The 57671-nt window shown below is 37.1% G+C and carries 44 protein-coding genes (1 of these 44 only partly in view); 27 read left to right on the top strand and 17 right to left on the bottom strand.

Going from position 1 to position 57671, the window contains the following annotated elements; translation table 11 throughout:
• Window positions 1-111: 111 nt before the first annotated feature.
• A complete protein-coding gene (locus C0430_RS06305) occupies window positions 112-1179 on the bottom strand; it encodes a hypothetical protein (protein WP_290866784.1) in 1068 nt (355 codons plus the stop codon).
• 258 nt (window positions 1180-1437) lie between these two features.
• Between C0430_RS06305 and C0430_RS06310 the strand changes: the two genes are divergently transcribed.
• From C0430_RS06310 to C0430_RS06320, 3 genes are read left to right on the top strand one after another with little or no spacing between them, the layout of a single operon-like run.
• Entirely contained in the window at window positions 1438-1956 is a 519-nt protein-coding gene (locus C0430_RS06310; protein WP_290866787.1) for a sigma-70 family RNA polymerase sigma factor, read from the top strand.
• 46 nt (window positions 1957-2002) lie between these two features.
• Window positions 2003-2902: a FecR family protein gene (locus C0430_RS06315; protein WP_290866791.1), complete on the top strand. Its 900-nt coding sequence runs from the start codon at window positions 2003-2005 to the stop codon at window positions 2900-2902.
• A complete protein-coding gene (locus tag C0430_RS06320) occupies window positions 2903-5437 on the top strand; it encodes a TonB-dependent receptor plug domain-containing protein (RefSeq protein WP_290866794.1) in 2535 nt (844 codons plus the stop codon). It abuts the gene before it with no gap.
• Window positions 5438-5573: 136 nt separating this feature from the next.
• Here C0430_RS06320 and C0430_RS06325 read toward each other — a convergent pair whose 3' ends face one another.
• Both C0430_RS06325 and C0430_RS06330 read right to left on the bottom strand, forming a co-directional pair.
• Complete coding sequence (locus C0430_RS06325; protein ID WP_290866797.1) at window positions 5574-6038, bottom strand: hypothetical protein; 465 nt, start codon at window positions 6036-6038, stop codon at window positions 5574-5576.
• Window positions 6039-6153: 115 nt separating this feature from the next.
• The gene (locus C0430_RS06330) at window positions 6154-7236 is read right to left on the bottom strand and encodes a hypothetical protein (RefSeq protein WP_290866800.1); all 1083 of its coding nucleotides are present in this window, start codon (window positions 7234-7236) and stop codon (window positions 6154-6156) included.
• A 407-nt stretch (window positions 7237-7643) separates the two neighbouring features.
• Between C0430_RS06330 and C0430_RS06335 the strand changes: the two genes are divergently transcribed.
• From C0430_RS06335 to C0430_RS06350, 4 genes are read left to right on the top strand one after another with little or no spacing between them, the layout of a single operon-like run.
• Entirely contained in the window at window positions 7644-8039 is a 396-nt protein-coding gene (locus C0430_RS06335) for a hypothetical protein (RefSeq protein WP_290866804.1), read from the top strand.
• Window positions 8040-8077: 38 nt separating this feature from the next.
• Complete coding sequence (locus tag C0430_RS06340) at window positions 8078-8938, top strand: DUF5777 family beta-barrel protein (protein ID WP_290866807.1); 861 nt, start codon at window positions 8078-8080, stop codon at window positions 8936-8938.
• An 18-nt stretch (window positions 8939-8956) separates the two neighbouring features.
• The gene (locus tag C0430_RS06345; protein WP_290866810.1) at window positions 8957-9295 is read left to right on the top strand and encodes a hypothetical protein; all 339 of its coding nucleotides are present in this window, start codon (window positions 8957-8959) and stop codon (window positions 9293-9295) included.
• 12 nt (window positions 9296-9307) lie between these two features.
• Window positions 9308-9853 (top strand): YceI family protein, encoded by a 546-nt coding sequence (locus tag C0430_RS06350; protein WP_290866813.1) that lies wholly within the window; start codon window positions 9308-9310, stop codon window positions 9851-9853.
• Window positions 9854-9966: 113 nt separating this feature from the next.
• Here C0430_RS06350 and argS read toward each other — a convergent pair whose 3' ends face one another.
• Complete coding sequence (gene argS / locus C0430_RS06355; RefSeq protein ID WP_290866816.1) at window positions 9967-11745, bottom strand: arginine--tRNA ligase; 1779 nt, start codon at window positions 11743-11745, stop codon at window positions 9967-9969.
• Between the two features lie 237 nt (window positions 11746-11982).
• Between argS and C0430_RS06360 the strand changes: the two genes are divergently transcribed.
• On the top strand, window positions 11983-16242 hold the full coding sequence (locus tag C0430_RS06360) for a T9SS type B sorting domain-containing protein (RefSeq protein WP_290866819.1): 4260 nt from the start codon (window positions 11983-11985) through the stop codon (window positions 16240-16242).
• A 28-nt stretch (window positions 16243-16270) separates the two neighbouring features.
• Here C0430_RS06360 and C0430_RS06365 read toward each other — a convergent pair whose 3' ends face one another.
• Entirely contained in the window at window positions 16271-17278 is a 1008-nt protein-coding gene (locus C0430_RS06365) for a beta-ketoacyl-ACP synthase III (protein WP_290866822.1), read from the bottom strand.
• A gap of 181 nt (window positions 17279-17459) precedes the next feature.
• Between C0430_RS06365 and C0430_RS06370 the strand changes: the two genes are divergently transcribed.
• Window positions 17460-18410 carry a T9SS C-terminal target domain-containing protein gene (locus C0430_RS06370; RefSeq protein ID WP_290866825.1) on the top strand — a complete coding sequence of 317 codons (951 nt, stop codon included), beginning with the start codon at window positions 17460-17462 and terminating at the stop codon, window positions 18408-18410.
• A 140-nt stretch (window positions 18411-18550) separates the two neighbouring features.
• Here the strand turns inward: C0430_RS06370 and C0430_RS06375 are convergent, their stop codons facing one another.
• The 6 genes from C0430_RS06375 to C0430_RS06400 form a co-directional block, all read right to left on the bottom strand.
• Window positions 18551-19072: a DUF3347 domain-containing protein gene (locus C0430_RS06375; protein WP_290866828.1), complete on the bottom strand. Its 522-nt coding sequence runs from the start codon at window positions 19070-19072 to the stop codon at window positions 18551-18553.
• Window positions 19069-21510, bottom strand: a complete 2442-nt coding sequence (locus C0430_RS06380) for a zinc-dependent metalloprotease (RefSeq protein WP_290866831.1) — start codon at window positions 21508-21510, stop codon at window positions 19069-19071. The genes C0430_RS06375 and C0430_RS06380 overlap by 4 nt, the downstream gene beginning before the upstream one ends.
• A 5-nt stretch (window positions 21511-21515) precedes the next feature.
• Window positions 21516-22940, bottom strand: coding sequence for a RagB/SusD family nutrient uptake outer membrane protein (locus C0430_RS06385; protein WP_290866834.1), 1425 nt, complete (start codon window positions 22938-22940; stop codon window positions 21516-21518).
• Window positions 22941-22944: 4 nt separating this feature from the next.
• A complete protein-coding gene (locus C0430_RS06390; RefSeq protein ID WP_290866838.1) occupies window positions 22945-26583 on the bottom strand; it encodes a SusC/RagA family TonB-linked outer membrane protein in 3639 nt (1212 codons plus the stop codon).
• 132 nt (window positions 26584-26715) lie between these two features.
• Window positions 26716-27855 carry a FecR family protein gene (locus C0430_RS06395; RefSeq protein WP_290866847.1) on the bottom strand — a complete coding sequence of 380 codons (1140 nt, stop codon included), beginning with the start codon at window positions 27853-27855 and terminating at the stop codon, window positions 26716-26718.
• A gap of 196 nt (window positions 27856-28051) precedes the next feature.
• Window positions 28052-28621: an RNA polymerase sigma factor gene (locus C0430_RS06400; RefSeq protein ID WP_290866855.1), complete on the bottom strand. Its 570-nt coding sequence runs from the start codon at window positions 28619-28621 to the stop codon at window positions 28052-28054.
• A 598-nt stretch (window positions 28622-29219) separates the two neighbouring features.
• Here C0430_RS06400 and C0430_RS06405 point away from each other — a divergent pair.
• From C0430_RS06405 to C0430_RS06425, 5 genes are all read left to right on the top strand, one after another.
• Window positions 29220-31082, top strand: a complete 1863-nt coding sequence (locus C0430_RS06405; protein ID WP_290866860.1) for an ABC-F family ATP-binding cassette domain-containing protein — start codon at window positions 29220-29222, stop codon at window positions 31080-31082.
• A 125-nt stretch (window positions 31083-31207) separates the two neighbouring features.
• Entirely contained in the window at window positions 31208-31756 is a 549-nt protein-coding gene (locus tag C0430_RS06410; protein ID WP_290866863.1) for a hypothetical protein, read from the top strand.
• A 305-nt stretch (window positions 31757-32061) separates the two neighbouring features.
• A complete protein-coding gene (locus C0430_RS06415; RefSeq protein WP_290866867.1) occupies window positions 32062-32775 on the top strand; it encodes a hypothetical protein in 714 nt (237 codons plus the stop codon).
• A 166-nt stretch (window positions 32776-32941) separates the two neighbouring features.
• Window positions 32942-33400 carry an FKBP-type peptidyl-prolyl cis-trans isomerase gene (locus C0430_RS06420; RefSeq protein ID WP_290866870.1) on the top strand — a complete coding sequence of 153 codons (459 nt, stop codon included), beginning with the start codon at window positions 32942-32944 and terminating at the stop codon, window positions 33398-33400.
• 188 nt (window positions 33401-33588) lie between these two features.
• The gene (locus C0430_RS06425) at window positions 33589-34575 is read left to right on the top strand and encodes a putative sulfate exporter family transporter (RefSeq protein ID WP_290866873.1); all 987 of its coding nucleotides are present in this window, start codon (window positions 33589-33591) and stop codon (window positions 34573-34575) included.
• A 194-nt stretch (window positions 34576-34769) separates the two neighbouring features.
• Here C0430_RS06425 and C0430_RS06430 read toward each other — a convergent pair whose 3' ends face one another.
• The 3 genes from C0430_RS06430 to C0430_RS06440 all read right to left on the bottom strand — a co-directional run bounded on the left by C0430_RS06430 (window position 34770) and on the right by C0430_RS06440 (window position 38564).
• Window positions 34770-35168 (bottom strand): response regulator, encoded by a 399-nt coding sequence (locus tag C0430_RS06430; RefSeq protein ID WP_290866876.1) that lies wholly within the window; start codon window positions 35166-35168, stop codon window positions 34770-34772.
• Complete coding sequence (locus tag C0430_RS06435; protein WP_290866879.1) at window positions 35165-36628, bottom strand: PAS domain-containing sensor histidine kinase; 1464 nt, start codon at window positions 36626-36628, stop codon at window positions 35165-35167. Before C0430_RS06435 ends, C0430_RS06430 begins: the two co-directional genes overlap by 4 nt.
• 388 nt (window positions 36629-37016) lie before the next feature.
• The gene (locus C0430_RS06440) at window positions 37017-38564 is read right to left on the bottom strand and encodes an SDR family oxidoreductase (protein WP_290866882.1); all 1548 of its coding nucleotides are present in this window, start codon (window positions 38562-38564) and stop codon (window positions 37017-37019) included.
• A 99-nt stretch (window positions 38565-38663) separates the two neighbouring features.
• Between C0430_RS06440 and C0430_RS06445 the strand changes: the two genes are divergently transcribed.
• The 7 genes from C0430_RS06445 (at window position 38664) to C0430_RS06475 (ending at window position 46745) form a co-directional block, all read left to right on the top strand.
• A complete protein-coding gene (locus C0430_RS06445) occupies window positions 38664-39443 on the top strand; it encodes a class I SAM-dependent methyltransferase (protein ID WP_290866887.1) in 780 nt (259 codons plus the stop codon).
• A gap of 167 nt (window positions 39444-39610) precedes the next feature.
• The gene (locus C0430_RS06450; protein WP_290866890.1) at window positions 39611-40297 is read left to right on the top strand and encodes an ABC transporter ATP-binding protein; all 687 of its coding nucleotides are present in this window, start codon (window positions 39611-39613) and stop codon (window positions 40295-40297) included.
• A gap of 75 nt (window positions 40298-40372) precedes the next feature.
• Window positions 40373-40942, top strand: coding sequence for a cob(I)yrinic acid a,c-diamide adenosyltransferase (locus tag C0430_RS06455; RefSeq protein ID WP_290866893.1), 570 nt, complete (start codon window positions 40373-40375; stop codon window positions 40940-40942).
• Between the two features lie 166 nt (window positions 40943-41108).
• The gene (locus C0430_RS06460; RefSeq protein ID WP_007138072.1) at window positions 41109-41330 is read left to right on the top strand and encodes a DUF2795 domain-containing protein; all 222 of its coding nucleotides are present in this window, start codon (window positions 41109-41111) and stop codon (window positions 41328-41330) included.
• A gap of 85 nt (window positions 41331-41415) precedes the next feature.
• Complete coding sequence (secA, locus tag C0430_RS06465; protein ID WP_290866895.1) at window positions 41416-44757, top strand: preprotein translocase subunit SecA; 3342 nt, start codon at window positions 41416-41418, stop codon at window positions 44755-44757.
• 99 nt (window positions 44758-44856) lie between these two features.
• Window positions 44857-45384, top strand: a complete 528-nt coding sequence (locus C0430_RS06470; protein WP_290866898.1) for a hypothetical protein — start codon at window positions 44857-44859, stop codon at window positions 45382-45384.
• Between the two features lie 53 nt (window positions 45385-45437).
• Entirely contained in the window at window positions 45438-46745 is a 1308-nt protein-coding gene (locus C0430_RS06475) for a DUF389 domain-containing protein (RefSeq protein ID WP_290866901.1), read from the top strand.
• Window positions 46746-47009: 264 nt separating this feature from the next.
• Here C0430_RS06475 and C0430_RS06480 read toward each other — a convergent pair whose 3' ends face one another.
• Window positions 47010-48470 carry an aminoacyl-histidine dipeptidase gene (locus C0430_RS06480; RefSeq protein WP_290866904.1) on the bottom strand — a complete coding sequence of 487 codons (1461 nt, stop codon included), beginning with the start codon at window positions 48468-48470 and terminating at the stop codon, window positions 47010-47012.
• Between the two features lie 107 nt (window positions 48471-48577).
• On the opposite strand from C0430_RS06480, the gene C0430_RS06485 reads away from it, so the two are divergent.
• The 3 genes from C0430_RS06485 to C0430_RS06495 all read left to right on the top strand — a co-directional run bounded on the left by C0430_RS06485 (window position 48578) and on the right by C0430_RS06495 (window position 50885).
• Window positions 48578-49639 (top strand): DUF3810 domain-containing protein, encoded by a 1062-nt coding sequence (locus tag C0430_RS06485; protein ID WP_290866905.1) that lies wholly within the window; start codon window positions 48578-48580, stop codon window positions 49637-49639.
• Between the two features lie 116 nt (window positions 49640-49755).
• Complete coding sequence (locus C0430_RS06490) at window positions 49756-50250, top strand: sigma-70 family RNA polymerase sigma factor (RefSeq protein WP_290866908.1); 495 nt, start codon at window positions 49756-49758, stop codon at window positions 50248-50250.
• 5 nt (window positions 50251-50255) lie between these two features.
• A complete protein-coding gene (locus C0430_RS06495; protein ID WP_290866911.1) occupies window positions 50256-50885 on the top strand; it encodes a hypothetical protein in 630 nt (209 codons plus the stop codon).
• Between the two features lie 31 nt (window positions 50886-50916).
• Here C0430_RS06495 and C0430_RS06500 read toward each other — a convergent pair whose 3' ends face one another.
• Both C0430_RS06500 and C0430_RS06505 read right to left on the bottom strand, forming a co-directional pair.
• Window positions 50917-51726, bottom strand: a complete 810-nt coding sequence (locus C0430_RS06500; protein WP_290866913.1) for a lysophospholipid acyltransferase family protein — start codon at window positions 51724-51726, stop codon at window positions 50917-50919.
• A gap of 53 nt (window positions 51727-51779) precedes the next feature.
• Window positions 51780-52418: a CoA pyrophosphatase gene (locus C0430_RS06505; protein ID WP_290866916.1), complete on the bottom strand. Its 639-nt coding sequence runs from the start codon at window positions 52416-52418 to the stop codon at window positions 51780-51782.
• Window positions 52419-52506: 88 nt separating this feature from the next.
• On the opposite strand from C0430_RS06505, the gene C0430_RS06510 reads away from it, so the two are divergent.
• From C0430_RS06510 to C0430_RS06520, 3 genes are all read left to right on the top strand, one after another.
• On the top strand, window positions 52507-52950 hold the full coding sequence (locus C0430_RS06510; RefSeq protein WP_290866919.1) for a DUF4268 domain-containing protein: 444 nt from the start codon (window positions 52507-52509) through the stop codon (window positions 52948-52950).
• 64 nt (window positions 52951-53014) lie between these two features.
• Complete coding sequence (locus C0430_RS06515; RefSeq protein WP_290866922.1) at window positions 53015-56269, top strand: tetratricopeptide repeat protein; 3255 nt, start codon at window positions 53015-53017, stop codon at window positions 56267-56269.
• A protein-coding gene (locus tag C0430_RS06520; RefSeq protein WP_290866925.1) for a DUF3857 and transglutaminase domain-containing protein crosses the window boundary here: on the top strand, window positions 56244-57671 show its 5' portion. Its footprint extends 507 nt past the window's final position; only the first 1428 of its 1935 coding nucleotides appear in the window; the start codon lies at window positions 56244-56246; its stop codon lies off the right edge, out of view. The genes C0430_RS06515 and C0430_RS06520 overlap by 26 nt, the downstream gene beginning before the upstream one ends.

Below are 57671 nucleotides of genomic sequence, written 5' to 3' on the forward strand. Positions count from 1 at the left end.
TATAAGCTAAAGTTGCAAAGTCACAAAGTTACAAACTTGCAAAATTTCGATATTATTCATTAAAAAAACCAGTCCTCTCGGCTGGTTTTTTGTTGCTATTTAATTTTTAGATTATTTTTTTTCAAAATAAAGGTAATGGTTGTCATTACTTCCTCCTTCTTTTCTAAACCGCAGTTGCGAATTATTAAATTCAAACACTTTCCAGTCTTCATCCAATTGATGCAGTAAATCTGGACTAAAATTTACTTTAAATTCCCTGAGACCATTATTTATTTTGGTTTCCCATTGACCACTTACGGAAATTCCTAATTTTGTGGCAATGACTGTTTGATCTTTTTTGAAAATAAATTCATAACCATTGTACAATGAAGTTCTTTCAAAATCATCGTAAAAATAAGAAACTCTCCATACGCCTTGCGTCAGCGTAGTTATAAAATCGATTGCTGGATTGGTGTTCTCCTTGCAATTGTCAATCGCATACTTGATGGCATTTTCTAACTGGGAATTATTTGCAATTGCCGTTACTTTGTTATTGTTGTCCGTTATCGAAATGGGATAACTTAGGGCAATGAATTGGTTTTCCTTTAGATTGTTTATGAAACTAAAAAAAGAAGAATCATTTTTTATCTGTACTGAACTCGCCACTTGATTGGCGCTATTGTAAATATTGATAGTTATGGGATAATTAATGTTGAGACAGTTGATTTTGGACAACAAATCGGGTTCATTTGCCCAATATGACAATAATGACTCAAATTCTGGTTGGCTTGAAATAACTTTTTCCACATAATTATAATAGACCATTGTCACGGGAAAAGTAATTCTCACAATGTCGTTATCATTGGGAAAAGCATTGATATTGTCCAATACTTTTTGATAATCGGCGGAGGAATTGATCGAAATAACTACATTGTTCACGGTAACTTTGTAGGGAAATTTTATAGTGCAATAACTGGAGTTGTCTATCAGGTTGTCTTCAATCGTTTTTACCATCGCCACCCTTTGCAAATAAGTAGTAAGCGGGGAAGACTTTGTTATCGTTGCCTGTGTATTGTACACTTGCTCTTCCACTTCGCTTTGGCAAGAGAACAGGAATAGCAAACTTAGTATCGCTAAATAGTGTAACTGTTTTTTAAAACTTAACATGGCATCTTTTTGGTCAACTGTAATAAAATTCAAATTTATCAATTTCTTTTAACAAATTCGACATTTGTCATAATTGCATTTCATATTCCTTAACTTAGAGCAGAACATTTGACTTATTCATTCAAAATAAATTAATTTTTCCAATCAAAATATTATGATAAAAACTGCGTTGGACTTTCCTAAGCAAACATTAAGTTGGGTCATACCTTCATAAAACAATTTAGTTTACATTTACCCTACTCAAATTAAAAATAAATTTATATTTGCCAAGTCAAAATTGAATACTAAAAAATGACAAAAAACTACGAATCAAACACTTGTGATGAAATAATTTTTTCGTCTTTTTTTAAAACCCACTCCAAGTCGTTGCGCAACTTCCTTTTTTACAAATTTGGCAACAAAGATCAAGCGGAAGATTTAACGCAGGAAGCATTTATAAAACTTTGGCAAAATTGTGCTTCAGTTCCCATTGAAAAAGCAAAATCCTACATTTACACCATTGCCAACAACAGCTCGCTGAACGAAATCAAGCATAAAAAAGTAGTTTTGGAGTATGAAAACAATTTCACTGGTGCAGATAAAACAAATGAAAACCCGGAATTTATTTTAGAAGAAAAACAGTTCAAGAACAAACTTTTGAAAGCCATTGAAGATCTGAACGAGACCCAAAGAGTGGCTTTCTTGATGCACCGAATCGACAAAAAAAAATACAGTGAAATTGCCGAAGAATTGAACATCAGCGTAAAAGCCGTCGAAAAGCGGATACACTTGGCCTTGATCGAATTAAGAAAAACAATCGACCTCAAGTAGGGTAAACAAAGCATTAATTGTTCTATAAATAACAAGACCAAAAACGATGGAAAAAAATTACATCTTGACAAAATGGCTCAATGACGAATTGACGGAAGCGGAATTGGCTGAATTTAAAACCGATCCCGATTTTTACAACTACGAAAAAATAAAAAACTATTCTGCCCAATTAAAAGTCGCTGATTTTGACGAAGCAAAAGTTTTGGAGAACATTCTTGCCCATAAAAAAACTACACCCAAAGTCATTCCTTTATACAAAAATTGGATGTTTAGAGTGGCAGCCATCCTCGTGCTGGCATTGGGAATAACATTTACCCTGCGCAATTTTTCAGAAGAAACGCAATTTGCATCCAATGGAGCCAGAACAACATTTTCGCTCCCTGACAACTCGCAAGTCGTTTTGAATTCCGGTTCGGAAATTGAATATAAAAAATGGAATTGGGACAACCACAGAAACCTGGAATTAAACGGTGAAGCCTATTTTAGAGTGGCCAAAGGCAAAAAATTCGAAGTCAAAACGAATCTGGGGAAAGTGACCGTTCTTGGAACGCAATTCAACGTAAAAGCCAGAAAAAATCGTTTTGACATCACTTGTTTTGAAGGAAGAGTCAAAGTAAATTACAAAGACAAAGAAATTATTTTGACACCCGGAAAAAGTGTGGCTTTCGAAAACGGAAAACAGCTAAACCTATTGGTTGACACCCAAAAACCAGAATGGTTGGAAAACAAAATTGCCTTCAACAAGGAAAATTTAAGCAACATATTGGATGAAATTCAAAGGCAATACAATGTAACGATTGAGGTTAAAGCAGGATATTCCAACGAATTATTCACAGGAAAAATGCCACTCGACAACCTAGATGTTGCCCTGCAAATTATTGCAACAACCTATCATTTAAAACCAAATAAAATTAGCCCAAACAAAATAATTTTTGAAGGAAAATAAATGTTTTTTATAAAACGCAATTATGCTTTGTTTTTTTGCTTTGTTTTTGCCCTGAGTATAAAAGCTCAAGACGGAAACAAAGCAATTGCATTAAAAACAATCCTGCAAACCATCGAGAAGCAACATCACGTTTATTTTAACTATATAGAAGATGAAATTGCCATCGTCAAAATTGAACCACCAAAAAAATCATTGTCCTTAAGTGAAAAGATTGTTTATCTCCAAAAAAGAACCAATCTCCAATTCGAAAAAGTAGACAATAAATTCATCACCATAATCCCTAAAAAAGAAGTAAAACTAGTTTGTGGTTACGTATATTCCAAAAATGACAACCAGCCCCAAGAAGGAACAAACGTCCAGTTAATAAATGGCGGTAGCACAATGACTGATAAAAGAGGTTATTTTGAAATTAAAATAGAAGAAGCCACTGAAATTGGGATTAGCCATATTGGTTTTATCACTCAAAAAATAGCCGTCACCAATTTACTGAACAAAAATTGTCCCAAAATTTTTCTGGAGCTTGACGTTTTAAAGCTGGAAAATGTAACCGCAAATCATTATTTGGCGTCCGGAATTTCAAAAACAATCGATGGAACATTTGTAATAAAACCAAAGAAACTAGGAATCTTGCCCGGCTTGATTGAGCCTGACGTGTTACAAACCATGTTGCAAATTCCGGGTATTTACACTGCTGACGAAAGCCTTTCGAGCATCAATGTCAGAGGTGGAACCCATGACCAAAACCTCTTTTTGTGGAACGGAATTAAAATGTACCAAACCGGGCATTTTTTTGGTTTAATTTCTGCCTTCAATCCCAATCTGGCCAATACTGTTTCCATTTCAAAAAACGGAAGTTCCGCTTTTTACGGCGAAAGCGTTTCGAGTATCGTGGATATTTCTTCCAATACGAATAAATTAGAAAAAAACAGTTTTAGCGCCGGAATAAACATGATCAATCTTGATGTTTACTCGAAATTCAACATCAATAAAAATGGTTTCTTGGAAATTGCGGCCAGAAAATCCATCACGGATTTTGTAAAAACGCCCACTTATACCAAATACTATGACAAGGCTTTTCAAAACACGAGCGTTTCTGATTTTTCCACCTCACAAAACATAGCGTATCAAAATGACGAGAAATTTAGTTTTTACGACATCACGCTCAAATATTCGCAAAAAATTGGACTCAAAGACCATCTCGTTTTAGACCTGATAGCCATCAACGACCAACTTGAAGTGGATCAAAAAGCGACAATCAACGGCACTGTCCAATCGGAAAGCAATAGTTTATACCAAAAAAATCACGGAGCAAATATTTTATGGAAACGAAACTGGAACGATAAAAATAGTAGTAAAATCAATGTTTTTACCTCATCATACGAATTGGATGCCGAGAAAAACAAAATTCAGGACAACCAAATCGTAAAACAAGAAAACAGGGTATTGGACGATGGTTTTAAAATAGAAAACAACCATGTCGTTACTTCCAAATTTTCCATCAATGATGGATATCAATTTAATGAAATTGGATCGACAAATCTAGACCAAGTGAATACGCCGGCATTTTACCGAAAAATCAAAGAGGTTTTACGAACACACGCACTCATTGTGGAAGGAAAATACAACGACACGCTTTCGAAAATATATCTAAAAGCCGGAATGCGAGTAAATTATATTGAAGAATTTAAAAAACACCTTTTTGAGCCACGTTTACAGTTCAATTATGGCATTTCAAAAAGCTTGAGTCTGGAAGTTTTGGGAGAATTTAAAAGCCAAAACTGTTTTCAGGTCATTGATCTTCAAGAAGACTATTTTGGTGTTGAAAAAAGACGTTGGATAGTGTCAAACAACGGCACGATTCCCATCCAGAAAAGCAAACAAGCATCGATTGGGTTTTCTTTCAACAAGAATAATTGGTTGATAACCTTGGATAATTTTTATAAAAAAGTGAATGGAATCAACAGTTCGGGCCAAGGATTTCAAAACCAATTGGAGTTTGCAAAAATAAATGGTGATTATGAAGTTTTTGGTTCCGAAATATTGGTTCAAAAGAAAATAAACCATCTCATTACTTGGCTAAGTTATGCCTACAATGACAATAATTACCACTTTCCAGGTATTGAACAAACCAAATTTTCGAACAATTTCGAATTAAAACATGTCGTGTCGTGGGCGGGAACTTATGAAATAGGAAACCTAAAAATTGCATTGGGTTCAAAGTGGTATTCTGGAAGACCCGAAACAACTCCTGTTGGAATCAACAACAGTGACCCTTTAAATCCAACCATAGAATACAATACGCCAAACAATAAAAATCTGGACGATTTTTTCCAGGTTAATTTTTCGACAACCTACAAATGGGAAACTGCCCAAAAAATCCAATACAAACTGGGCTTGTCCATAATAAACGTATTCAACAAACAAAATGAAATTAGCGAATATTACCGGATAAATCCAGCTACAAATTCGATTGAAGACGTGAAAACCTATTCGCTTGAACGAACACCCAATTTGAGTTTTAGGGTGGCATTTTAATTTAAAACATCGTTACAACCTAACTTTTTTTGATACATTGGATTATCAAAATTAAAAACCGCCTCAAGTTGTGAGACGGTTGTTATTTTTAAAGAATTATTATTTGTTGACCTAGTCCTACAAAATTCTACTTGACTTAGTTAGTCCATATTCTATTTGTGGCAACAGCATTATGACAGCTGTTGCATGCACCCGATTCAATAGGTGTCGACATGGAATATGTTGAAGTGGCTCCCGTAACTGATGGATATAAGCCTCCCGTAAAATCAATGGCTGAAGTAGTATAAAAGTTGCCTTTGGCATCTACTTGTATTGTATATTTCAAGGTTCCTGTTTCGTTTGGTCCAGTATAAAGTTTTACCGTGGCATTAGGATTGACAACAGTGAGCGCCTGATTATAAACTGTTCCGGCAACTTTCCATACCGGGGCTTCTCCACCGCCAGGCTTGTGACAATTCATACAGTTTTGCCCCATATTATGACTTTCAGAACTTCCTGTTGTACTATCTTTTATTGAGCCATATTCATCTTCTGTTGAACAAGACTGCATCGTTGCCAGCAATGCCATAAGTGCAAATAGTGTAATTGATTTTTGTTTCATTTGTATTTTTTTTGATTATGGAATTTCATTTTTTTTATAATCAACAAAGTCTATTATTTGTAACAACAGAACAAATAACAGACTCTATTGTATTGAATTTTTGAAGTTGGATTAATTAGTTAGCCCAAATTCTTGCGGTGCCCGTACCTCCAGTATGACAACTGTTGCAAGCTCCGTTCGTTATAGAAGAACCCATATATTTTGTAGTGGTTGGACCTGTTACAGCAGGATATAAACCTCCCGTAAAATCAACGGTTTTTGCAGTATATAAATTCCCAAGTGCATCACCATTAAGAATGTATTTTAAGGTTCCGGTTCCGTTTGGCCCCGTATAAAATTTAATGACCATGTTTTTAGCTATCGAAGTTCCCGCAGAACTGCTGTAAGCTGTTCCGCCAATTACCCATACACCTTTGCTTCCAGCTGAAGTGCCAGGAGTGTGGCAACTCATGCAATTTTTTCCGGCATTATGACTTATAGTAGAACCTGAGGCACTACCCGTAAGCGTTATTGCTATTGATGTTGGTGGAGTTGGATTCACGGTAATGGTATAGGAAGATGGAATTCCTTTAACTCCGTTCACTGTTGGAGTAACTGTAATTGTAGCAATTATTGCGGTAGTTCCAGTATTTGTGGCTGTAAATTGTGGTACATTTCCTGAGCCACTGACGGCTAAACCAATAGCGGCATTTGAATTTGTCCAAGCAAAAGTTCCCCCTGCAGGAGTGCTGACAAAACTCGATGCAGCCACGGTACCTTTATCTGCCACTGTAATGTTTGCAGGAACAGTAACCGTTGGTGTTCCAGAACTTGGAGCTGTGGGAGTTACTGTAATGGTATAAGAAGAAGAAGTTCCTACAGTTCCGTTTAAAGTTGGCGTGACTGTAATGGTAGCAATTATCGTGGTAGCTCCACTATTTGTGGCTGTAAATTGAGGTACATTTCCTGAACCATTGGCAGCTAAACCAATAGCTGTATTAGAGTTTGTCCAAGCAAAAGTAGCTCCTGTGGGAGTACTTGTAAAGTTTGAAGTTGCTACCGCATCTCCTTTAGTTACTGTAATGTTGGCCGGAATCGATACCGTTGGCACAATGGGAGTTGTTGGATTTGAAATTGGTGCGTAAGGATTCTCAACTGTACACGATTGAAATGTAGTAATCATTAATAAGGCAAAGAAAGGAACTAGTTTAAGTTTCATAAATTATAGATTAAATTTTTATATTAAATTATTTATTTGTGCAAGTAGATTTGTTTCAATATGAAGCGTATTTAATGTTTGCTATACAGAAAACACTTTTACTTTAAATTACCCTACCCAAATAAAATAATTTTAAGAATTGCTGATTGGAACCACAAGAAAATCAGGAATAACTGATTTTTACGTAATGTCTTAAACCAAATCATCCAAAACTCAAGTTGGCACTAAATACACCATTATTCTACTACCCCGTCCATAATACTTGATCCATAGAGAAATTTTAATCCTTTGTTTATTTTTTCAATTATCAACTTTTTTTGGTAGGGTATTTTTCTGCAGAAATGTTTTAACTCTATGAAAAATGGAGACGTCTTTTTTCTTTAAAAACAAAAAACCTAAAATCAATAATGATGAACAAAAAGTTTAAAATTTTTATTTTCTCTGTTACACTGGTTGCAATTCTGGGCTTCACGGTATACAATTATGTCCTATATGGTGGCGCAAGAAATTTATCAACCGAAGAAACAGCCTTTACCGTTTCCTCAAAAAGCATTGCAGATGAATTTGTTTCCAATATTGAAATGTCAAATAAAAAATACCTGGAAAAAGCAATTGCCATAAAGGGCACCATCACCAAAATAACGGGCACCGAAGTGATTATAGATAATTCCATTATTTGCAATTTAAAGGAATTAGATCCCAGCATAACAAAAAACCAAGTCATAATCATGAAAGGCAGAGTTGTAGGCTATGATGATTTAATGGGTGAATTAAAATTAGACCAATGTTTTAAAGCTTCTTAAGTTAAATCAGTAATTAAAAATTAAATCAAATTATGGGAATGAAAAAATTTTTTTCTTTTGTGTTAGTGTTTCTTACCGTAGGATATGCCACTGCACAAGATGACTTATTAGATCAACTAAATGCCGAAAAATCGAATGTAAAAGACAAAGAAACTACCGCTTTCAAGGGACTGCAAATCTGTAACATGCAATCTACAAAGATGACGGCTAAAGGCGAATGGTATATGGTAATTTCGCACCGTTTTGGCGATTTGACCCTTGGATTGGACAATTTTTTTGGATTAGACAATGCTATGACAAAAATCGGGGGTATTTATGGCGTTACAAACTGGTTGTCACTTGGTGCATCGAGGCATACTTACAACAAATTATATGAATTGACAGCCAAATATAAATTCGCAGACCAAATAACAAATGGTTTCCCCTTGACCATTGTTGGTTACAATACCATGGATATAAATACGGCCTTGAGTACAGATCAATATCCCAATTTAAAAGCTACAAATCGATTGGCATACAGTTCACAATTACTGATGTCCAGAAAATTTTCTGAAGCTCTTTCTTTTGAAGTGGGAGGAGTTTATGTTCACAAAAATCTTTTTGACGAATCACAAGAGCTAGAAAATCAATATCTGGTCGCGGCAGGAGGAAGATGTAAATTATCTAAAAGATTAAGCGTGAATTTAGATTATGCCTACAAAGTAAATCAGTTGGAGAATGCTCCTTTATACCAGAATCCGTTGACTTTAGGTTTAGATATAGAAACTGGAGGACATGTTTTTCAAATGGTTTTTTCCAATAGCCAACCAATGAATGATGTTTCGGTATTTACCAATGCAACTGGTAATTGGAACGGAGGAAGTCTGTATTTTGGTTTTAACATGTACCGCGTTTTTTAAAAAATAAAAAGATAAATTATGAAAAAAACAATAATAATGATACTATTTGTGGCAGGTGCATTCCTAGCTTCATGCGAGTCCAATACCTACAATGAAATATCCGTTGTGGTAACAAATCCCACTTACACTGCAAATATTGAACCCGTCATCAAAGCGAACTGCATTGGCTGCCATTCTGCGGGAGGCACATACCCAACTTTGACGACTTACGCGCAAGTAAAAGTTTCAACTTCAACTGGAAATTTACTATGTAGAATCGACAAAACTTGTGGCTCGGTAATGCCTCCAAACGGAGCTCTGGCAACTCCAACAATAGATATGATTAAACTTTGGCAACAACAAGGATTCATAAATTAAACAACATAAAAAATGAAAAAAGGAATAATTTTAGGCATATGCTTTTTAGTGGGAAACATGGTTTTTTCCCAGAAAATGATGACTCGTACAGGTGAAATAAAATTTGAAGCTTCCATGCCCGCTTTTGAAGAAATCGCTGGAAAAAACAATAGCGTATCTTGTATTCTGGATGAAGCCACTGGTGATTTTGTGGCATTGGCATTGATAAAAGCATTCAAGTTCAAATCACCATTAATGGAAGAACATTTTAATGAAAACTATATGGAATCTTCTAAATTTCCCAAAGCAACTTTCAAAGGCAAAATTGCAAATTTTGATGCAAAAAAAATATCCTCCAAAAAAACAGAATTTGATTTAGAAGGAGATTTGACCATTCACGGCATAACCCAAAAAATTAAAACGAAACTGACACTTGTACTGAATGCCGGCAAAATTACGGCAACAAGTCTGATTTTGGTCAAACCACAAGATTACAACATTGAAATCCCCAGTCTTGTAAAAGGCAAAATTGCCGAAAACGCAAAAGTTTCCATCAATTTTATTCTTGCGGCAAATTAGATTTCATAAACAATAAGAAGTTCAAAAGTAACGGTCGAGTTGCATTTATAAATTTAGGATTTCCCATAAAAAAAGACCTCAAATTGAGGTCTTTTTTTTGCTTTATACTGAAATTACATTCTATCTGGAACATCAATTCCCAATAATTGAAAGGCCAATGCAATCGTGTCGGCCACCTTTTTGGAAAGCTGGACACGGAATATTTTTTTGTCTAAATCCTCTTCTCCCAAAATGGAAACGGCTTGGTAAAACGAATTGTATTCGCGAACCAAATCATAAGTATAGTTGGCAATCAAGGCCGGACTGTGACTTTGGGCCGCATTCTGGATTACTTCAGGGAACAATTCGAGTTGTTTGATCAATTCTTTTTCTTTTTCGTGCAACTCGGCAACGCTCGATGTCGCAGTAAAATCGAAATCGGCTTTGCGAATAATCGACTGGATTCTGGCATAAGTATATTGAATGAAAGAGCCGGTGTTTCCTGCAAAATCAACCGATTCAGCTGGATCAAAAAGGATTCGTTTCTTTGGATCGACTTTCAAAATATAATATTTCAAGGCTCCCAATCCGATAGTTTTGTACAATTTAGATTTTTCTTCTTCGGAATAACCGTCCAATTTCCCTAAATCTTCGGCAATTTTTTGGGCGGTATCAGTCATTTCTTGCATCAAATCATCGGCATCAACAACGGTTCCTTCCCTGGATTTCATTTTTCCGGAAGGCAAATCGACCATTCCATAGGACAAGTGATAAAGATTTTTAGACCAATCAAAACCGAGTTTTTTCAAGATTAAAAACAATACTTTGAAGTGGTAATCTTGCTCGTTACCCACGGTGTAAACCATTCCGCCAACGTCTGGAAAATCCTTGACGCGCTGTATGGCAGTTCCAATGTCTTGCGTCATATAAACTGCAGTTCCATCAGAGCGCAAGACGATTTTTCTATCCAAACCCTCATCGGTCAAGTCAATCCAAACCGAACCGTCTGGATCTTTTTCGAAAATGCCTTTTTCCAAACCAATTTGCACGACGTCTTTCCCCAATAAATACGTATTGCTTTCGTAATAATAGCTATCGAAATTGACTCCCAAATTTTTGTAGGTTGTGGCAAAACCGTCATAAACCCATTGGTTCATCTTTTTCCAAAGTGCAATTACCTCGGCATCTCCAGCTTCCCATTTTAACAGCATTTCTTGTGCTTCTAGAATGATTGGCGCTTGTTTTTTGGCCTCGTCTTCGGTTTTCCCTTCAGACATTAATTGGGTGATTTGTTCTTTATACGCTTTGTCAAAAGCCACGTAATAATTTCCAACCAGTTTGTCGCCTTTCAACCCCGTGGACTCCGGAGTTTCACCGTTTCCAAATTTTTGCCAAGCCAACATCGACTTGCAAATATGGATTCCACGATCGTTGATGATTTGGGTTTTATACACTTTCTTGCCCGAAGCCTTGATGATTTCGGCAACGGAATAGCCCAAAAGATTGTTTCGAACGTGGCCCAAGTGCAAGGGTTTATTGGTGTTTGGCGAGGAATATTCGACCATTATGGCTTTGTCATCCGGACTGGGAACAACGAAACCAAATTTGTCCTCTTTTCGAATGTCATTGAAAAAATTCAAATAATATTCATCGGAAATAACGATATTCAAAAATCCTGAAACGACGTTGAAACGACTCACTTCAGCCACATTTTCGACTAAATAGTTTCCAATTTTATTTCCTAATTCGACCGGATTGCTTTTGATGACTTTCAATAAGGGAAAAATCACCATCGTGATGTCGCCTTCAAACTCTTTGCGTGTGGTTTGAAATTCAACTTTGTCTATGGCAACGTCAAATAAAGCTTGAACCGCTTTTTCTATGGAAGGCTTCAATATCTGGGATAATGTCATTTTTTGTATTGATTTTAAGGCTGCAAATATAGGAATTTAAGAGGGAATTTCTTTTAGATTTTTATGAAATAAAATGAAGCCATTTTCGTTTAGTTTTGCGGCATAAACGACTCAATATCTTGTTTTTAGGTCATACCTATTGGAACCAAGCATGAAATTATTAATATTGTATGTTTTATTGCTAAAAATTTCTTTAATTTGAGTGCCTTATATTTTTGCCCCAAAATATATTTCATCATGAAAAAAAGCCTACTTCTCATAATTTTCTTCTTTTGGATAGGATGCTTTTCACAGGCTATTATCGTTGACACCAACACGTATACCATTCCGGAATTAGTCACCAGTATTTTGGTAAACAAATCCTGCGTTCCGGTAAGCAATATTACTTGGAGAACCGGAACAAATTTTGGTTCCACAAACGGAATTGGCCATTTTGACAACACTAATCCCTCTTTTCCACTGTCGAGTGGCGTAATTTTGAGTACCGGCAATGTGGCCAATGCTCCAGGACCAAACACAACTGAACTTAATGACGGCAATGCAGCTTGGTCTGGCGATACCGATTTAGAAAACACGCTTTTAGCTGCAGGAATTACGATGCATTCGGCAAATGCTACGGTGTTGGAATTTGACTTTATCCCTTTTTCTCCAAACTTCAATTTTCAGTTTTTATTTGCCTCTGAAGAATATGGTACTTTTCAATGTCAATTTTCGGATGCTTTTGCTTTTTTGCTGACCAATGTTTCCACGGGAGTTACCACAAACCTTGCCGTTGTTCCGAGTACCACGATTCCTATTTCGGTGGTCACCATTCGTAATTCATTGTACAACTCGTCCTGTTCTTCAGAAAACCCAAGCTATTTTGGAGCATTCAATGGTGGTTCCAATGCGACAGGTTCCGCAACAAATTTTAATGGTCAAACCGTTATCATGAATGCCTCCTCTACAACTTTAGTCCCAAATACTCCTTATCACATCAAACTTGTAATTGCTGACAGACAGGATAATCAAGCGGATTCCGCCATATTTTTGGGTGCCAATAGTTTTAATGTTGGTCAAGATGTTTTAGGCCAAGATTTGACTTTGGCCAACAATACCGCTGTTTGTGCTAATGATACCCATACCATAACTTCGGGATTAAATCCAGCGATTTATTCTTTTGTTTGGTCATTTAACGGAAACCCAATAGGTGGAGACACGCCTGATTTAACAGTAAACCAACCCGGCATTTACGGCCTTACTTATACCATTAAATCTACAGGTTGCATTGTAACTACCGACTTTATAAATGTTGAATATTACAATCCAATAACAACTCCTGATCCTGTAGATTTATTCCAATGTGATTCCGGGCTGGCAAATTTTACTTTCGATTTGTCTTTTAATACGGCTATCGTGACTGTTCCCGGAACGCAAATAAGTTACCACGCAACATCGGCAGATGCCCTTTCGAACAGTAATCCGTTGCCTAATAATTATGCTGTGGCGGCGGGAAGTTTGCCGCTTACAATTTGGATGAGAATTTCTGACATAACCACAAATTGCGCCATTGCAAAGCCGTTTCAATTAGAACTTACGCCACCACCGGTTGCCAATTCACCCGGAAACATGAGTTTATGCGAAACTATACCTCAATCAAATGTTGCCGATTTTGATATTTCTCTCCAAACAGCTGCAGTTTTAGGAGCACAATCGCCGGCAATTTATGATGTTTCGTATCATATCAATGCTTCCGATGCCAATTCAGGAATAAATCCCATCAATCCTTCTGCAATTTTTACTTCAGGGAATGCAACCCTATTTGTGAGAGTTCAAAATAGAACCGATGTCACTTGTTTCAATACTACAAGTTTTAATCTGATCGTGATTTCAAGACCTACTTTGGACCTTATTCCTGACCAGTTTGTTTGCCTGGGTTTTACCTTGCCAGCACTTGTTAATCCTGGAAATTACTATTCTGGAACAAACAAAGGGTTGCCAATGTTACATGCCGGCGATGTCATAACGACTGATTCCGATATATTTATTTATAATGAAACTGGAGGTACACCAAGTTGTTCTAACGAAAGGAGTTTTCACGTGGAAATTGTTACACCGGCTGACATTAGACCGGCCGATATAAATACTTGCGACCAATATATTTTACCAACTTTAGGTTTTGGAACCCGATATTTTACATTGCCGGGTGGGCCTGCTGGTGGTGGCACGGAACTTTTTGGAGGCAATGCAATAACAACTCCCGGAACAAACTTAATTTATACTTATTTTGTTTCAACAGATATTGTTCCTTGTGAACTTCAGACTAAATTTGAAATTATCATAAACGTTACGCCAACAATAGCTGCCATTTCTAATGTTTTTGATTGTTTGTCCCATGATTTGCCTCCATTAACCGTTGGGAATTATTACACATTTGATTCCGCAACTGGAATTTACACCCCAGCATCTTCGCCAATAACGACCACAACGACTCTTTATGTTTTTGCAACAAATAATGGATGCAGAACTCCAAACACCATCTTTACGGTTTATATTGACACCGTAGGTCTAACTGATGTAACCCAATGCCAACCTTATAATTTGCCTCCCGCACCTGTTGGAGAATATCGTGATGCAGCAAGTGGTAGTGGAAACATAATTCCTCCAGGATTAATTTCTCAAACTAAAAAAGTATATATATATGTTCCGGGAGCCGGAACTCCAAATTGCACCGATGATGATTTTTTTACAATTACCATAAATGCTCCGTTTTTAACCACGCCAACTAATGTTATCGAATGTGCCAGCTATTTATTGCCCGTTCAAGTTGATGGCGGCAAGTATTATACCTTGCCTGGCGGGCCAACAACTGCTGGCAATATTGAATTAATTCCAAATGTCGATACGATAACCACGACTACGACCATATATATTTACAAACCATCAGCAACTGTTGCGGGTTGTTTTAATGAAAAACCTTGGCTAATTACCATAAACCAAAAACCAATTATAGATTCCAGAGCTAATATTGAACAATGCAGTTCTTATGTTTTAAGTCCTTTAACAAATGGAAATTACTTTGATGATCCAAATGGCGTAAACCCTCTAGCCGCAGGAACTGTCATTAGCACGAACGACAGGATTTATATTTATGCCGCACATCCGAACGACCCTTTTTGTTATAGTGAAAACTTTTTCGACATTTCCATAAATGGCGTTGAAGCGGATGCTGTTCCAGCACAATTATCGTATTGCGAAAGTTTTACTTTTCCTGCATTGCCAACCGCAAATAATTTTTATTATGATGCACCGGGAGGCCCTTTGGGCGGAGGAAATAGAATTCCATTTGGTACCACGGTAACGGCAGCAAATGTTCTGCCAACCTACTATATTTACTATGAAACCGGTGATAGATTGAATTGCAGCGACGAAAATCCGTTTAGCATTACCATAGTTCCTAAACCGGTGACCAATCCAGTCAACCCCTTGGAAACCTGCGACACTTTTGGTGCAAACGACGGTGTTTTCCAATTTGATTTGACCACTTTAGCCATTAGAAATCAAGTTTTAAACGGACAATTTCCTGACATTGATTTTACGTTGTCCTTTTTCACCTCTTTGGCTGCAGCCAATAATGCCAATGCTGTTCCCATAGCGAATCCTGCTGATTACCAAAACGACAATCCATTTACGGACAGTGTTTGGATTCGGGTGGCCAACAATACCATAACGAATCCTTGTTTTGCTGTGGTTGAATTGAAATTAATCGTTAATCCCTTGCCCAATATTCAATTAAACCCGGAATATTTTATTTGTGAAGATTATGAAACGGGAACTTTATTGAATCCAGCTACTCTAAATACAGGGTTGACAGCATCAAATTATGTATTTGAGTGGACACTTGACGGAAATCCATTTGGTGGAAACATATCCTCAATTACGACCTCCCAAATTGGAGATTATACCGTAAAAGTCACAAACACAAATACAAATTGCATCAATACGTTTGTATCCAAAGTTTCTAAATATGCACCATATCTCGAAATTACGTATAGTGATGCCTTTGAAAATCCATCTTTTATTTCCGTGAATGTTTTAGGGGTTGGATCTGGAAATTATGAATATCAGATTGATGATTCTCTTTTTCAAGACAGCAATATCTTTAATAATGTTGCTGCGGGCGAACATATTATTTCGGTTCGAGATAAAAACGGGCATTGTAATCCAGCTCCTATTGATGCCGTAATCATCAATTATCCCAAGTTTTTTACACCAAACGGTGACGGTATTCACGATACTTGGAATATTACCCATTTATTATCGACAAATTCAAGTGCGCCCATATTCATTTTTGACCGATACGGAAAATTAATCAAGGAAATTACACCTTCAACCGATGGCTGGAATGGAATGTTTAACGGACAACCATTGCCATCCACCGATTATTGGTTTACTGTGGATTACTCAGAAAAAGGAACTGCAAAAACTTTTAAATCTCATTTTACGCTGAAAAGATGATGATGAATTTTACTTAAGTAGAATTAATTTACCACCTGATAATCGCGCTACCCCAAGTGAATCCACTACCAAAAGCAGCCAAAACCACCAAATCTCCCGATTTGATTTTTCCTTGTTCCCAAGCTTCAGTCAAAGCAATAGGAATGGATGCTGCTGTAGTATTTCCATATTTTTGGATGTTGTTAAAAACTTGGTCGTCTTCTAATTTAAATTTCTTTTGGATGAATTGGGAAATTCGCAAGTTGGCCTGATGCGGAATCAGCATATTGATATCCGAAACTTGTAAATTATTGGCTTCCAAACCTTCGTTGATAACTTCCGAAAAACGTACCACGGCATTTTTAAACACAAATTGTCCGTTCATGTAAGGGAAATAACTCTCGTCGTCAGGATCATTGTCCGCCAAAATATCCGTAACCCATCTTCCGCCCATTCCCGGAGCTTTCACGATAAGTTCCTCGGCGTGTAGTCCTTCAGCATGCAAATGGGTAGACAAAATTCCTTTCGTCACATCTTCTTCCCTACTCAAAACGGCTGCTCCAGCTCCATCTCCAAAAATCACCGAAACTCCGCGACCACGGGTCGTCATGTCTAATCCTGACGATTGCACTTCGGAACCAATAACGAGAATGTTTTTATACATTCCGGTTTTTATGTATTGGTCGGCAACCGAAAGTCCATATACAAAACCGGAACACTGGTTTCTCACGTCCAAGGCTCCAACGGTTTTCAAACCCAAATCACGTTGCACCAAAACACCGGGTCCAGGAAAATAATAATCGGGACTAAGCGTGGCAAAAACGATAAAGTCGATGTCTTCTTTGGCAACGCCGGAACGCTCAATGGCTATTTGGGCTGCCTTGACACCCATAGTTGTTGTGGTATCTTCTCCCCTAGTGATGTGTCTCCTTTCCTGAATTCCGGTTCTTTCCTGAATCCATTCGTCATTGGTGTCAATTATCTTGGACAAATCATCATTGGTAACAATATTTGAAGGAACATAATATCCTAATCCCGCTATTTTTGAATGAAACATATTTTGTGTTTTTTATTAAAATCAAGTCTAATATAATCATTATTTTGGTAGTGTCAATATTTGGATCAAAGAAATTAATTTTAGAAAAAAAATATTTTAAATTCCCAATGTACATCGTTCTGTTTCACAATCAAAAAACCTTAAAGAACAACTTTATTTTTAAAGACTTACTTTTGATCCCATGAAAAACATATTCTTTTTTTTCATCTTGACCATTACCTCAACTTACGGCCAATTTTCGGGCTGCACGGATGCGTTTGCCCAAAATTTCAATCCAAATGCGACCACTAATGATGGAAGTTGCGTTTATGCTTCTGCCAAAATCAAACCGGAAACTTCGCTGAAACTGAGCGATTCTTTATTGGAAACTTCGGGTTTAATAACATTTGACCATTTATTCTGGACGCACAATGACGATCACGACACGACGATTTACGGATTGGATTCGAACGGAAAAATTCAAAAGAAAATAAAACTGGATAAAGTAAAAAACAACGACTGGGAGGAAATTTCGCAAGACAGCAGTTACATTTATATTGGGGATTTCGGGAATAATTTTCAAGGCAACCGAACCGACTTGCATATTCTAAGAATCGAAAAAAAATCTTTTTTGATGAATCAACCAGTAATAGACACCATCTTCTTTTCCTATTCCAATCAAACCGATTTTACGATTCAAAAACCGAACACTACCGATTTTGACTGCGAAGCATTCGTCGTTTCCCAAGACAGCATTTATTTGTTGAGCAAACAATGGAGCCAAAATAAAACAAATGTATATGTCTTGCCCAAAACGCCGGGAAAACATATTGCCCAACTAAAAGAAACGCTGGCTGTGGCCGGTTTGGTAACGGGAGCAACAGTAACGCCCAAAAATGAAATTGTGCTTTGTGGTTATACTAAAACGCTTCATCCTTTTCTATACTTGATATCGGATTTAAAAGACTTCAATTTCTCGGTGGCCAATAAAAGAAAAATCAAATTGGCCCTGCCTTTCCATCAAATAGAGGGAATTTCCACTTTTGACGGGAAGCTGTTTTATCTAACCAATGAATCTTTCGTCAAAAAACCAATTGTCAATAATCCGCAACAAATGCATTTGGTAGATTTGGGTTCGTATTTGAAACCTTGAAAACCAGTTTCAAAACCAACTATTCATTAAATGTCCCAAAACTAAATACGGCGGCAAAAAAATTTGCCGCCGTATTAAATCTTGATGCAATACAAAGCGTTTTGGTACACCTTGAAGAAGAAACTACCTCAATTTATTTTTTATAAACTTGCTTTTACTTCACCGCAAGTCAACATGTTTTTTGGATAGTATGGATTTTTAATTTCCTTGCTGTCACTTATCCACATCGCTCCGGTCATTGGGCAAACTTGCAGATGCAATGGAGTGTCGGCAGCCTTGAATTTAGGTGCCAAATCCCAAAATTTAACCGAAAGCAATTCAACAATTTTACGTTGTTTATTGATGTTTTTAGTTGTTGTTACTTGAGCCGCAAGGTCTATGATTTCCTTTCTTGTCGTTGTGGCGTGATTCATTTGATCAAGGTTTAACTTTTTGAACTTGAAGTTCTTCAAGGAATTTTGCAATGCAGCCGCATTGGCAACAACAGCCAAACTATCAGAAACTACAAGACTGTTTTTTAGCGCCAAATAATTGTTCGTGATTTCCTTTTTTTGTGCTTCGCGTTTTTCCACTAATTCAGGAGCTACTTCTTGCTTTGATGTTAACTGGGCTTGCGCTAAACTGCTTAAACAAATCAATGCTGCAACTAATAATTTTTTCATGTCGTGGTCTTGTTTAATTTTGTAATTATTTTATTTATTTCTATCAAAACACTTTCGAAATGTTCTTTGTTAATTCCTGTAGTTCCAATCATCATCTTTGTGACATCAGCTCTTAATTTCAAAAGATGTTTTTTGCCATACAATCTCACATCACTGCGTTGCGCTGCATTTAAAGCTTTACCGGGTTCTACTTCTTTGGGCAATAACAAGATGTTAAGTTTTTCAATGTAGCTGCGTTGCAAACCTCGTCTGTAAAAATCCAATTTTTCGTTGCCACTAAAATTGACCCAAACGGTTTTTTGCAAATCTTTTAAAAACTCGGGAACAGTGTAAGCTCCTTCAAATTGCATCGCTTTAAGGCTGATATTGTAAAGCATGCCGGAACTTAGCAACATATTCAACACTTGATTTTGTTGATCCGATATTTCGTCTGCTGTTTTTAAAGAAATCAACTGACCAATATCTTGAGGATACATCCAAAGTGGAGCCACAAACAACTGCCTACCTACGTAGTCAATGGCCGCTTTTACTTTTGCTTTTGGAATAGGCTGGTAAACCAGACCTTTTTCATCAACCGTTCTTTTGGTCACGTAATTGTTGCCAATGTATTTTAACACATGATATAAGTACGTTACATATTGTTTTACAACAGCTTTGTGCATATCTGATAAATTATCATACGCATCGTTCGGCTGGTAGGTCCATTCAATAAGATGAGGCACTACACGTTTCAAGTTTTTGATTCCATAATCGCTGGCCAATACTGCATCATCGCCAAGGTCTTCTGATTGACTGCGAGGATCTTCTTCTTTTCCTTCGCCCCCAAACCATAATTTAGGATTGGCGGTCAAAGTATCGGTTGTTAGCTTGTTGAGGATATTTTCTTCCTCAAACTCATTTTCAGCTTTTGGAAAATAACCATAGCCCCACTTAACAGCCCATTTGTCATACATGCCAATGCGTGGATAAATGCCCTCTGGACTAATATTGTCTTCCGGCTGTGCCACATAGTTAAGACGGGCATAATCCATTATGGAAACGGTATGCCCATTTGCTTCCACCCATTTTTTGTCCCGAAGTTTTTCAACCGGAGTAGCATTGCTGGCTCCCATATTGTGGCGTAAACCAATGGTATGCCCTATTTCATGTGAAGAAACAAAGCGAATTAATTGTCCCATTACTTCATCATCCAAGTGCATTTTTCTGGCTTTGGGATCTAAAGGTCCTGCCTGAATCATATACCATCTTTGCACTAATTTCATCACATTGTGATACCAGCCCACATGACTCTCCATGATTTCTCCACTTCTGGGGTCACTCACTCTTGGTCCATAAGCATTGGGAGTTTCCGAAGCATAATATCTTACCACGGAATACCTTGCATCTTCCAAGCTCATCGTTTTATCCTCTTCCGGCCATTCCTTGCCAATAATGGCATTTTTAAAACCGGCAGTTTCAAAAGCTTTTTGCCAATCGTTTATTCCCGCAATCAAGTAAGGTCTCCATTTTTTGGGCGTTGCCGGATCAATGTAATAAACAATTTGTTTTTTGGGCTCCACCAATTCACCCTTTTGATATTTCTCAATGTCTTCGTCTTTAGGTTCCAGACGATAACGCTGAATAATGAATTTCGTTTTGGCACGCTGCTCATCATCATCAAACAAAACATATTTATTGGCAAAATACCCCACTCTTTCGTCAGCAAAACGTTTGCGCATTGGCGTTTTAGGAAGCAGTACGATTGAGGTGTTTAATCGCAAGGTCACAGTTCCACTACTTGCCAGGGTATTTGTGTATGTTTTCGTGGTTTTAACCTCAATATTGATGGGATACGCATCTATGGTCTCAATAAAAGATTTATCATCGGCAAGAGCCGTTAGTTTTTTTTCTGTTTTCTCCTGACTCGCCAATGAGAACATTGGGTTATCCTTCTTGAAAACATCTGTTACCTCAAAGACAACGTTTTTTGTGTCGGGATTGATTGTTTTTATGGGAAAGGCTCCCACAATTGGATTTTCGTTACTGCCTGCCAATGCTTTTGCCAACATCGAATCTGCGTTGCGAACATCTTGCTTGTATTGCAATGACCTTAAAAAAACGGTATTGTTGGGGCCTTTTTCAAAGTAAATCGTTTGCTCGTTGACTTTTTCGCCACCAAAACTTCCCAATCCCTCAGGCGTGGCAAGATATCGGGTTACCACCAGCATGTATCTATTGAACAAACTGTCTGGAATTTGAAAGTAAAATTTAGTGTCTGCCTGACTAACGGTGAAGAGCCCTAATTTACTTTTGGCAGTTTCCGTGATTATCTTGTTGTATGGTTGCAACTTTTTTGATTGCGTACTGGTGCTATCCGCTTTTTTTTCTACCGGATCTTGTGCAAAACCATGCTGTTGTCCGGCAAACAGCATGATTATTACTATAAATAATTTCTTCATTAGCATTAAAATGGAAGTTTTTCGTCTGTGTTTAATGTGAGTTTTGGATTTTTTGTCAAAGCCGATAACGGAAATGGCACAATGTATAATCTGGAGTTAGGCTGCAAAGTATACGTTTTTTGTGGCACGGTCTTGTTTACTATTGGAAAGACTCTTGTGATGGTCTTTGCGTAATCTGCTTCATTGTTTAATCTCTTAAGGTCGAAAAAACGATTAAAACCCAATAACAATTCTTTTCTGCGTTCGTTTATGACAAGTGTCATCGTTTCTTTTCTGGTGGCTGGAACGGTTAAATTTACTGTACCTGACAAAATGCGTTTTGCTCTTAATTTATTTAAAACATCAACAGCATCCTGAAATTTGTCTTCCCTGGCAAGACATTCGGCCAACATCAAATAGACTTCGGTTGTTTTCATACCCACCGTTGGATAGAAGAATCTGGTGTATTGAGTTCCCCAATAGGCGGTGTTTGAACCTATATCCAAATTTGTCGTGCTGGTCGAATTGAAAAACAAATTGAAACGTGCATCATTTGTCCCAAACAAAGTTCTCAACTCCGGGCTAATGATATAACTTTGCGCAAAGTTCATTTCGTTGTAACCCGTCATATACATATAGCTAAGTACTTCTATATTATTGGCTGCTGGAACGGCAACTGCCGTTGGCCCTCCTTGTGCGCTGTAGGCTTTCAAGTCAAATATTTGATTGTTGTAGCTCAACGACTTTTCTGCCGCTGCTTTGGCATTGGCAATTTCGCGCTTAAACAGGTGAACTTTAGCTTTGAACGCATAAGCAAATGCCAGTGAGGGATGGTAAACATCCAATGGTTTTTCTTGAAGATAAGGCAAGGCATCTTCTATGTCTTTTTGAATAAAATCATAAACTTGGGCTACGGTAGATTTTGCGGGCTGTGCTTCCAAATCAAATTTATCCATGATGCAAATTCCTCCATCGGCGGCGGCTGTTTGTGGGTCATAGGCTTTTGCATAAGTGTTTATCAACAAAAAGTGGTCGTAAGCTCTAAAAATTTTAGCTTCGGCTTTTGCTATTTGCTTTATGTTTTCATCTCCTTTACTATTATCAACCAATGAAATAATGGTATTCCATCGGTTAATGTAAGTGTAGGCTTGATTATAAAAACTGGAACCTGTCATCAACGAAACTCTATCTGTAGTTTCATCAAAAGTAAAATTAATGATATCGATATTTGAGGTTCTTCCTATTACGTTGGCTTCCTTCATCCATTGATCGTCTACCAAATATTGAAAGTTGTTAATGGGATAACCCCTGTTGGGCAACGATACCATTTCATGAAATTGTGTAGCAGTTTCGATCACTAAAGCTCCTTTGGGTGTAACATCTGTGTAATCTTCGCATGATGTTACCGTAAAGATAATGAGCGATAGCAATAATATATATATATGTTTCATTTTTTTAAAGAGTTAGATTAAAGCCAAATAAGTATGTTTTAGGCAACGGTAAATTACGGGTACCGGAGTTGACAGAATAAACTTCTGGATCAATACGATTGCCGGCAGCACTCCAAAACCAAATGTTGTTGAATTGAAAAGTGAATTTAGCCGATGCTATTTTAAGATCATTTGCTATGAGTTTTGGCAAATTATAGCCTAATGAAATGTTTCTCAGTTTGACATAATCACCATCTACAACATTTACATCGGAATTTCTCCATTGACTGCTGATAGTTCCTGCATAATTCCTGACACTTTCTGCCAAATCCACATACAAACGAGTATTGCCATTGGTATTCAAATCAGTGTAACGGTTAGAAATACCTGCGCTGTTTACAACGTCGGAACTCATGTCGATAGTCTCTTTACGCATCACGTTTCCACCCGAAAAAACAAACAACAGGTTCAACTCAAATTGGTCATAAGAAAATCGTTGTGACAAGGAACCGGTGTAAGTTGGCATCAAACTTCCCTTATTGACTAAAGCTTTAGGATTAGTAACTGTTTTGATGGTGCTTGAAACTGGAACTCCATTCGCATCAAAAGTAATCGACGGATTGCCATTTTCATCTAAGATATAAGGATATCCATTAATCGTTCCGCCATATTTGTATGCGTATAAACTGTTGAATGCTTCATTCATTAAAAAGTAATCTGTAGGCGAACTAACATAAACCGAAGCGTTTGACAAAGCTCTAGTTATTTTATCAACAGTCGTTTTGTTGAAACCAAAAACTGCCGTGGAACCAATGCGGAAATTGTCTTTGTTGTACCATTCAGAAGCAACACTGAATTCGATTCCTTTGTTGAGCAAGGCTCCAGCATTTATTCTTCTGGTCAATGCGCCAACAGTAGGATCTAAATCTGTTGTAGCCAATAAATCGCTACTGTATTTTCGATAAACATCGATACTTCCTGACAATTTATTTTGAAACAACGTGTAATCGATACCTAAATTGGTGTTTTGAGTTTTTTCCCATCTCAACATCGGATTCGGCTGTGCCGTAATGTTGATGTATTGTAGGGATTGGTACAAGTTGTCGTTTTTTCTGGTGGCGGTTACATACGGAGTTGTAGTTTGATCTATATTTCCGCTAACACCATAAGTTGCCCTAAGTTTAAGTGAGTTGACCCATTTTATTTCTTTCATGAAGTCCTCATTGCTAACATTCCACCCTAAACCTGTGGACCACAAAGGACGGTTTTTATACTTGGAATCCACTCCAAACAAATCGGCTCTATCCACACGATAACTTCCCGTTATATTATATTTTGATAAAAAGGTGTAACCAGCAGTGCTGAAAACGGAAAAATAACGGTGTAAAATTTCTTGTTGTGTTCTGGATAATGCTGCCAAAGTGCGGTTGTTGCCATAGATGTAGCTCGAAACTCCGGTTTGACTCAATGCAAGATTGTTCAACACGGTTGATGTAAGCGTAACGGGATCATAACCGTAACGCAACTGTTCTATGGTTCTGGGCAGAAAAGTTTCGCGCATTTCAAAACCAGCCAAGGCATTTACAGTATGTTTGCCTTCGCCAAAATCTTCACTATAATCTAATTGATTTCTAAAAGAATAATTGCTGGCTCTGCTGCTAAATTGTTTGTAACGACCTCCCGTAGAGAAACCATCTAAGTAAGTGTAAGCATTTGTTGCAGGAACATAACCCGTTAAAGCATTAATGGCATAACTCATTTTATAGGAGTTGACGTCATTGTATTGCTCGTTATCGTTTCTTCTTGTTTCGTATTGAAATTGCGTATTGAAGCTTAAACCTTTCCACAGCTTGGCACGCAAGTTGGCAAAAGCTCTTAAACTTAGCGAGTTTTCATGTGTGATACCTTCCTGAAGCGCATTTAAAACATTAAAACTTATTGGTTTAAAACCACTCAGGCCAGCTATTTTAGCAGCAACGTATGGGTTGATGACACTGCTGGAGGTAAAACCGTCGCTAATACCCACAAATGGTGATATTACGAGATTTCCCTTGCTATCGGTAATGCTTTCGTATCTTTTTTGGATGTCGTAATTACCAAAACTGGAATCGGTAACATCGTCTTTGCTATACGTTCCATTCAATCCAAATGTGGCATTTAGCCAGTTGTTGAGCTGAAAACTACTTTTTGCATAAAGATTAAAGGATTGACTATTGTTGAATTTGACACGATTTGTCGACTCGTCATAATTAAGCGACACATAGGTATTTTGCTTGCTGGTACTGCCCGAAAAAGCAACATTGTAACGTTGTCTCAATTCATTTTGCCATACATTGTCACGATAGTCTTTGTAATAGTCGTTTTTTCTCCATTGGGCAATGGTGCTGTCGTAATTGGCATTGTTAATTTTCCCTTCTTCCAAATCCCTGTTGAGTTGGTAAAGAGGACTATAATATTTCATGCTGCTGCTTCCAATATCGCCATAACTGCTGAACATGGTGGCCGTGTTGGCAAATCTCGCTCTTTCCCTATTATAAACAGCTTGTTCAAAATCAATCAAATCGCTTGTAGAGGCAAAATTCATGTCCTTTAAATCTGGTTTTGTACCAACAAAAAAATCTGAATTGAAGCTCACTTTTAATTTTCCACTTCCTTTTTTGGTAGTCAAAACAATAATACCGTTTGCTGCTCTTGAACCATAAATAGATCCTGAAGCTGCATCTTTAAGAACATTTACACTTTCTATGTCATAAGGGTTTATCTCTTCCAAAGTCAATTCGGTTGGCAAACCATCTATTACCAAAAGCGGACTGTAACCAACTCCCAAAGAAGAAAAGGTACCTATTCCTCTTAATATCGGTTTATCTGCCGCAGCTCCATTTGGATTTTTTTGAAACATCAAACCTGCCACACGACCTTCGAGAGCAGTCAATAAATTGGTGTTGATATTTTCGTTTAGAATTTTTTCGTCCACTTTAAAAATGGCTCCGGTAGAATGGCTTCTGGTAAGAGTCTGAAAACCTGTCACCACAACCTCTTTCATCACGGACACTTTCTCTTCAACGACAAGTGTCAATTGAGTGCGTCCACTAATGGCAAAAGATTTTTTTTCAATGGTCAATCCCGAGCATTCAATTATGCCATCCGACGGTACATTGCTTACTGAAAAGCTACCGTCAAAATCGGTTACAGTTTGCCTGTCCGTTCCAGAAACATAAACATTTACCCCAGGAAAAGGTTCGTTTTTATTGTTTAATACTTTTCCTTGTATGTTGATTAATCCGTTTCCCTTATTCTCCACTTTTACAGCCGTTACCACTATCGTTTGATTGGTAATCGTGTACTTTAAATTTTGATTGGTAAAAATTAGATTTAAAGTTTCTTTTAAATTGGCATTCTTGACATTAATGGTTACTGGGTTCGACTTTTTCAGCAAATTTTGACTGTAAAAAACTTCGTAATTGGCTTGTTTTGCCACTTCCCCCAGAACCTTTTCAAGTGGCGCCTCTTTAAATTTAACGGTAATATTCTGTGCTTCACCCGTAAAACTGCAGAGCATTAGGAACAACGCACTAAACATCCAGGAATAAGCAGAAAAATTAAGCCCAGGAATCTTTTTCCTGAGTCTTTGACAAGGTTTTTTTGATTGTAAATTAAATTTCATACATTTACATTTAGTTATGGTTAAACAATAGTGGACAACTTATATTGGCTATTAACTTTTTAACAACCAGAAGCATCGCGAGTGTTTCTGGTTTTTTAGTTTCTAGTTCAACATAACCGGGTAAATTTAAAATCAGGGATCCACGATAATGGTTTTCCCTTCGACCTTAAACTTTATATTACTAAGCTCAAGTACTTTTAATACTTCAGATAAATTTTTATTCCTAAACGTACCTCCGTTAAAGGTTACCTCCGAAACATCGCCGCGGTATTCTACTTTAATTCCATACCAGCGTTCCAATTGTCTCATCACTGTTTTCAGATCGGCATTATCAAATTTAAAACGTCCATTTTTCCAGGCGATGGCTGCTTCGGTATCCACTTCTCGAATGGCAATCTTGTTAAAATTGTCCGACACGTTAGATTGTTGCCCCGGTTTTAAAATGGCCTTTTGATTTTTATGAGTAACCGCAACGCTTCCTTCCAATAAAGTGGTTTTGACGACAGCTTCATTATCATAAGCGTGAACGTTAAAATGAGTACCAAGAACTTCTATGGCTTGATTGCCTGATTTTACGATAAAAGGTTTGGTTCTGTCTTTGGCCACTTCAAAATAAGCTTCACCTTCTAATTCCACCACTCTTTGATTTCCATTAAACTGGGTTGGATATTTGATGGATGAAACGGCATTCAGAAATACTTTGGTTCCATCTGCCAAAACAATATTGTATTGTCCGCCTGTGGGTGTCGAAAGTGTGTTGAATGAATTTGCAGCCACTTTTGGAGCTTCGGCATTTGGGTTTATGACATACGTTATGACTCCATTGGCACTCATTTTAATGGTGACTTCAGCTTGTTTACCTTCTTTGGCAATAGTGTCTTTTGCCGAAATATCAGCCAGCACAATTTGCTTTCCATTCGAAAGGGTCAAGATTCCCCTATTTCCGCCAGGAGCAATTTCTAGTGGCTTTTCGGCTAGCTGAATAGGTTGTTCTTTTGGTTTTGTAAAATAAAATAATCCCGTGCCCAACAATAAAGCCATTGATGCCGCGACTGCGACACGAGGCCAAATACGAATTACTTTTGCTTCTTGGTGCAGTGGCAATTTCGATTTCAGGTATTCGTAACTTTTTTCCAGTTCCAGCTCGCTAAGCTGCAAATTGCTGTTAGAAGCTTTATGCAAATACCACGCCTCTAGTTTATCCTTGTCCACATCAGATAAAGTACCTTCCTGGTATTTTTGTAGCAACGCTAAGATTTCAGTTTCATTCATAATTACAATACGAAATTTTGTCCCGTTTTAAGTAAGACAGTTTAAAATAACTTTTGTCATAGACAAGATTAAAAAAAATTTGCTAAATTGTTAATGAATATAAAAATTCATTGTTTTTTATTGAGCAAACAAAGCTGTTATGGGTGGTTATTGTCATAGATAACGACAAAACAAGTAAAATGCTACAATGCAACAATTACCAAACCAAAAACCTCAATGAAGACTTGAGTTTATGTCTTAATATTTTAAGCGAATTGTAAACTTGTTGTTTGGCCGTTTTATCTGTAATGTTTAATTGAATCGCAATTTCATCATAGGAAAGTTCCTCTACTTTTTTCAACAAAAACACTTCACGCATTTTGGCAGGAAGCAAAGCAATTTCTTGTGCAATAATAGCTTCCAATTCTTTTTCCCTGAGACTGGAATCGGCTAAAACATAATCGTTTTCAATAAAATTTGAAATGGAATCAGCATAACTCGAAACTACTTTTTCGTGGGCAATATGATTCAAAATTTTGTTTTTTGTTGCTTTGTATAAATAGGAAGAAAGTGAGCCGGTAATTACAATCTCCTTTCTTTTGTTCCAAATGGCTAAAAAAACATCTTGAACAACATCATTCGCTTGGTCATGATCACCAAGTAATTTATAAGCGTGATTTACCAAAATTTTAGAATAGCGTTCAAAAATTTCTGTATAAGCCTTTTGATTATCTTCCTTTAGAAGAGCTACTAAAATAGTATCAGTATGTTTGTTATAAACAGACATAAATTAATTACGTTCAGGTGTCAAAGTCGCAATATTAATCATTTTTTACGTTAAAAACTAAAACAACATTTCGTTGGTGGGACACTTCCTTGTTGGCTTAAAAGCATTTTCTTACTTTGCTTTTGTCACATTGAAAAATAAATTATTGAATTCTGTGTTTTTTTGATTTAAATTTATGTTAAGTCAAAATATGAACTGTTTAAATTAATTTTACACAAAAAACAAGGTTGCGTCTTTTTTTTCCTAAAATTTCAAACGTCTTATTTTAAAGTTTTAAAACAAAACCCGACAAATACGTTCAGCCAATTTGGGTTCTTCTTTAAAAAATTGATTTCAAATCCAATGAAACAGCTAAGGCCACATAAATTTAATTAAAGAATAAATAATCCTATTTTAATCGATTGATTTGCTATAAAATCTAAAACTTAAATCACCTTGAATGCTTTGTAGGGTTAACTAATTAATCCTTTTTTTATTGATCAATTCACGTTTGAAAATAAACTATTCGTTAATAGTCTTATAATAGCTTACTTTTGCAAAAAAGTTATGTTTTCACCAATCGTTCATAACTCTTAATTTATAACCCATATTTTACAAAGTGAATTACTTATCAGTCGAAAACATCTCAAAATCCTTTGGCGAGCGCACGCTTTTTAAAGACATATCCTTCGGAATAAACAAAGACCAAAAAATTGCCTTCATAGCCAAAAATGGTTCTGGAAAAACCACCATTATGAACATCATCAATGGTTTTGACGAACCTGACACGGGACAAGTGGTGCTTCGCAAAAGCATCCGAATGGCATTTTTGTCACAAGACAATAAATTACAGGACGAATTGACGATTGAAGAAAGCATTTTCGCATCCGATAATGAGACTTTGAAAGTGATTGAAGCCTACGAAAAAGCATTGGAAAACCCCGAAGACGAAGAAGCCTACCAAAAAGCTTTTGACGGAATGGACCAACACAATGCTTGGGATTTCGAAACCCAATTCAAGCAAATTTTGTTCAAATTGAAACTGGAAGATTTCAAACTGAAAGTAAAAAACCTTTCGGGTGGACAGAAAAAAAGGTTGTCGCTGGCCATTATTTTGATCAATCGTCCCGACTTGTTGATTCTGGATGAACCCACAAATCACCTGGATTTGGAGATGATTGAATGGCTCGAAAGTTATTTCGCCAAAGAAAACATTACGCTGTTTATGGTGACGCACGACCGTTTCTTTTTGGAACGGGTTTGCAACGAAATCATCGAATTGGACAACGGAAAAATATACCAATACAAAGGAAATTATTCCTATTATTTAGAAAAAAAAGAAGAACGAATTACTTCCGAAAATGCGAGCGTGGACAAAGCGCAAAACTTGTTCGTCAAAGAATTGGAATGGATGCGTCGCCAACCCAAAGCGAGAACAACCAAATCGAAATCGCGTCAGGATGATTTTTACGTCATCAAGGAAAAAGCGCAAAGTCGCCGTCGAGAGAATAAAGTAGAGCTCGAAATCAACATGGAACGAATGGGAAGCAAGATTATCGAGCTGCACAAGATTTCCAAGAAGTTCAAGGACCACGTGATTTTGGACAATTTCAGTTTCGATTTTCAACGTGGCGAACGCATCGGAATCATCGGAAAAAATGGAACCGGAAAATCGACTTTCTTGAATTTGTTGACCGGAACTATTCCGTTGGATTCTGGAAAAGTGGTCGTTGGCGAAACCATCAAAATTGGCTATTACACCCAAAGCGGAATCAATCCAAAACCGGGACAACGCGTGATTGACGTCATCAAGGAATATGGAGAATTCATTCCGTTGACGAAAGGTCGATTGATTTCGGCTTCACAATTGCTGGAACGTTTTCTTTTTGACTCCAAAAAACAATACGATTATGTCGAAAAATTGAGTGGTGGCGAGTTGAAACGACTGTATTTGTGTACGGTTTTAATCCAAAACCCGAACTTCTTGATTTTGGATGAGCCTACGAATGATTTGGATATCGTAACTTTAAATGTTCTGGAAAGTTTCTTGATGGATTACCCGGGTTGTTTGCTTGTGGTGTCGCACGACCGTTATTTTATGGACAAAATCGTGGATCAATTATTTGTTTTTAGAGGTCAGGGCGAAATTGAAACTTTCCCCGGCAACTACTCGGATTTTAGGTCATACGAAGACAGTGCGGATGTTGCCCAAAAAGAAGAAAACAAAGCCGAAAAGAAAGACTGGAAACAAAACAATCCAACTGGAAACCTGACATTCAATGAGCAAAAAGAATTCCAGAAAATAGAACGAGAAATCAAGGATTTGGAAATTGACAAAGCCAAAATCGAGCAATTATTTTCCGAAGGAAAAGTAACCGATGCCGATATCGAAAAGAAAGCCAAAGAACTGGAAAACATCATCAAGAAAATCGAAAATAAAGAGGAACGCTGGTTTGAATTGAGCGCCAAGATGGAAGCGTAATTTTTTTAGTTGCATTTTTTATTTGTCTGTCCAATGTTTTTTCTGTGCTATCAAGTACTTTCTAAAAAAAATTCACGCCCTAATTTACTTGTTTTTAAATAATTTTGTTTCTAAAAACTTCTTCCATGAAAAAAGTAATACTACTCGTTTTTACGATATTTTCGATACAATTACAAGCCCAATCCACAAACAAGACTAATAAACTAAACTTTGGCTTGGAACTCGATGCTTTGCCTTATGCCACGGGAGGTTATTTTGGCGCGGGCTGGATTGGCTCAAACAAATGGCGCGGCAGAGCACTTTTTGCCGATGTCAACAAACCCGATTTTGTGACCAAAGACGGTTTTACAAAGCATCATATCAAAGCCTATACAGTGTTATTGGATCGTTTTTTGAAAGACGATTGGAAAGGTTGGTGGATTGGAGCCGGACCCGTTTATTGGAAAAGCAACATTCAAAGCAACAACAGCAATGCAACTAAAAGTTTTGACAACTTCTTGCTAAACGGAAGTTTGGGTTATAGTTTCTCTATATATAAAAACATCTACATTTCGCCATGGGCAGGATTGAGCTTCAACGTTTCGGGTAACGATACATTCGTTCTGGACAACAAAGCCTACAATTTGCCTTTGCTCAATCCAGAAGCGTCAGTCAAATTTGGAATTTACTTTTAATTCATTTTTATTAAAAATATTCCTTAAAAAGGAGACAAACAAGCTTTTACTTTAGAAAAGTTTAGCCACTAATTACCACAATCATCATTATAAATTGAATTTGTCGAATTAAAAAAGGCACAAACGCAAGGAATCTTGATTGTATCAATAAACGAGAGCTACCAACACAAGCTCCAGTAAAAAGTTGTACCTTTATGTTTTTCAAAAAAATTTAAAATTATCTGGTTTTATCCAATTAGGTCAATCTTGGATAATTGTTTTTATTCCTAATTCAAATTTTGAAATGAATTTAAAACTTTAACACCATGAAAAAAATAATTCCACTTTTAATTGGCATGGCATTCGCCGGATGTGGTCCTGTTTATTATGTACCCAATACCCAAAATGTGCCTGTAATAAAGGAAAAAGAACAAACCAATTTATCTTTTGGCCTCAACTCCTCCGAAAGTACCGACGGATTCGAATTTCAAGGAGCCTACGGATTGACGGATAAAATCGCCATGCAACTCAATACTGATTGGGTTTCATCTTCTGACGAGTCCTCAACTGGTTCGGGTCATTTAATCGAATTAGGTGTTGGTTATTATAAAAACTTGTCAAAACACTTTGTTTTTGAAACCTATGGATTAGCGGGCTTTGGCAGTTTGAAATATGAGGAAAATTATAACGAGCCTTCAGAAATTAAAGCCAACTTTTTCCGTGTTGGTCTGCAACCCAGCATAAGTTTTAGCAGCAAATACTTTATTGCCTCATTATCCGGAAGAATTGCAAACTTGAATCACAATGCTGTTAGTGGAAATTATTATGACGTTGAATATTTAAAAGCCAATCATTCCCATTGGTTAATAGAACCCGCTTTAACCGTACAAGCTGGTTCTGAAAATGTTAAATTACAGCTACAGTTTCAACTTAGCGAAAACCTGACAGATCCTTATTTTAACCAAGATTACTCGCTGGCTTCCATAGGCTTGAAAGTTGTTTTAAACCCTAAAAAGAAAAAAAATCAGGTTTTATATTGAAAAACAACACCGAAATGCCATCACATAGATAGCGAATTCATACCAAGCCAAGCAAATAAAACCACGACAAAATCAAATGCTGTCGTGATTTTTTTCATTTTATAAAACCAAACTTCGCTCCCTAACAAATTTTATTATATTTGCCCTTCTAAAAAAAAATTGCACCATGAAAAACATTTTATCCGCATTTTTAGTCTTGACTCTTTTTATTTCTTGCTCCAAAGACAAAGAAGCCAATATTGATTATGTTGCCAAAAACGAACTAGAAATAAAGGCCTATATTGCCAAAAACAATTTAACTGCGCAAAGAAGCAACACAGGTTTGTATTATATAATTAACGAACCAGGAACGGGAGCGCAACCCACTGCAACATCAAATGTAACCGTGGCCTACAAAGGCTATTTCACAAACGGAACTGTATTTGATCAAAGCAGTGCTGCCGGAATTGCTTTCGGCTTGAACCAAGTCATCAAAGGCTGGACTGAAGGTATTACTTATTTTAAGCCTGGAGGCAGCGGCATCCTTTTGGTACCGGCTCATTTAGCCTATGGAAGTTATGATTACAATGGTATTCCAGGAGGTTCAGTACTTATTTTTGAAGTGAAATTAATTTCAATAAATTAGAAGAACACCTCTTAAAAAATCGATTCGATATAAGTTTCAACAAAACGAAACAAAAAAACCACGATGAAATTTAGATTTTGTCGTGGTTTTTTTTCTGACATAAAAAATCAAATAATCGAAAACAAAAATTACTGTTTTCTTTAACGTTAAAAGTGTGCTACTTTTGCAACATCAAAACACAAAAAATAATGCACGAATTAAAATCAGGCGCAGAACCAAAACAACCTAAAAGCAAAATCTTAGACCGAACCATAACGACTAGAGAATTGATTTTTTTATTGGCATTCGTATTTTGTTTATCACCACTCATAACGCCGCCCATCGCCTTATTAATGGGTTTGATAATTGCACAATTCATAGGACATCCTTATTTGCACCTCAACCATAAAGCCACCCACATTTTATTGCAAATCTCCGTAGTGGGTTTGGGATTTGGCATGAATGTCAATAATGCCATGAAAGCTGGAAAAGAGGGAATTCTATTCACCGTGATTTCAATTATTGGAACATTGGTTATTGGTTTTTTTATGGGCAAGTTTCTAAAAATAGAAAAGAAAACCTCCTATCTCATTTCAGCAGGGACAGCCATTTGTGGAGGGAGCGCAATCGCAGCCATTTCGCCAGTAATAAAAGCGGAAGAAAAACAGATTTCAGTTGCCTTGGGTACCATTTTTATTTTAAATTCCATTGCGTTGGTACTGTTTCCTTTAATTGGTCATCAATTAAATCTTTCCCAAAACCAGTTTGGTTTGTGGTGTGCCATCGCCATACACGACACCAGTTCTGTGGTAGGTGCGGCCAGCAAATACGGAACAGAAGCATTGGAAATTGCAACAACCGTAAAATTGGCACGAGCATTATGGATTATTCCCGTGGCCTTTTTTTCAACGTTGTTGTTTAAAAATAAAAGCGGCAAACTAAAAATACCCTACTTCATCGGATTGTTTGTACTTGCCATGATGGCCAATACCTATTCTCCATTTGTGCAAGAATATAGTAGTTATTTGGTGGCAATTGCCAAAGCAGGACTCACGGTGACACTTTTTTTAATTGGCTGTGGATTATCAAAAAAAGTATTGCAATCTGTTGGTATAAAACCTTTACTGCAAGGTGTTGTCCTTTGGCTCGTCATTTCTTTGACAGCATTATGGATGGTAATGAAATTGGCACATTAACAACCCTATTGAGCGGATTTACTTGATCTGTTGGCCATTATGTGTATTGAATATTTAGTAAAATTGAAATAAAAAAACCACAACAAAATCTAATTCTGTTGTGGTTTTTCGTTTTATAAAATTTAAATTTTTATCAAGAAATCGGATTACAATATTTTTCAATTCTTGCATCAAAATTATAACTTCTTCCCAAATTACAAATTTTTAATCACTTCTATCAGTTTATCTTTAGTCATAGGTTTAATAATAAAATCAGAAACTACATTTATGGTCTTTGCCCGGATGACATCATCAGGTGAAATCGACGACGAGCAGATATAGATGGTAATCTTTTTTCCAATTTTGGGATTGATCTTGACAAACTCGTCAAGAAACTGCCAACCATCCATAATCGGCATACTTAGGTCAAGAAGAATAATGTCTGGCAACACTTCGATATTGTATAAGTTTTCCTTTATGAAAACAAAGGCATCGTAACCATTGTCGAAAATCTTGATGAGATCGACAAGTTTATGTTTATCGAGCAATCTGGTGGTGAGAAAAACAAATACGTCATCATCGTCCACCATGGTAAGTTGTTTGAGAGTTGTCATAATTTTTGATTATTAAATTCAACAAAGAAGGTACTGCCTGTATAAGGTTTGCTCTCGACCCAAATTTTTCCGCCCATGGCTTCAATCTGGGTCTTTATCATAAAAAGGCCGAATCCTTTGGCATCGGGATGTCTGTGAAATGTTTTTCGGATTTTGAAAAGATTATTTCTGTGCATGTCCAAATCAATCCCCAAACCATTGTCACTTACCGACAACAGCACCGAATCACACTGTTTTTTCGTTTCAATTTTAATTGTTGGTTTGCGTTCTGGTGATTTATATTTCAGGGCATTGCTGACCAAATTGGCAACAATGCTTTCCAGATATTTATGGGGAAAATAAATAATTGGCGCTTCAGTGGCTTCTAGCTGAATATCGGCATCATACTCCTTGATTTGGGTTTCAAAACCAACGAGTACCTTGTCTAGACAATCCTTCAAATGAATCTTGTCCACTTCAATCCCAGAATCCTGTTGAACTTGGATAGATTCTACCAGTTCGTTAAAAACATCCATCAAGTGGTTTACCACGGGTTTAATCTTGGCGTGTACCATTTGACGTTCGTTCTCATCGGAACTTTGGTCAACATAGTCAATCAACATTGAAATATTGAGCAGTGGTGCTCTCAAATTATGCGAAACAATATTGCAAAAATCAACTAACTGGGTATTCTTGAATTCTAGGGCGCTGGAATATTTGAGCAAATCCTCTTCGGCCTTTTTTCGCATAGTAATATCGGCACGAATCGCTACGTATTGAAAAGGTTTTCCTTGCTCATTGAGAAAAGGGACAATGGTGGTGTCTACCCAATAATATGATCCATCTTTGGCTTTGTTTTTGAGCTCGCCTTTCCAAATCTTCCCACTGGCTATGGTGACCCACAAATCGCGAATAAATTCCTTGGAATGAAAACCCGAATTAATAATCCGATGGTCTTCCCCTAACAATTCTTCTCTGCTGTATTTGGAAATTTTGCAGAAATTTTCGTTTACAAAATTGATGATTCCCTTTTGATTGGTAATAGCCACGATGGATGACTCATCAAGAGCAAATTTATAATCGGATACTTCCTTCAGGCTTTTGAGCAGATTTTCTTCACTTTGCTTACGCTGGGTAATATCGGAACGGATAGCCACATATTGATAGGGTTTGCCGTCCGAATTCAAAAAAGGAACAATGGTCGTGTCGACCCAATAAACCGTTCCATCCTTTGCCCTGTTTTTGAGCTCGCCTTTCCATATCTTCCCATTGGCTATAGTGACCCATAACTCCCTGATAAATTCCTTTGGATGAAAACCAGAATTAATAATCCGGTGGTCCATCCCAATCAATTCCTCTCTGCTGTATTTTGAAATCGCGCAAAAGTTGTCATTTGCATGGATAATTATTCCCTTGGGATCTGTTATGGCCACAATTGCAGACTCATCGAGCGCATATTTATAATCATCAAGCTCTTTCATTGTTAGTTTGGTTATTATATGTTAAAAAAAGTTTGGGGCAATGACTTTGAACACATTCCATACTACTGTTTTCTTTGAAAACTTAAATCATTGATTAGTTGAAAAATTATGATTCATTCGCTGATGTGGCTCTATAAAATATATTGGATTTGTCTTAAAAAAGAAGTTACGTCGTGATTTAATTTAATGCAATTTAATAAAAAACAAATACATTTCATGCAATATTATGATGTTTTCGATGAAATGCGTAAATTTATATGCATTTATCATATAAAAACATTGTCAGCTTGCTGCTTTTTTCTACCTACAAAATACCAAGTACAAACAAAAAAACCACAACAAAATATTATCCTGTCGTGGTTTTTTTTATTTAATAATTTTTTAGGTTTTACCAAGGAATTGGATTGTAATCTTTCAAGAATTTTCCGCACCAATGTTTCCCTGTGTTGATTCCGTCAAACAATGGATCCAATACCCGGGCGGCACCATCAACAATATCCAATGGCGGCTGAAAATCTTCTTCTTCCTGTTTTCTTTTCGCTAATTCTGCCGGATCTTCATCTGTTACCCAACCCGTATCAACGGCATTCATGAAAATTCCGGCTTTCGCCAAAGTTCCCGAAGCAGTATGTGTCAGCATATTCAGCGCGGCTTTCGCCATATTGGTGTGCGGATGACGGTCTTCTTTAAAAAAACGGTGAAATTTCCCTTCCATCGCCGAAACATTGATGATGTGTTTCTTGCCTGTATTGTCTTTCTTCATCACTTCTGAAAGGCGGTTGCACAACACAAAAGGAGCCACCGAATTGACCAATTGCACTTCGATCATTTCTGTGGTTTCTATTTGACCCAATCGCAATCGCCAACTGTTGGTTTTTCGCAAATCGACTTGCTGCAAATCGGCGTCGAGTTCTCCCTCCGGAAAAACTTCTTTGGCCACGAGTGCATTATCAAAAGAATATGGAATTTGTGATAATTTGGCGGAAGCGCGCAATCCAATTCCGGGTTCAGGACCGTGCCATGTTACCGGCATGTTTTCATTCGACGAAAATCCTGTTGTCAGCACTTTCAATTCATCCAAACAATTAGTGTGATCCAACAATAATTCCTGCGCTTCTTTTGGCAAAGAGGCCATTGGCAATTCTTCATTTTCCATCAAATGCGAATAAAACCCGGCTGGTCGTCGCACGGTTTGCGCTGCATTATTGATTAAAATATCCAAACGCTGGTATTTTTGCTCGATAAAATTACAGAAAATTTCCACACTCGGAATGTGTCGCAAATCCAGTCCGTGAATTTTTAATCGATGTTTCCATTCCATAAAATCATCTTCCTTTGAAAACCGCAATGCCGAATCTGCCGGAAAACGTGTCGTGGCAATAACCGTTGCTCCTCCGCGCAAAAGCATCAAAGCAATATGGTAACCTATTTTTAATCGAGAACCCGTAATCACGGCAATTTGTCCTTTTACATCGGCTGTTTGAAAACGTTTGGCATAATTAAAATCACCACAATCAGTACACATTGTATCGTAAAAATGGTGCATTTTAGTAAACTCAGTTTTACAAACGTAGCAATTCCTGGGTTTCTCCAGTTCGAGTTGTTCTTTGGATTCCAAATCGTGGGAAGCCAACAATTTTGGAGCAACAAACACACTTGCTTCTCGGGCATATCGGATTCCGGTTTCTTTGCGGGCAGTTCTGTCTTTCTTTTCCTGTTTGCGTTTGGCTACTGCTTTTCCGTCTTTTTTTCTACGAGAAAGTTCATCTCGATCCGGACGCGAAAATTGTCCCGCGGCTTTGAGCAACTCGGTTCGTTGTTCTTTCGGAATATCAAATATTTGGTCTGTGTCTGCGTTTAATTGTGCCAAAATAGCGATGCATCGGTCAATTTCTTCCGAAGTTATGGCTTTCTTATTGTGTATTGCTGATGTCATTAGGTTGTAAAAATCAAGGGACAAAGATAGTCATACTCTACTCACTTTAATCTTTAATCTTTAATCTTTGTATCTTCGCATTCCTATTTGCAACTTTTTATGTTATTCCAAATAAAAGCCTATCTAAAATTCCTATGGAAATCCAAAAACGAACACGCAGTGCATTCGCCATTTGTGTTTCATTTGCTTACGAAATGTTTTTATGACAAGAAACCCAAACCGGAATATTCCTTTTTAAAAGAATACAGAAATTCGCTGCTGGAAAATAAAAACACGATTGAAGTAACCGATTTTGGAGCTGGTTCAAAGGTTTTCAAATCGAATACAAGACGAATTGACAAAATTGCCAAAACGGCTGGAATCACTAAAAAACGTGCCGAATTATTGTTCCGAATTACGAATTATTTTCAACCAGAAAGCATTTTAGAAATAGGCACTTCGTTGGGATTGGCCACTTCTGCCTTAGCATTGGGCCATCCAAAAGCAAAAATCACAACATTAGAAGGTTGTCCTGAAACGGCAAAACAAGCTCAATTACAATCACAAAAATTCAATTACAAGAATGTAGAATTAATTGCAACCGAATTTAAAAGTTATTTGGGCAACAGCCAACTGAAAACTGAAAACTTCCAACTCATTTATTTTGACGGCAACCATTCCAAAAAAGCCACTTTGGATTATTTTGAACTTTTACTGCCAACCATTACGAATGAAACACTTTGGATTTTCGACGATATTCATTGGTCAAAAGATATGGAAGAAGCTTGGAAAATTATGAAAAACCATCCAAAAGTGTCTGCAACCATCGATACTTTTCAATGGGGATTGATTTTCTTTAGAAGAGAACAACCGAAGGAACATTTTGTGATTCGGGTCTAATTTAATGACAAAGGTTTTAAAATGACAGAAATGAAGTAGTAATAAAACTAAAAAATGTAACAAATTTAAAAAAATGGTACATATTAATAATCCAAAAGTCTTTTGTACTTTTAAACCAAAACTTTAATGTCAGGCCAAGCCTATCAAAGTGCTAAATTATATATAAAATGTCAAAACCATTAATTAAAATAACCAACATCAAAAGAGATTTTGTCTTGGGAAATGAAATAGTGTATGTTCTAAAAGGTATTGATTTACAAATTAACAAAGGCGAATATGTAGCACTGATGGGACCTTCGGGTTCTGGAAAATCTACGTTGATGAACCTTTTGGGATGTTTGGACACGCCAACTTCAGGTTCATACATTTTGAACGGAAAAGACGTAAGCCAGATGCATGATGATGAATTGGCCGAAATTCGAAACAAAGAAATAGGATTTGTTTTTCAAACTTTCAACCTTTTGCCAAGAACAACAGCTCTCGACAATGTGGCTTTGCCCATGATTTATGCCGGATATTCAAAATCCCAAAGAAGAGAACGGGCGACTGAAGTTTTGCAACAAGTCAACTTGTCCGACAGAATGGACCACCAACCCAACCAACTTTCGGGAGGTCAGCGCCAACGTGTTGCCATAGCCAGGGCATTGGTCAACAAACCATCCATAATCCTTGCCGATGAACCCACCGGAAATTTAGACAGCAAAACATCCGAGGAAATCATGACGCTGTTAGAGGAAATCCACAGTAAAGGCAACACCATAATTGTGGTAACCCACGAAGAAGACATTGCCGCCCACGCAAAGAGAATCATTCGTTTGCGCGACGGAATGATTGAAAGCGACACTTCGAAGTAATTGTAGATTGAAGATTTTAGAGTTCTGATTAATCTAAAATCTGAAATCTAAAATCTAAAATCTAAAATCTTTAAAATGAAAATCTACACCAAAACAGGCGATAAAGGAACCACGGCACTTTTTGGCGGAACACGGGTTCCCAAAGACCACATTCGCATAGAAAGCTACGGCACCGTTGACGAATTGAATTCCCATATCGGACTAATTCGCGACCAAGAAATAAATCCGCATTACAAAAACATACTTATCGAAATTCAGGATCGATTGTTTACCGTTGGCGCCATTCTAGCCACTCCACCCGAAAAAGAAGTGAAGAAAAACGGCGAATTGCGGCTACAAAAATTGGGAATAGTAGAAAGTGACATTGAATTGCTGGAAACTGAAATTGATGCCATGGAAGAAGCGCTTCCGCCAATGACCCATTTTGTTTTGCCGGGCGGCCACACTACCGTGTCATATTGTCATATTGCCCGCTGTGTTTGTCGTCGAGTCGAACGCTTGGCGGTACATTTAGACCATAACGAACCCGTTGCCGAAATCGTAATTATGTACCTAAACCGACTTTCTGACTATCTTTTTGTATTGGCACGAAAGTTGTCAAATGATTTGAACGCCGAGGAAGTAAAATGGATTCCAAGGAAATAAAATTTTAGAGTTTAGATTGCAGATTTTAGATTCACAGGATTGCAAAAATCTAAAATCTACAATCTAAAATTAAAACACGTTCTTAACTTTAATTAAAAATAAATGAATTTTTACTTGTCTTTTTCAGTAAAAAATTTATTTTTGCACAAAACTAAACAGACAAAAGATGTATTGGACATTAGAATTAGCATCCTACCTAAGCGATGCACCGTGGCCTGCTAACAAAGATGAACTTATCGATTACGCTATTAGAGCTGGAGCACCATTAGAAGTAGTGGAAAACTTACAGTCAATAGAGGATGAAGGAGAGATATACGAATCAATGGAAGAAATTTGGCCGGATTATCCTACTGACGAAGATTACCTTTGGAACGAGGATGAATATTAAAAAATATCTGAAGAAAAAAGTCTCAAAAGAGGCTTTTTTTTTGTTTAAATTTACGCACTTTTATAAATAGAAATACAAACATATCATGAGTTTCATAAATAGCATTATCAAAGCCTTTGTAGGTGATAAATCTGAAAAGGATGTCAAGGCTTTACAACCTTATTTAACCAAAATCAAGACTTTCGAAAGTGGTTTGATGGCGATGTCGCACGATGAATTGCGAGCCAGAACCCTCTTTTTTAAAGAAAAAATAAAACAAAATCGCTCCGAGAAAGATGCGAAAATTGCTTCGCTTCAACAAGAAGCAGAAAGCGTTGAAGATATTGACAAACGCGAAGACATTTACTTGGCCATTGATGCCTTGGAAAAAGAAGCTTACGAAATTTCGGAAAAAACCTTGATGGAGATTCTGCCGGAAGCCTTTGCCGTTGTCAAAGAAACCGCCAGACGATTCAAGGAAAACACCCAAATTCAAGTAACCGCAACGGCAAAAGACCGAGAACTCTCGGCCACAAAAACTTACATCACATTGGATGGCGACAACGCCATTTGGTCCAATTCATGGAACGCCGCCGGAAAACAAATCACTTGGGACATGATTCATTATGATGTCCAATTGATAGGTGGAATGGTGTTGCACGAAGGTAAAATTGCCGAAATGCAAACAGGTGAAGGAAAAACATTGGTGGCAACTTTACCGCTTTATTTGAATGCCTTGACCGGAAACGGCGTGCATTTGGTAACCGTAAATGATTACTTGGCCAAACGTGACAGCACCTGGAAAGCTCCATTATTCGAATTTCACGGTTTAACCGTGGATTGTATCGACAATCACCAACCCAATTCCGAAGGCAGAAAGAAAGCGTACGATGCCGACATTACTTACGGAACCAACAACGAATTTGGTTTTGATTATTTGAGAGACAACATGGCGCATTCGCCTGATGACTTAGTGCAACGAAAACACAATTACGCCATTGTCGATGAGGTCGATTCAGTTTTGATTGATGATGCGCGTACGCCATTGATTATTTCTGGTCCCGTGCCACAAGGTGATCGCCACGAATTTACCGAGTTGAAACCAAAAATCGAAAATTTGGTGGCCTTGCAAAGACAATTGGCCAATGGATTCTTGGCAGAAGCCAAAAGATTAATCAAAGAAGGCAACACCAAAGACGGTGGTTTCATATTATTGAGAGCCTATAGAGCTTTGCCAAAGAACAAAGCCTTGATCAAGTTTTTGAGTGAAGAAGGAATCAAACAATTGCTTCAAAAAACCGAAAACCAATACATGGAGAACAACAACAAGGAAATGCCGAAAGTGGATGAAGCCTTGTATTTTGTAATCGAAGAAAAAAACAACCAAGTAGAATTGACCGATCACGGTATCAAACATCTTTCGGGAGATACGGACAGCGACTTTTTTGTGCTTCCAGACATTGGAACCGAAATTGCCGCCATCGAAAAGAAGAACTTGGAAAAAGACAAAGAAGCCGAAGAAAAAGAAAAATTATTCCAGGATTTTGGCGTAAAAAGCGAGCGTATCCACACCTTGACACAACTTTTGAAAGCTTACACTCTTTTCGAAAAAGACGTGGAATACGTAATCATGGACAACAAAATCATGATTGTAGACGAACAAACCGGTCGTATCATGGACGGTCGTCGTTATTCAGACGGTTTGCACCAAGCGATTGAAGCCAAAGAAAACGTAAAAATTGAAGACGCCACCCAAACATTTGCAACGGTAACGCTTCAAAATTATTTCAGAATGTACAGCAAACTAGGCGGTATGACTGGAACCGCCGTTACGGAAGCTGGCGAATTATGGCAAATATATAAATTGGATGTTGTAGAAATTCCTACAAACAAACCAATGATACGAAAAGACAAAGAAGATTTTATCTATAAAACGACTCGTGAAAAATTCAACGCCGTAATTGAGGACGTAACTGAATTATCGAAAGCAGGAAGACCTGTTTTAATTGGTACTACCTCCGTGGAAATTTCGGAATTATTGAGCCGAATGTTGAAAATGCGTGGTGTTGTCCACAACGTCTTGAATGCAAAAATGCACAAACAAGAGGCACAAATCGTGGAAGAAGCAGGAAAACCTGGAGTTGTGACCATTGCCACCAATATGGCGGGTCGTGGAACGGACATTAAATTGTCTGCCGAGGTGAAAGCTGCGGGAGGTTTGGCAATCGTGGGTACAGAACGTCACGATTCGCGTCGTGTGGACCGTCAGTTACGAGGTCGTGCCGGTCGTCAAGGAGATCCTGGAAGTTCCCAGTTTTATGTTTCCCTTGAAGACAACTTGATGCGTTTGTTTGGTTCTGAAAGAGTGGCCAAAGTAATGGACAGAATGGGATTGGAAGAAGGTGAAGTTATCCAACATTCGATGATGACCAAATCTATCGAACGTGCCCAGAAGAAAGTGGAAGAAAACAACTTTGGTGTTCGTAAACGTTTATTGGAATACGATGACGTGATGAATGCCCAACGTGAGGTGGTATACAAACGCCGTCGTCACGCCTTGTTCGGGGAACGTTTGAAACTGGATATTGCCAACATGATGTACGATACTTGCGATTTAATCGTGAGCGACAATAAAGCAACCAACGATTTCAAAAACTTCGAATTCGAATTGATTCGTTATTTCTCCATCACTTCTCCGGTTACCGAAAGTGAATTCAGCAGATTGACGGATATCGAATTGACCGGAAAAGTATACAAAGCAGCTTTGGCGTTTTATACCGAAAAAACAGAACGCAGCGCCAGGGAAGCATTTCCAATCATCAGCAATGTGTATGAGGACAAAAACAACCAATTCGAGCGCATCATCGTTCCTTTTACGGATGGAATCAAATCCTTGAACGTGGTTACCGATTTGAAAAAAGCATATGAGACCAAAGGAAATCAATTGATTGCCGATTTCGAGAAAAACATCACATTGGCCATCGTGGACGAAGCTTGGAAAAAACATTTACGCAAAATGGATGAATTGAAACAATCAGTTCAATTGGCGGTACACGAACAAAAAGATCCTTTGCTTATTTACAAATTTGAAGCTTTCAATTTGTTCAGTTCGATGTTGAATGGCGTAAACAAAGAAGTGATTTCGTTCTTGTTCAAAGGCGATTTGCCACAACAAACGGCTCCTGCAATTCAAGAAGCAAAACAAGTTAAGGTTAAAGAAAATTACAAAACCAGCAAAGACGAAATTGTTTCAAGCGAAAGTGCCAATCAAGAAGCCGGACAAACGCAACAACGTCAGGTTACAGAGACGATTGTTCGTGACCAACCGAAAATTAATCGCAACGATACGGTAACAATCCAAAACGTGGCCAATGGACAAATACAGGAAATGAAATACAAGAAAGCCGAAAGCTTGATAGCCAACGGAACTTGGGTTTTAGTTTCTTAATTAAAACCAAAACCTATTTTAATCCTCAACTATCAAAAATAGTTGAGGATTTTTTTTACATTTGGTTTACCATACTTTTTAATTCCAATAAAAAATCAAATGAAAAGAATAATTGCAATCCTAAGCCTAATTTTAGTTTTAACAACATCGAACTTTTTTGCGCAAACCAACCTCAAAGAATATAAAGTTGGACATGTTGTATCCGTAAGTTTACCCGACTACATGAGCAGAACGGTAGATGTAAATAATTCTTCCATAATTCAATATAAAAGCACCGTAAAAGATGTCTATGGTTTTATCATCGAAGACAATAAAGAGGAATTAGCCTTAGCCGAAATAAATTATTCTTCCATCAATGAATTTTGCGAAGATTTTGCCAAAGACTTTCTAAAAGACGAAAAGAAAAGAACTTTTACATATCCTGAATATCAGAAAAAAGGAGACATCAATTTTGCTGAATATGATGCAACATATTATGACAAAGAGGCTAAAGCTGAAATTTATTATTTAGTTGGGATTGTAGAAACAAAAACTTCCTATTACAAAGTTTTATCGTATACAAGCAAAGAAAATAAAGACAAATTCAAAGCTGATTTTCAAAGCATACTTTACAGTTTGAAAGATTAATTCACCCTCTCAAACAAGTCCAGAATCAACGATTGAAACAAATTTTAAAAATAATGAACAAATTATTCAACAAACTTTTAAACTTCGTTGATCTTCAAAAAGGAGAAGAAGACCAGAAGAAAGTGCTGGAAAATATCGTTAGCAATATTTCGTTTAGAGGATCAAATTTATGGATTTTGGCTTGTGCAATTGTAATCGCTTCCGTAGGCTTGAATGTCAATTCCTCAGCCGTAATTATAGGAGCGATGCTTATTTCTCCTTTGATGGGCCCAATTGTAGGTGCTGGATTTGGATTGGGAATGTATGATTTTGGATTGTTAAAAAAATCTATTAAAAACTTGTCAATAGCAACCATGGTCAGTTTGATGGTTTCTACGCTTTATTTTTACATCAGCCCCTTCAAAGAAGTCCAGTCCGAACTTTTGGCACGTACTTCGCCCAATATTTATGACATATTGATTGCTTTTTTTGGCGGATTAGTAGGCGTAATAGCCGTTACCAGAGTTGAAAAAGGGAATCCCATTCCTGGAGTAGCCATTGCAACTGCCCTAATGCCGCCTTTATGTACAGCAGGTTATGGATTGGCGACAGCCAATTTTGCTTTTTTTGGTGGCGCAATGTACTTGTATACCATCAACTGCGTTTTTATATGCATAGCGACTTTTATCATTGTAAAATTTTTAAAATATCCCATCAAAAAACAAATTGATTTAAAACATCAAAAACAAGTAAAACAAGGAATTACGGCGCTGCTTTTGATCATGATTGTGCCAAGTGTTTATTTTGCCTACGAATTATTGGGCGAAAAAGAATACAAACAAAGAACAGAAGAATTCATCAAAAATGAGTTCACGCAAAAAGATTACGTCCTTATTTACAAGAAAATTAATTACAACAGCATTCCCAAGAAAATAGAATTGGCCTTTTTATCCAAAAGATTTGATTCATTGGAAATGAAGGTTTTGAATGAAAAAATGAAAAACTATCAGCTATCCAATACGGAATTAGTCATAAAACAAGACAGCATTGATTTGAAAAATGACATCTTGAACTCTTTGAACAATTACAAAAAAACCGGAGACGACAAAGATATCATAATCCGCAGCTTTCAAAACAAAATAGCTGATTACCAATTAAACAATGCCAAAACCATAAGAGAAGCCGAGATTTTATTTCCGGAAATCAATGCCATTTCAATAGCACAATATACGATGACAGACAAAGCTAAAAACAATAAAACCATACCTGTCATACTGTACAAAAGCCATAAAGAGCTACCTACAGCATCAAAAGAAAAACTAATGATTTGGCTAGAGCAAAGACTTGAAACAGATTCAATTGAAATTTATAGAAAACAATAAGAGACCAAGAGTAATTAGAACAATTGAAAAATAATCTTTATATTTACTTGTTGAAAATTTGAAAAAATAACCTTTAAAAATACATACAATGGCAAAAAGTCAAGACGCAAAAAAAAACGTAAAAAAAGAGCCTCTTAAAACTGCCAAGGAAAAGGCAGCCGAAAAAAGAGAAAAGAAAAACAACCCAAAAAGAGATTAATTCCCTTAAGCAACAAACCCTCGTTTAATGATAAACGAGGGTTTGTTTTTTATGGCATTTGCAACTTATTTCACAGGAATATTTTCTAAAATTTCCAATACAAATTTCCAGAATTTCTGGGAAGATTGTATCGAAGCTCTTTCGTCCGGTGAGTGTGCTCCTTGAATCGTTGGGCCAAAAGAAATCATGTCCATCTCCGGATAATTGGTTCCCAGAATTCCACATTCCAAACCGGCGTGACAAGCCACCACTTTTGGTTTTTCATTGTTTTGTTTCTCGTAAATTCTAACCAATAAATCCAAAATTTCGGATTTCACGTTGGGTGCCCAACCTGGATAAGAGCCAGACAAATTCACTTCGCAACCGCTTAATTCAAAAGCGGAACGCAAAGCGTTGGCCAAATCAAATTTGGAAGTTTCGACAGATGAACGCGTCAAACATCCAATGGTAATTTCGCCATCCTTGATGATTACTCGCGCCACATTATTGGAAGTTTCCACTAAATCTTCCATATCGGCAGACATCCTGTAAACACCGTTGTGTGCGGCATAAATCGAACGGATAATTCCTTCTTGCACGCCCAAATCCATTACTTTTTCAGGCAAATCGCATTTTTCGATTTCGATGGTCAAGTTCGGTTCGGTGGTCTTGAATTCCGTTTTGATGTCGTTGATGATTTCCTGCATGTCAAAGATATAAGCTTCGTCATACATTCCGGCAACAATCACTTTGGCCACACTTTCTCTCGGAATGGCATTGCGCAAACTACCACCGTTGATTTCAGAAACTTGAAGACCAAAATTTTCGAAAGCCTCAAACAACAAACGGTTCATTATTTTATTGGCATTGCCCAAACCTTTGTGAATGTCCATCCCGGAATGTCCTCCATTCAAGCCTTTAACAGTGATGGTATAACCTACAGAATCTTCTGGAGTTTCCTCTTCGTGATAACTTCTGGTTGCCGTAACATCAATTCCTCCGGCGCAACCAATGTCGATTTCGTCATCTTCTTCGGTATCCAAATTCAAAAGAATTTCGCCTTTCAGAATCCCTCCTTTTAGGTTCAAAGCACCCGTCATTCCGGTTTCTTCGTCAATGGTAAACAAAGCTTCAATGGCGGGATGCTTGATGGTTTTACTTTCTAAAATGGCCATAATCATGGCAACTCCAAGTCCGTTGTCGGCACCAAGTGTTGTTCCGCGAGCACGAACCCAGTCACCGTCGACATACATTTCTATTCCTTGGGTATCGAAATCAAAAACAGTATCGGCATTTTTTTGATGCACCATGTCCAAGTGGCCTTGAAGGACAATTGGCTTACGGTTTTCCATTCCTGCGGTAGCGGGTTTGCGGATTATCACGTTTCGGATTTCGTCTTCAAAGGTTTCCAATCCTAGTGAATTACCAAAGTTTTTCATAAACTCGATCACGCGATCTTCTTTTTTGGACGGACGCGGAACGGCGTTCAAATCGGCAAATTTGTTCCAAAGTGCTTTGGGTTCCAGATTTCTTATTTCTTGGCTCATTGTGTGTTTATTTTTTAATTATAGTTTAAAATTTGAAAGTTCAAAGTTAGAATAATGTATTTTAAAAGTCATTTATTTTATGCTAATTTTACACAAATTCATTTTCAATGCAACGTAAATACATCCTTCCCCTATTTCTCCTCTTTCAAATTCTATTGCTGAAAATAATTGCCTTTTTTCCGGAATTTGTGGAACGATTTTACAGCAACGGATTGTATGTTTTCATTTCTAAAATTTCACGAATCACTTTGGGCAAACTTCCGTTTTCAATGGGAGATATTATTTATGGAATCGTGATTTTATACCTGCTCAAATCCATTTGGAAAACCAGAAAAACCTGGAAAACAGCCTGGAAAAACAATGTTTTACAAATTTTAAGCGTGCTTTCCATTGTATATTTTTTATTTCATTTTTTATGGGCAATGAATTATTACCGCCAACCTTTATTCGAAAAAATGAAAATCGAAAGGGATTACACTGATGCCGATTTATTGGCTTTCACCAAAAAACTGATTGCCAAAACCAACGAAATCCAAACTCAAATCACCAAAAATGACAGCGCGAAAGTGGTTTTCCCCTACTCGAACGAAAAAGTTTTTGAAATGAATTTGAATGGTTATGAAAAACTCTCCAACCAATACCCTTTCTTTGAATACGCGAATCCCAGCATCAAGAAATCGCTATTTAGTTTGCCGCTGACGTATATGGGTTTTGGTGGCTATTTGAATCCGTTTACCAATGAAGCCCAAGTCAATTATTTGATGCCGATGTACAATTCCCCGACAACTTCGTGCCACGAAATGGCGCACCAAATGGGTTTTGCCAGCGAAAGTGAATGCAATTTCATTGGGTTTCTGGCATCGATTAAAAACGAGAATTTATACTTTCAATATTCAGGATACAGTTTTGCCCTGCGCTATTGTTTGGGCAATTGGCACGCTCGTGACGAAAAAGTCTTTGACGAATTAGTAAAAACCGTTCATCCCGGAATTTTGAAAAATTATCAGGAAAGCGAAGATTTCTGGAGGCAATATGACACTTTCATAGACAAAGGTTTCCATCTTTTCTACGACAATTTCCTGAAAATGAACCAACAAAAGGACGGAATGGAAGGCTACAGCAAATTCGTGAATTTGATGGTGAATTATTACAAAGGAAAGAAACTCTAAAAAAACAAAAGTGTTGAACAGCCAGACAAAAGTTTATTGAAAACCAAAAAATTGCTCCTCCCAATTAAAAACACTTTATTTGTAACAAAATATACTTTTTGCCCACTAATACAACCATGAGCGACGATTTAGAACAATCATTTGTGCAGCAATTGAAGGCTAACCAGAATATAATCCACAAGATTTGTAGGTTGTATACGAATGGCGAGGATGCGCACAAGGATTTGTTTCAGGAAATCACGATCCAGTTGTGGAAGGCTTTTCCGAAGTTTAGAGGCGACAGCAAGTTTTCGACTTGGGCGTATCGCGTGGCGTTGAACACGGCGATTACTTTGTACCGAAAAAATACGCGAACGGTAAAAACTGTCGACTATGAACAACAGCAGTTTTTTATTAGCCAAGAGGATTATAATTATGAGGAAGAAGAACGATTGAAGCTAATGTACCAGGCGGTTTATCAGCTGAACGACATTGAAAAAGCCTTGATTTTCATGTATCTTGAAGACAAGGATTATGGGGAAATATCAGAAACTTTGGGGATTAGCGAAGTGAATGCAAGGGTAAAAATGAATAGAATTAAAGGGAAATTAAAAAAAATATTAAATCCTTAATGATTATGAAAGAGCTGGATTTATTAAAAAAAGATTGGCAGAAAAACAACACTTTCGAACAGGTTTCGGAAGTGGACATTTACAAGATGTTGCACACTAAATCGTCTTCGATCGTGAAGTGGATATTTATTATTAGCGTTCTGGAAATTTTGTTATGGACATCGATTAGCGTATTTTTTAATACTGACGACTATTTGAAAAACACAAAATGCGAAGAGCTAAATGTTTATTTTGAAGCCTTGACCGTTTTAAATTATGCGGTAATATTAGTTTTCATTTATTTATTTTATAAAAATTATGTTTCCATTTCGACCACTGTGTCCACAAAGCAGTTGATGAAAGACATTCTCAAAACTCGAAAAACGGTGCAATGTTATGTTTGGTACAACCTTGGAATGGTTGCATTAAGTTTAATGATTGGTTTTTTTATGGCTTTTAATTACAATCCAGAAGTGGCCGTGTTAATGGAAAAAATTGGCAACAACACCAAGGTTCTGGTCATCACAATAGGTATTTTCGTTTTGATTATAGCCGCTTTTCTGGGAATATTTTGGCTGTTTTACAGGCTGCTATACGGAATATTGCTCCGAAGATTGTATGCGAATTACAGTGAGCTAAAGAAAATAGATTTATAAAAAAAGAGGCTTTTGAAGCCTCTTTTTTTTATTAGTATTCCCATTTTCTTAATTTGTTCAGTTCCTCCGCGGCTTTAATTTCTTCGGCAGGAATTACTTTAAGGAATGATGGATGTTGCTCTATGGCAAATTCCACTTTTTCAACAATTTCTTCGATGGTGTCATTTTCATAATCAATTTCCAAGGGCGGTTTGATGATGAAAGATTGCAAAATGTCCTTCTTTTTCATTCGCAATCCCTTTTTGTCAAAGGAACGACGGAAGCCGTCAATCACGATGGGAACCACAACAGGCTTGTATTGTTTGATGATGTGCGCGGTTCCTTTTCGAACCGGTTTGAATGATTTTGTTGTTCCTTGCGGAAAAGTGATTACCCAACCATCTTTTAGGGCTATTTTTATATTTTCGGTGTCATTGGGGTTTACATCTCGTTTTTCGGTGACATCTTTGCCACAAGAACGCCAAGTTCTCTCCACGGTAATGGCTCCTGCATAAGCCATAATTCTGGGCAACAATCCAGCCTTCATCGTTTCTTTGGCAGCAACATAATAGATGTTCATTTTGGGTTGCCAAATGTATCCAATATTTTTTATGGAATCTTGACGGCCGCTCAAACTGGCATTAAAAACATGAAACATGGCCACAACGTCGGCAAAATAAGTTTGATGATTCGATATAAAAAGTACGTTTGTGTCTGGCAAAGTTTTAATGATTTCAGAACCTTCTATTTGCAAACTATTAAAACCTCTATATCGTCTATGCGTCAAACACGCAAAAACGCGGATTAAAAACTTTTTGACAAAAAGAATGTGTCCAAATGGATTTCTCTTAATTAATCCCATAAATAATACTATTTTGTGTTTATTTGGACGACAAACTTACGAAAACTTATAAATTAAAAAACTTTTTTCAATACTTCTTTCAACTCGCTCAACATCATGGCAGTAGCGCCCCAAACGATGTGTTCCTCTATTTTGAATGCAGGAACCTCAATATTATCGGCATAAGAAGTTGAAATAGTCACGCTTACAATGATGTCGTCACCCAAAAAAACAGATAACGGCAATTCAATAATATCGGCCACTTCATTGCTGTCAGGCACAAAGACAATTTCTTCTTTGCAAATTCCCAAAAAAGGATAGACCATAAAATTACTGGGTTGGATGTACAAACGAGTAAAAGCCTTCTTGATTTCAATGCTATCCGGATGAATTCCAATTTCTTCATATGTTTCCCGCAAAGCCGTATTCTCAAATATTTGATCTCTTGGCTCGTATTTTCCACCGGGAAAAGCGATTTGGGCAGAATGGACGCCTTGGTAGGAATTGCGAACTATAAGCACTAAATGTGTTTTTCCGTTTTTGGGATAAAACAACATCATTACGGCAGCAGTCTTTGGATTTTTGGTTTCTAGATTCAAGTTTTTCAAACTCTCGATTCGTTCCAATGGCGCCATTTTAAAATGCGCTTCAGAGGCAGGAAGAGCCACATCCATTAATTTTGGAACATATTCTAAAAAGTCTTGAAAATTCATAATCAAAGTCTATTTTTGTAATCCAAAAAGGTTAGGTAAATATACCATACCTTACACAAATTTACCAAATTAAATTCAAACCAAGAAAATGTACAGCAAAGAGGAAACTCAACGATTAAAACGCGAATTCTGGGTTGCTTTTGCCGAAAAATACCCTCGAAAATGGGTATTGTATGACACCAAAATCAAGGACTTCTCCTTTAAATTTTATGTGGACAACAAAAAAGCGCAGGTATTGATTGACATCGAACACCGAAGTGACGATAAACGAATCGTCTATTTCGAAAAACTGGAATCTCTAAAAACAATATTGGAAGATGATTTTGTAAAAGACTTGGTGTTCGAAAAAAACTTCGTGCTGGAAAACGGCAAAAAAATCAGTCGTATTTGGGTAGAAAAAACAGCCGTGAGTGTCAGCAACAAAAAGTATTGGGACGAAATATTTGATTTTTTCAACGAGAAAATGCACGCCATTGAAATGTTCTATTTCGAGTATGGAGATTACATTCGAGATTTGGAAATTAATACTTAAAATTTTATTAAAATACTTACAAATATTCGACAAAAAATCTATATTTGATAAAATTAAATTCAAAATGAAGAAACTACTTTTTGTGCTTTTTGTTGGCTATTTTTCCAGTTCCTATTCCCAAACCGATTATTCTTTTGTATACAACAACGACTTAATCCTGAAAAAGGGAGTCTCGCTTTATGAAGAAAAAAAATATGCCGATGCCATAAAAGAGTTTGAAAAAATCAGCAAGGTCGATCCTAAATATTTGGAAGCCCAATATGAAAAGGCGATGGCGCTTTCTGCTCTGGAAAAAAAAGACGAATTGAAGGCTTTTTTTGAAGATTTACATACAAAAAATTTAATGCCGGAATTCCCAACCCTCTACACCCTTTACGGCAGTTTTTTGAGTGACCAAAAAGAGTATGAACAATCCGAAAAAATATTCAAGGAAGGGGAAAAATACTTGCCCAACTCTTCCAATTTTTTGTACAATTTTGCCATTTTGTATGTCAGAAAAGAAGAATCCCAAAAGGCGGTCGATTTGTTGGAGCGCATAATTACCAACGATCCCAACCACGGCTCTTCCTACTATTTGCTGGGAGCCATCGCCTTAGACAATGGCAAAATTGTGGAAGCAACCATGGCCATGATGAGCTATTTGGCCATTGCCCCAAACGGACGACATGCCGAAAAAGCCATTCTGAACCTGAATGCGAAATTTGGAGAAAATTATCTGGGAAAAAACAAGATAATTTTCTCTAAATCTGGGGATAATTTTGAAGAAATTGAAGTCATTCTTAGAAACCAATTACCGTTGAAATCGGCATACAAAATAAAATCAGAAATTGACGACGTGATTATTCGCCAAATCCAGGCCGTGGCCGAATATACATTGGAACACAAAATGGGTAACGGTTTTTTTGAAACCACCTACATTCCTTGGATCAAAGACATGATCGAAAAACAACGATTTGAAGCCTACACCTATTACATTCTGCAATCAATGGAAGAGAAAATTGGCAAAAAGCTGACTTCCAAAAAGAAATTAATAATCGATTTTAACGATAATTATATCCTTGACGAGTTTTGGAATTCGTTCGGAAAAAGGAAAATGGATCATTTTGGTTCACAACAAGAAGTCATTGTTACCTTAAAAAACAAAATTCCCTACTTAATTGGACAACAAATTAACGGCAAAAGCGAGGGCAAATACAAATACCTGAATGAAGACGGAAATCTTGCCGGTGAATTGAATTTCAAAAACAGCGAGCTGGATGGTGATCAAAAATATTTTGACGAAAAAGGAACTTTGATTGAAGAGAAATCCTTTAAAAACGGAAAACTGCACGGAACCCGAACCGCCTATTATTTGAATGGGCTGAAAAGCGTGGTCGAAAATTATTCGGATGGACTTTTGGACGGTCTGGGAACTTCGTATTACGTCAATGGAGGAAAACAATGTGAAGTCAACTTTGTCAAAGGAGAACGCGATGGAAAAATGGTGTGTTTGTATCCCAACGGCAGCATAAAATCCGAAGCCAATTATAGCAACGGAAAGTTGAATGGACTTTATGCCAGCTATAATGAAGTTGGCGACATAACAGAAACCTACACTTGCGTAGATAACTCGATAGACGGCAAATACATCGAATATCATGATGGTAAATCAATAAAATCTGAAGCCGTTTACGCCAATGGAACCATTAAAGATTCTTATAAAATGTACTATAGCAATGGCACATTGGAAAAAGAAAACACCTATGAAGCCGGAAAAATAAAAAAATCAATTACTTATTTCCCAACTGGAAAAATGGCTACCGAGTCCCTCTTTAATGACAATGAAGAAATTGAAACCTACACTTATTTTGACAGTAACGGCAACAAATATTTTGAAGAAAAATACAAATCGGGCGAACTCAAATCAGCTGTACAATATACTAAAAACAGTCCGAAACCGGTTGAAATGAGCTTGTCTAGCAAACCTTTTGTAATGAAAGATTTTGACGGAAACGAATTGGCTGCCGGAAATTTCGAAAAAGGAAAGAAAACCGGAGAATGGAAGCATCACTTTCCTTCGGGAACAAAAAGGCTGCAAGAATTTTATTCGCAAGGAAAACAAAACGGATTAAGTCATGATTATACGAACAATGGATTGATAAATGGCATAAAAAACTATTCGAATGATACCATAAATGGACTTTACGAAGTTTATGAAAATGGAAGATTGGACAGAAATTACTCGTATGACAAAGGAAGACAAAATGGGCCTTACAAGACATTTTATGCGGACGGTTCCCTGAAATCAGAAGGCTTTCTCGTGAATGGTGGCACGAATTTTGAAAAATTAAATTATTGGCAAAACGGCACCCTTTCCAGGAAAGAAAAATATATTGAAGACACCTTGACTTCGATGGAAACCTACAATAATAAAGGAGAAAAAGAAAACAGCTTTGATTGCAAAAACAAAACGGGGAAATTCACGACGAGTCATGACAATGGAACTACAATCCTAACCAATGAATTGGTAAACGGCACATTGAACGGAAAATTATTGGAAAAAGACAAATACAACAACCCCATAACGGAAACAGAATTTATCAATGGAGCGAGACACAACGCTTATAAAGATTATAGTCCGCTGGGAACAATTTATAGAGAAAGCACTTTTTATGCAGGGCAAATGAACGGTCTGGACAAATTATATGACATGGTTGGGAATTTGAGATATACCAACGAAAGAACTTTTGGCGATGAAAACGGAAAACTAACCCGATTCTACCACAATAAAATGAAGATGCAGGAATGCCAACAACTAAACGGTTCCTTCGAAGGGGATTTTACCTATTTTAACCAAAAAGGAGAGCCTGTCTTGATTATTGGTTACCAAGACAACAGCATCAAATATTACATCAAGAAAAACAAAACTGGTGAGCTTAACGAAAAAGTGGACATCATTGGCGAAACTGCCACTATTTCTTCGTGCTATCCCAACGGAAAAATTGCCATCTCCATAAAATACGTGAAAGGAAATGTCGAAGGAAAATTGACCATCAACAATGAATTGGGAAAACCAGAATATGAATCCAACAACGTCAACAATATATTAAATGGAGAGCGCGTGGAATATTATGCCAATGGCAACGTTTACAAAAAAGAACAATTTATAAACGGTAATTTTGAAGGTCTTCAAGAATATTTCAAGGAAGATGGAAAACCTTGGCTGACGGCTGAATATAAAAATGACGAATTACACGGCAATGTGCGGATTTACAATGAAGGAAAATTAACAACTACAAAAAAATATGATTCGGATGAATTGGTCGAAATTATCAAATAAACACTTATATATCTTGGCTTTTTTGGGAATTTTTAGTTTAACAAGCAATGCCCAAAATACTTTAGAAGATTACAAAAAACAATATCCTGATTTTAACGAACTCGTTTTAAACGACAGTCAAACCTATGATTTTTCTATTGAAAACAACAAGTTGAAAGTCGTTCAGGACAACCATTACGAGTCCGTAATTCTTACGGAAAACGGCATTCAAAACAACAAGGAATCGTTCAGCTATTCCGAATTGGTCAAACTGCAAAGTTATGACGCCTATTCCGTCATTTATGATAATGGCAAAGAAAGAAAAATCAAGGTGACCCAAACAAATGAAATTCAATCTGGCCAAAGCTCCGCTTTTTATGATGACGTAAAAGAGCGCCAACTTATTTTTCCAAACTTGGAAGCCGGATCCAAAAAAGTGTATCATTACCAAACCGAGTTTGTCGATCCTTTTTTGCTGCATAAATTTCTATTTGGAAGTCATTTGCCCATAAAGAATTCCACCTTGGAAATCAAGACGGAGAAAAACATCAACATTGGGTACAAAATATTTAACGACCCTTCTAATTCCATTCAATTTTCGAGAACGGAAAAAAAGGGAAAATGGATTTACAAATGGACGTTAAAAGATGTAAACCCCATAAAATTTGAAGGAAATTCGCCTGGTTTTTTATACATCGTGCCACACATTAATGTTTACATCAAGGATTATACCATCAACAATCAAAAAGTGGATGTTTTGGGCGACATCGACAAACTGTTTGCTTATTACAAAGGCTTTACCAAAAACTTGAACCAGACTGAAGATCCCACTTTAAAAGCCATTTCACTCCAAATCACCGAGAATCTAACCAACGATGACGACAAGGTCAAAGCCATTTTTTATTGGGTAAAAGACAATATCAAATACATTGCTTTCGAAAACGGATACGAAGGTTTCATTCCCAGGGAAGCCCGTTTAATTTGTGAAAGAAAATTTGGCGATTGCAAAGACATGGCCAGCATCATCACGGCAATGGCCAAGTATGCCAATGTCAAAAATGTATTTATTTCCTGGATAGGAACCCGCGAAATCCCTTATTCTTACAACGAATTGCCCACTCCTGCCGTCGACAACCACATGATTGCCGTATATAAAAAAGGGGAGGAATATCTTTTTCTGGATGCGACCGACAAGGAAACACTTTATGGAATCCCAACCGCTTTCATTCAAGGAAAAGAAGCCTTATATGGCGAAGGAAATACGTATAAAATTATTCCGGTTCCCATTGTTCCAGCCGAAAAAAACGAGATATTGGAACAAGTGAAATTGAAAATTGAAAAAGACAAACTCGTTGGCTCCGGGAAAATTGAATTCAATGGCTACAACCGAAGCCGCATTTTATTGCGTATCGGCGATGCCACA

Origin of the sequence: Flavobacterium sp., from assembly GCF_013823965.1 — a bacterium.
In the GTDB taxonomy this organism is placed as follows: domain Bacteria; phylum Bacteroidota; class Bacteroidia; order Flavobacteriales; family Flavobacteriaceae; genus Flavobacterium.

Bases quoted from the DNA above. Each gene is read 5' to 3' on its own strand.
- C0430_RS06310 (WP_290866787.1), top strand. From the start codon at position 1,438: ATGACAAAAAACTACGAATCAAACACTTGTGATGAAATAATTTTTTCG.
- C0430_RS06315 (WP_290866791.1), top strand. From the start codon at position 2,003: ATGGAAAAAAATTACATCTTGACAAAATGGCTCAATGACGAATTGACG.
- C0430_RS06320 (WP_290866794.1), top strand. From the start codon at position 2,903: ATGTTTTTTATAAAACGCAATTATGCTTTGTTTTTTTGCTTTGTTTTT.
- C0430_RS06325 (WP_290866797.1), bottom strand. From the start codon at position 6,038: ATGAAACAAAAATCAATTACACTATTTGCACTTATGGCATTGCTGGCA.
- C0430_RS06330 (WP_290866800.1), bottom strand. From the start codon at position 7,236: ATGAAACTTAAACTAGTTCCTTTCTTTGCCTTATTAATGATTACTACA.
- C0430_RS06335 (WP_290866804.1), top strand. From the start codon at position 7,644: ATGATGAACAAAAAGTTTAAAATTTTTATTTTCTCTGTTACACTGGTT.
- C0430_RS06340 (WP_290866807.1), top strand. From the start codon at position 8,078: ATGAAAAAATTTTTTTCTTTTGTGTTAGTGTTTCTTACCGTAGGATAT.
- C0430_RS06345 (WP_290866810.1), top strand. From the start codon at position 8,957: ATGAAAAAAACAATAATAATGATACTATTTGTGGCAGGTGCATTCCTA.
- C0430_RS06350 (WP_290866813.1), top strand. From the start codon at position 9,308: ATGAAAAAAGGAATAATTTTAGGCATATGCTTTTTAGTGGGAAACATG.
- argS (WP_290866816.1), bottom strand. From the start codon at position 11,745: ATGACATTATCCCAGATATTGAAGCCTTCCATAGAAAAAGCGGTTCAA.
- C0430_RS06360 (WP_290866819.1), top strand. From the start codon at position 11,983: ATGAAAAAAAGCCTACTTCTCATAATTTTCTTCTTTTGGATAGGATGC.
- C0430_RS06365 (WP_290866822.1), bottom strand. From the start codon at position 17,278: ATGTTTCATTCAAAAATAGCGGGATTAGGATATTATGTTCCTTCAAAT.
- C0430_RS06370 (WP_290866825.1), top strand. From the start codon at position 17,460: ATGAAAAACATATTCTTTTTTTTCATCTTGACCATTACCTCAACTTAC.
- C0430_RS06375 (WP_290866828.1), bottom strand. From the start codon at position 19,072: ATGAAAAAATTATTAGTTGCAGCATTGATTTGTTTAAGCAGTTTAGCG.
- C0430_RS06380 (WP_290866831.1), bottom strand. From the start codon at position 21,510: ATGAAGAAATTATTTATAGTAATAATCATGCTGTTTGCCGGACAACAG.
- C0430_RS06385 (WP_290866834.1), bottom strand. From the start codon at position 22,940: ATGAAACATATATATATATTATTGCTATCGCTCATTATCTTTACGGTA.
- C0430_RS06390 (WP_290866838.1), bottom strand. From the start codon at position 26,583: ATGAAATTTAATTTACAATCAAAAAAACCTTGTCAAAGACTCAGGAAA.
- C0430_RS06395 (WP_290866847.1), bottom strand. From the start codon at position 27,855: ATGAATGAAACTGAAATCTTAGCGTTGCTACAAAAATACCAGGAAGGT.
- C0430_RS06400 (WP_290866855.1), bottom strand. From the start codon at position 28,621: ATGTCTGTTTATAACAAACATACTGATACTATTTTAGTAGCTCTTCTA.
- C0430_RS06410 (WP_290866863.1), top strand. From the start codon at position 31,208: ATGAAAAAAGTAATACTACTCGTTTTTACGATATTTTCGATACAATTA.
- C0430_RS06415 (WP_290866867.1), top strand. From the start codon at position 32,062: ATGAAAAAAATAATTCCACTTTTAATTGGCATGGCATTCGCCGGATGT.
- C0430_RS06420 (WP_290866870.1), top strand. From the start codon at position 32,942: ATGAAAAACATTTTATCCGCATTTTTAGTCTTGACTCTTTTTATTTCT.
- C0430_RS06425 (WP_290866873.1), top strand. From the start codon at position 33,589: ATGCACGAATTAAAATCAGGCGCAGAACCAAAACAACCTAAAAGCAAA.
- C0430_RS06430 (WP_290866876.1), bottom strand. From the start codon at position 35,168: ATGACAACTCTCAAACAACTTACCATGGTGGACGATGATGACGTATTT.
- C0430_RS06435 (WP_290866879.1), bottom strand. From the start codon at position 36,628: ATGAAAGAGCTTGATGATTATAAATATGCGCTCGATGAGTCTGCAATT.
- C0430_RS06440 (WP_290866882.1), bottom strand. From the start codon at position 38,564: ATGACATCAGCAATACACAATAAGAAAGCCATAACTTCGGAAGAAATT.
- C0430_RS06445 (WP_290866887.1), top strand. From the start codon at position 38,664: ATGTTATTCCAAATAAAAGCCTATCTAAAATTCCTATGGAAATCCAAA.
- C0430_RS06450 (WP_290866890.1), top strand. From the start codon at position 39,611: ATGTCAAAACCATTAATTAAAATAACCAACATCAAAAGAGATTTTGTC.
- C0430_RS06455 (WP_290866893.1), top strand. From the start codon at position 40,373: ATGAAAATCTACACCAAAACAGGCGATAAAGGAACCACGGCACTTTTT.
- C0430_RS06460 (WP_007138072.1), top strand. From the start codon at position 41,109: ATGTATTGGACATTAGAATTAGCATCCTACCTAAGCGATGCACCGTGG.
- secA (WP_290866895.1), top strand. From the start codon at position 41,416: ATGAGTTTCATAAATAGCATTATCAAAGCCTTTGTAGGTGATAAATCT.
- C0430_RS06470 (WP_290866898.1), top strand. From the start codon at position 44,857: ATGAAAAGAATAATTGCAATCCTAAGCCTAATTTTAGTTTTAACAACA.
- C0430_RS06475 (WP_290866901.1), top strand. From the start codon at position 45,438: ATGAACAAATTATTCAACAAACTTTTAAACTTCGTTGATCTTCAAAAA.
- C0430_RS06480 (WP_290866904.1), bottom strand. From the start codon at position 48,470: ATGAGCCAAGAAATAAGAAATCTGGAACCCAAAGCACTTTGGAACAAA.
- C0430_RS06485 (WP_290866905.1), top strand. From the start codon at position 48,578: ATGCAACGTAAATACATCCTTCCCCTATTTCTCCTCTTTCAAATTCTA.
- C0430_RS06490 (WP_290866908.1), top strand. From the start codon at position 49,756: ATGAGCGACGATTTAGAACAATCATTTGTGCAGCAATTGAAGGCTAAC.
- C0430_RS06495 (WP_290866911.1), top strand. From the start codon at position 50,256: ATGAAAGAGCTGGATTTATTAAAAAAAGATTGGCAGAAAAACAACACT.
- C0430_RS06500 (WP_290866913.1), bottom strand. From the start codon at position 51,726: ATGGGATTAATTAAGAGAAATCCATTTGGACACATTCTTTTTGTCAAA.
- C0430_RS06505 (WP_290866916.1), bottom strand. From the start codon at position 52,418: ATGAATTTTCAAGACTTTTTAGAATATGTTCCAAAATTAATGGATGTG.
- C0430_RS06510 (WP_290866919.1), top strand. From the start codon at position 52,507: ATGTACAGCAAAGAGGAAACTCAACGATTAAAACGCGAATTCTGGGTT.
- C0430_RS06515 (WP_290866922.1), top strand. From the start codon at position 53,015: ATGAAGAAACTACTTTTTGTGCTTTTTGTTGGCTATTTTTCCAGTTCC.